Origin of the sequence: Niveibacterium sp., assembly GCF_041909475.1 — a bacterium.
GTDB lineage: Bacteria > Pseudomonadota > Gammaproteobacteria > Burkholderiales > Rhodocyclaceae > Niveibacterium.
This window is the reverse complement of sequence record NZ_JAYRDJ010000003.1, coordinates 36,188-93,070: the sequence shown is the minus strand read 5'-3', so window position 1 is coordinate 93,070 and position 56,883 is coordinate 36,188. Positions and strand designations below refer to the sequence as shown.

The window sequence follows — 56,883 nt, the reverse complement described above, 5'->3', positions numbered from 1 at the left end:
GCGAGAATTGAAAACCCGCCCATAGACGCCTTAATCGTCGATAAGAGGCCATCGGCGGCCGTCCCGTCAGTCGCCACAATGCGCGCCTGTTGGCAAAGGACGCCGCAGACACACGTCCAACCGCACCACATTGGCCTCGCAGGTGTGCATCGCGTTGCTACTGCAGCGCCAAATCAGCGATCCGTTGCAGAAGCGGCACGGCGGCCCTGAGGGTCGCCATCTCGCCGGGATCCATCTTGGCCGCGAGGGCATCCGCGATCCATTCCGCTCTCGCTTTTCTCGCAGCAGCGTTCTCTGTAATTCCTTTTTCTGTCAGGTGCACGAGATACCCTCGTCGATCCTGCGGATCCGAAACAAGCTCGATCCAGCCTTCGGACGCCAGTCGCGCGATAACAAGCCGCATCGTTTGATGCGTTACCCCTCGGCCGTCCGCAAGGAGCGCGATGCTCACGGGGCCGGTGCGCTCCAAGAATGCAAGCGTTTCTGCGCGTGCGTCGCTCGGCGTTGGCGCGCGTGCGCGCACGGCCCTGACAAACCGGCCGATCACTTCTCGCAGGTCGTCAGCCAGCAGTTCCATCTCTGTCGCCGCTTGTTTCACTTTTTGTTGTCTTGACAAAACCGCCCCCGATTTCAGATAGCCGACCGACGGCTCTCCACCTTGTTGAGCCCTCAGCCTGCGCGCAACTGAGCCAAGACGGACTGAAGGGTATTGATGCCCCAATGCTCGACGTAGCGGCCATCTCGTACGCGGACGATATCAATCACGTCAATCGAGACAGGCTTGCCGGTCGCGGCAAGCCCCATGAATGGGCCTGTGTGCGTCCCGGTGATGCTCTTTCGGGTGACCACCTTGTCGCCATCGCAGAGCTGCTCGTGGATGGTGACCTGTAGTCCACTCAAGGCCGGTCGCAGGACATGCTCAAAAGTGCTCCACATACTCTCTGGGCCATTCGCCACGCCCGGAGGCGCGGACCGATTGGCGAAGGATTCGTCCATCAGCTCAACAAAAGCAGCTCGACTCCCGTCCTGGATGACTTCCTTGTTGAAACGCCGTACGACGCGCTTGTTCGCTTCTGCATTCATGGCGATATACATGGGGTTGATTGGATTGCTAAGCCATACCGCAAACGAGCTTGCTGGCAGTTCGCGATTGCGACGGCAACCCCAGTTGAGACTCGAGTGACGGAAGGTCTGTGCTTAGCCTCATTCGGTGCGCAGCAAAGACAGTAACTTCGCTCCTATCGACGCATCGTCAATACTATACAGTCTAACTGTACATTTTCACGGACACGCTGTCCATCGTTGGTGGCGCACGGAAGTGCTGCCATGTGCACACATGGCGAACGCCGAGAAGCTGAGGAGCAAGGACCTCTTGCTCGAGCAAGACAATCCGAGAAACGCAAAGGAAAGGCTCCGGCGCGACGACAAGGAGCACAGCTCGCGAAGCACTCCGTCCGAAATAACCGGTACCGAGATAGCGCGCCAACGAGATCTGCACTTCAAACGGCCGGTATTGGCCGGCGTCGCCTGGACTCAAACGAACGCAACCTCGTCGTCTTCCTCGCCCAGAAAGCCCCCGCTCTGATGCGCCCAAAGTCGCGCGTAGAGGCCGTTCTGCGCGAGCAGGCTGCGGTGGTCGCCCTGCTCCACGATGCGGCCTTGGTCGAGAACGATCAGGCGATCCATCGCGGCGATGGTGGACAAGCGGTGCGCGATGGCGACCACTGTCTTGCCTTCCATCAGCGCGTAGAGGCTGCTCTGGATCGCGGCCTCGACTTCGGAATCCAGCGCGCTGGTCGCTTCGTCGAGCAGCAGGATCGGCGCGTCCTTGAGCATCACGCGTGCGATTGCGATGCGCTGGCGCTGCCCGCCCGAGAGCTTCACGCCACGTTCGCCGACATGGGCGTCGTAGGCGCGGCGCCCCTTCGGGTCGGTCAGTGTCTGGATGAAGTCGTGCGCTTCGGCGCGCTTCGCGGCAGCGATCATTTCAGCGTCTGAGGCGTCGGGCCGGCCGTAGAGGATGTTGTCGCGCACCGAGCGGTGCAGCAGCGAGGTGTCTTGCGTCACCATGCCGACCTGCGCGCGCAGGCTGTCCTGCGTCACGCGCGACACATCTTGCCCGTCGATCAGCACGCGCCCTTGCGGCACATCGTAGAAGCGCAGCAGCAGGTTCACGATGGTCGACTTGCCTGCGCCGGAACGCCCGACGAGGCCGATCTTCTCGCCTGGCCTTATCGTCAGCGACAGGTGTTCGATCACACTTCGCTCGCCACCGTAGGCAAAGCAGACATCCTCGAAACGGATCTCGCCGCGGGTCACGACAAGCGGCTTGGCGTCGACGCGATCGACGATCGCGTGCGGGCGCGCGAGCGTGTTGATGCCGTCCTGCACCGTGCCGATGTGTTCGAACAGCGAGGCCATTTCCCACATGATCCAGTGCGAGATGCCGTTGAGCCGCAGCGCCATCGCGGTCGCCGCGGCCACCGCGCCAACACCAGCGAGGTTGCGGCTCCACAGCCACAGCGTAGCGCCGGTTGTCGCCACAATCAGCAGCATCGACAGGGCGTGGTTGACGACCTCGAAACCACTCACCAGCCGCATCTGCGCATAGGCGGTCAGCATGAAGTCCTGCATTGCGGCGCGGGCGAAGCCGGCTTCGCGCCGTGCGTGCGAGAACAGCTTTACGGTGGCGATGTTTGTGTAGGCATCGGTGATGCGCCCGGTCATCAGCGAACGCGCGTCGGCCTGCGCCTGCCCCACCTCGCCCAGGCGTGGCACGAAGTACCACAGCGTGGCGAGATAGAGCGCAAGCCAGCCGAGAAACGGCAACAGCAGCACCACATGCAGGCTGCCAACCACCGCGACCATCGTGACGAAGTAGATCACGACGAAAACCAGGATATCGGTGACCACCAGCACCGTATCGCGCACCGCCAGCGCGGTCTGCATCACCTTGGTCGCGATGCGGCCGGCGAACTCATCCTGATAGAAGCTCATGCTCTGGCCGAGCATCAACCGATGGAAGTTCCAGCGCAGCCGCATCGGGAAGTTCGCCGCAAGTGCCTGGTGCTTGATCATCGTCTGCAGTGCGATCACCAGCGGGCTCGCCAGCAGGATCAGCGCGAGCAGCATCAGGTGGCGTCCCTCCACTTCCCACAGCCGCGCGCGGTCGACATGTGCCAGCCAGTCGACGATGCGCCCGAGCATGCTGAATAGCAGCGCCTCAAAAGCGCCGATGGCTGCCGTCAGCACGGTCATGCCAAGAATGAAGCGGCGCAGGCCAAAGGTGCCCGCCCACAGGAATCCGAAGAAGCGGGCGGGCGGTGTAGCCGGCGGCGCGTCGGGGTAGGGATGAACGAGTCGTTCGAAGAAACTGAACACGCTGATGACCTCCGCTGCCCGCACGGCAGGCGCCGGCGCGGGACCGGTCAAGCGTAGCCGATTTGCACGGCACCGCGCGAAGTGCTGCCGCGCAACGTGCGCCGGCTGCGGCTATGCTGTCGCATCTATCGCCAACCACCGCCCCGCCACCGATGTCCGCCCCCCGCATCGCACCTTACTGGACGCGCTTTCCTTCCTTCTTCCTCTACCCGCTCAGCGGCGAGCCGCTGCTGGCCAGCATCGGCATCGCACTGATCGCCACCGCCGCGCAGTTGCTGCCGCCCTTGCAGATCCTGGTATTCGCCGGCACCGTGCGCTACGGCTTTCTGGTGCTGGAACGCACCGCCCGCGGCCATATCGACGACCGCATGGTGCTGTTCAACTCGCACCACGGCGGCAAGCACCTGCCGTGGAAACAGGTTGCCGTCGTCGTGATCGGCGCGATCGTGGTCGGCATGACGGCCGGCGTGGCCGGTCGGAACGCTGCGATGCTGGTGCTGGTGTTGCTCGGGCTGCTGTGGCCGGCGAACACGATGGTGCTGGCTGTCACCAACGACATGGGCGAATCGATCAACCCCGCGCGCCTGTGGCAGGTCGCCTCGCGCATCGGCATGCCCTACCTTGGGCTGTGCGGCTGCCTGTTGCTGCTGTTCTTCGGCAGCGGCCAGTTGCTCAGCCACCTCGCGCCGGTGGTGCCGCGTGCGCTGTTCCCGACAATTGCCGGCTTCGTCGCGGCAGCGTTCACGATCGCGATGTACCGCATGATGGGCTATGTGCTGTACGAGTATCACGAGGAGCTCGATATCGACGTTCACGTGGGCTTCGAGCGGCAGGCCGATCACCTGCCGGTGCCGGACGCAAAGGCGGCCCGCGCGGCACACATCGCCACGCTGCTGCGCGAAGGCAAGGGCGATGAAGCGCTGCAGGAAGCGCGCGCCGCCGTGAGCGACGCACCAGAGGACCTCGACGCCCGCCTGCGCCTGCACAAGCTGCTGCTCGCACTGCCAAACCAGGAAGCCGCGCTCGCGGCCCACGCGCGCGGATGGTTGCCGACGCTGTTGCGCAGCGGCCGCGCCGCACTGGCAACCGAAGTGTTGGAGGCGGTGCATAAACACGATCCGGCCTTCGCGCCCGCCGACGCCAGCGACATCCTGCCGCTCGCGACCGCGGCATTCGATGCACGCCGCTTCGACACCGCAGCACGCCTGCTGCGCGGCTTCGACCAACGCCACCCGGGCCACCGCGACACGGCCTCGGTTTACCTGCTGGGCGCGCGCTTGCTGATTGAACATCGGCGCGACGAGGCACAGGCCGAACGCGTACTCACTGCGCTGCGCAGCCGCTTCCCCGATCACCCGGCTTCGGGTGAAGCCGAGAAACTGCTGGGCCTGATCGCGCGACTTCGCGCAGCGAACTGACGAAGGCTTGGCCAGTTTCGGCGAGCGCAGCGGGCCAGCGCGCCGAACCGCTGCGAACGGCCGGCGACGCCGCTACAGCGTCACGAGTTGCGGATAGCGCTGCTTCAACAAGCGCCGGGCGCGTTCGGCGCGTTCCGGCTGGCCAGCCTCCTGCAGCGCCCGCACCAGTCCATTCAGCACCTTCGGCGCCGCCTCACCCGCCGCATCGCGCGACACAAGCCTCAGCGCCAGCGCCTCGGCGGCGTCGAATTCGTCGCACGCCAGCAGGCGCATCGCCACCCGTGACCACGCCCCCAGCGACAACCGCGGCGGCTGGGCGTCGGCAAGCTTCAAGGCTTGTGCGAGCACGGCGCCGTCCATCCGCGTCGCAGGCCGTGAAGCAGACTTCAAAATGCGCGCCGCCGCCTCGCCCTGCAGGCCGGCATCACGCGCAAGGCCGGCAACCCTCAGGTGTTCCGCCAGCAGCACTTCGTCATCCGGCAGGCGTTCGACCAGTTGGCGATAGCACTGCGTGGCGCGATCGAATTGAAGCTGGGCAACCAGTTCAACGGCGCGGGCGCGCAGCTGCGCCGTGGCAGCGTCGGCATCCATGCGCTCGACCGACTGGGCCGTGCCACCCGCCTTGCGCCAGCGGTACAGGCCCGCCAGCAGCGCGCCGCTGATAAAGCCACCGAAGTGCGCGAGGTAATTGACCTGCCCATGCGGATCGAGCACGAAGCGCTGCAGCAGCTCGTTGCCGATCCACACCGGCAGAATCGCGAGTGCCGGCCAGCTCACGGTACCGAAGACAAAGATCAGCCAGTAGAAGAAGCGAATCTTGCGCAAGCCGAACAGCACGAGGTAGGCGGCCATCACGGCGGAGATCGCACCCGATGCGCCCAGCGAATAGCCGACCCGATCACCGGCGAACAGCAGGTCCGGCACCGCGGCGCCGAGCCCACCGATCAGGTACAGCGCGAGAAAGCCCCAGGCGCCGAGCGCCGCTTCCACGGTGTAGCCGACAATGAACAGCACCACCATGTTGCCGGCCAGATGCATGATGTCGCCATGCAGGAACATGTGACCCAGAAGCGAGCCTGCACGCGGCTCGCCCGGCTTGAGGCTCCAGCGCTCGGTGAATACCTTGGCACGCAGCGCCTCGTAACGCTGGCGCGCGTCGCGCCAGGCCTCGTAGCCCTGGTCGCTCGGCTTGATCACCTGCTCCGCGTGCAAGCGCTGCATGAAGGCACGGTCGAACTCCATCGTCTCCAGCACAAGGCGGCCTTCGCCCCCCTTGAGAGCGGTTTCCAGCTTGTGCGCCTGTACGTCGCGCCCGCGGCTGCGCAGGTCGGCGAGATAGGCCGGGAGCTCGGTATCCGGCAACCCGGCGCTGCCGTAGTACTTGATCGCAGCCGCTTCGCGCTCCTCGTCGCCGCCTTGGCCGAACACGAAGATCAGGATGCACGCGAGCATCAATGCGAGCGTGACGACCGGTGGTCGCGACCAGTCAGGGCGGGGGGGCAAGGGCAGTATCAGCATGGGAGTCGGTGAGCAGGCACTGGCCGCGGAGTATGAATGAACGATTGCAAAGCAGTCATAGTGCGCGGACGCTTGAAACACACACAAGGATAATGACCGCACTGACCACCCCGCCCCCACAGACCATGTCCCAGCTCTTCCGCGTCGTTCTTACCGGCAACGTCCTCGCCGGTCATGACCCGGCAACCGTCCGCGAACACATCGCGCAAACTTTCCGCCTCGACGCCTCGCAGCTCGACGTGGTGTTCTCCGGGCGTCGCGTTGCCGTAAGGCGCAACGCCACCCAAGCAGAAGCAGATGCGCTGACCCAGCGGATCATGGCTCTGGGTCTGAGTGCCGAGTCCGAACCCATGCCGGAGGTAGCCGCCGTGCCGGCCGCCGCCCCGGTGGCACCGATCGTTACGCCGGTCCCCGCCAAACCCGCTCCAGCGCCCGCCCCCGACGCATCGGACGAACTCTTCAGCCTTGCGGCGCCCGCGACGCCAGCCCCGGCACAGACAGCGGGCAGTGATACGCCCCCTGCAGCCCCCGACGCATCGGTCGAAACCGTCACCTGCCCGCAGTGCGCCGAAGTGCAACCCAAGCGCACGCTTTGCCGCGCCTGCGGCATCGACATGCCACGCCTGCGCGCGGCGCGCGCCGAAGCGAGCCGCGACGCAAACGAAACGCGCCTTGGCATCAACAACGGCCCGAAGACCACCTTTGGCCCGGCTACGGTTGCGGCCCCCAATCGCTACGTTGGCAGTGAAGACACCTCGATGCTCGGGCTCGGCTTCGCCGGCCGTTTCAACCGCTCGATGTATCTGGCGTCTGCCTTTCTCAGCACGGCGCTGATGTGGGTGCTGATCGGCATCGCGGCATTCAGCGGGCAGATGTGGCTGGCGGTCGTCGGCTTTGTTCTGGGCATGATTTACGGCCTGCGCTGCATGGCGCTGCGGCTGCACGACATGGGGCGCACCGGCTGGATGTCGCTGCTGATGATCGTGCCGGTGGTGAACTTCATCCTCGCCGTGATGTTGCTGTTCGTACGCGGCGTTGATGACGACAACGTGCACGGCCCCGCACCGGAGGGCGGTGGCGCGAAACTGGTGTGGTTCTGGATCGCAATGTCGGCACTGGCGGGCGGTTTCGCATCCAAGGGCATCGCGAGCAACCCGGCAGCCGTGCTCGCCATGGCCAGCCAGTATCGCCTGCATGGCGCGCACCGCGACGAGCAAGCGGGCGACGACGCCAACTACGCGGCCGACAACGTCGTGGTGATGTACTCGATCAAGGGTTGTGAGGACTGCGCCAAGATGCGCGGCTGGCTCGATGCTAACGGGCTGCAATACACCGACTACTCGGTCGACACCGATTCACGTGCGGCCGACGAGCTGAGCAACAAGGTTGCTGCGAAGGGTGGGGCCAACGTGCGGCTGCCGGTGATGGAAGTGAACGGCGAGTTGCTGATGGACAACCCCTCGACCGCCGCAGTGCACGCCCATCTGCGCGAAGAGTGAATCCAGCGCCGGCCCGGCTCGCCGGGTCGGCTCAACGGGTCGGCGTTGCAGCGCGCGTCAGCTGCCAGCGTCGCAGACCGTACGCAACTGCTGCGCGGCGTAGAACAGATCGCGCTCGATCGCACGGCGCACGCCGGCGCTGTCGCCCCGCTCGGCGGCCTCGACCACATCCTCGTGCGCATCGTTGAGCCGCATCGCGAAGGCCTGATCCTCAAACAGCCGATTCGACACTGGCCCGACCTGCAGCCACACCGTCTCGATCAGTTCGAGCAATAGCGGCGAACCACAGGCGCGGTACAGGATCAGGTGAAAGCGCTCGTTCGCATCGAGGTAGGCCTTCGGGTCGTTCGCCTCAAGCGCCGCGCGCATCGCATCCGACAGGGCACGCAACGCACAGCGGCCGTCATCATCGAGCCGATGGGCGCCCTTCTCCGCGGCCTCGCCTTCAAGCATGAGACGCACCTGCAACACATCGTCGAACTGCGCGCGCGAGAGCTGCGGCACCGTCACCCCGCAATTGGGCACGTTCACCAGGGCGCCCTCGGCCGCAAGCCGTTGCAGCGCGGAGCGCACCGGCATCTCGCCGACACCCAGCGCTTCGGCGACCTGACGGATCTTCAGCCGCTCGCCGGGCAGAAAGCGCCCGACCGTGAGCCAGCCGCGCAGCGTGGCGTAAGTGTCGTCCTGCAGGGTGGTGCCGCTTGGGGTTTTCATGGGGCGGGATTCTACGTAAAGCCGACGCGGAGGGGCCGTACGGCGAGCAGCCGCCTCTGCTGCCGGCGCGCCGCCGCGAACAATCGCGGCCTACACGATCGCCGTCAGCACCTCATCGAAGGCCGTAACCAGACGATCCACCTCGGTGGCGGTCGTATCGGGGCATACCAGGATCATGTTGTGGAAGGGCGTGATCAGCAGGCCACGATTGAGCAGGTAGAGGTGGATCACCTGTTCCAGTGCGGTGTCGAGAATGCGCTCGGCCTCGCTGCCGTTGCGCGGCGGCTGCGGCGCGAACTGGAACTCGGTTCGCGCGCCGACCTGGGTCACACACCAGGGCACGCCGTGCCGCGCAATCGCCGCACGCAAGCCGGACGCCAGCCGCTCGGCCAGTGCGAACATGTGCGCGTAGGCCGCGTCGCTCATCACCTCCGCCAGCGTCGCGCGCATCGCCGCCATCGCCAGCAGGTTGGCGGTCAGCGTGGTGCCGACGCCACTATGCCCGGGCGGCGCATTGCGCTTGGCCGCCTGCACCCGTTCGGCGAGCTCGGCCGAGAAGCCATACACCGCGGAGGGCACGCCGCCGCCGACCGGCTTGCCGAGCACGAAGGCATCTGGCGCGAGGCCATGCGCGCGGGTGTAGCCACCCGGGCCGGTGCTGATCGTGTGCGTTTCGTCGATCACCAGCAGCGTGCCGTGGCGGCGGATGATCGCCTGCGCCGCCTGCCAGTAGCCGGGCTCGGGCAGCACCATGCCGATGTTGGTCATCGCTGGCTCGGCCAGCACACAGGCAACTTCACCATCAGCAAGCGCAGCGTCGAGCGCGGCGAGGTCGTTGAATTCGACCACGCGGGTCTGCTGCGTGAGGTCGTAGACCTGGCCGAGCAGGCTATCGCGCTGCCGCGGCTTTCCGTCGACCAGGTCGACGAACACATCGTCCACGGTGCCGTGGTAGCAGCCATTGAACACCAGGATCTTGCTGCGGCCGGTGGCCGCGCGCGCCCAGCGCAGCACGAAACGGTTGGCGTCGCTCGCGCTCATCGCGAACTGCCAGAACGGCAGGCCGAAGCGGCGCGCGAGTTCGCGCGACACCCACACCGCATCCTCCGAAGGCAGCATCGCCGTGAAGCCCTTGGCGCCCTGCTCGGCCAGTGCGCGCACGACAGGCTCCGGCGCGTGGCCGAACATCGCGCCGGTATCGCCGAGACAAAAGTCGGCGTAGTCCAATCCATCGACATCACGAAAGCGCGAGCCCTTCGCCCGCTCGACATACAACGAGAAGGGCGTGGACCAATCATTCATCCAGTGCAGCGGCACGCCGAAGGCCAGATGCTCGGCGGCCTGCTGCGACAGCGCACGCGAACGGGGGCGGCGCGCGGCGAAGGCCTCACGCTCATGTCCAAACAGCGCCTCGGCCCTTGCCCAATTGATTCCGTGTCTGCGTTCCATCGTGAGTTCCTGTTCCGTTCGCGTCGGAGCACTTTGATCAGCGCAGATTCAAACGGCGGATCTGATCCGCTGAAATCCGCGCGCATCCGCGAGATCCGCGGCAGAGGCTTATCGTCACACCGTCAGCTGCAGATGCTCGCGCTCCCAAGCGGTGATGCCGCGCTGGAAGGTCTCCAGTTCCTTTTCCTTCACCGCACAGAACGCCTGCACGAACTCGGCGCCGAGCACCTCGTGTAGCGCCTCGCAGTGCGACAGTGCGCCGATCGCCTCTTCGAGGCTGCGCGGCAACTCGTAGTCGAGGCTGTAGGCGCTGCCCGCCAAGGGCTCGGACGCTTCCAGCCCTTCGAGCATGCCGAGGTAGCCACACGCCAGCGTCGCCGCCATCGCCAGATACGGATTCACATCCACGCCCGGCACGCGGTTCTCCAGCCGGCGCGCGGCCGGGCCGGAGTTCGGGATGCGGATGCCGCAGGTGCGGTTGTCGTAACCCCAGCGCACGTTGATCGGCGCTGCGGTGTGCCGCGACAGGCGGCGATAGGAATTTACGTAGGGCGCGAACAGCGGCATCGCCTGCGGCAGGTACTTCTGCATGCCGGCGATGTGGTTGAAGAACAGCGTGCTGGCGCTGCCATCGGCGCAGGAGAAGATGTTCTGCCCATCGTCGCAGCGCACGATGCTCTGGTGGATGTGCATCGCACTACCCGGCTCGTGCTCCATCGGCTTGGCCATGAAGGTCGCGAAGATCTTGTGGCGATAGGCCGTCTCACGCACCGCGCGCTTGAACAGGAACACGCGGTCGGCAAGATCCAGCGCGTCGCCGTGCGTGAAGTTGATCTCCATCTGGCCGGCGCCGACTTCGTGGATCAGCGTCTCGACGCCAAGCTTCATCGCGTCCGAGAAGGCCGACAGCTCCTGAAAGAAGGGGTCGAAATCATTCACGGCGTCGATCGAGAAGGACTGCCGCCCTGCCTCGGTTCGCCCGTTTCGCCCCGGCGGCGGCCGCAGCGGTTCATGCGGGTTGGAATTCTGCGCGATCAGGTAGAACTCCATCTCGGGCGCCACCACCGGCCGCCAGCCGCGCGCCTCGTAGAGCTTGAGCACCCGGCGCAGCACCGCGCGCGGCGACAGACCGACCGGGCGGCCGTCGAAGTCTTCGCAATCGTGGATCACCACCGCCACCGGCTCGATCGCCCAGGGCGCCCAGCGGATCGTGTTGGGATCAGGCACGCAGACCATGTCCGGGTCGCTCGGCCCGACAAAGCGCTCGAAGTCGGCGAACTCGCCATTCACGGTAATCGTCAGCACCGCCTTGGACATCTTCATGTTGTCCTCGGCCATGAACAGCGCGCGCGGCAGGATCTTGCCGCGCGCCACGCCGGTCATGTCCGGGATGATGCACTCGACCTCATGGATGCTGTTTTCCCGCAGGAACTGATGCAGCGCGTCGCCCATGGAACACCTTTTGATCAAACCAACAACATAACGCCGCACACAAACTGCGACTCACGAGCATCAACGTCAAGCAACTACGCCAACCACGCAAGCTGCGATTTGATCAAATAATAGCAAGCCAGATCATGGAGATCAAATTTGATCAAACCCGAAGATCGCACCAGGCCGTGGACCGATCTGCGCGGCAATGCCCCCCCGCAGCAGTGCGGTAGCAATACGCACTGCGTATGATTCCGCGCTCGAACGGAAGCCGAAATGCCATCAAGATATTCGGCACACCATCCAGCAAGGAGAGCCTCATGACCTGCCCGCGCGTCACCCCCATCCTCATCGCCGCAACCCTGCTTGCAAGCGCCTGCGGAAAGGTTGAGGAAAACGCCTCGGAGAAAATCGCCGAAGCGGCGATCGAATCGGCGATGAAGAAAGACGGCGCGAGCGACGCCAAGGTCGACCTTTCCACCGGCGGCGTGAAGGCCACGGTCACCGACAAGGACGGCAAGCAGCAGACGCTGGAGCTGAACAACGCGAAGGTGACCGAGCAGGATGCCGGCATCCCCTTCTACCCTGGCGCCACGCCGATTGAAGGCTCATCCTCGCGCATCAGCTCCGCAGAAGGCAGTGCGGTCAGCACCACGCTGAGCACCGGCGACGCGCTCGACAAAGTCGTCGCGTTCTACTCGCCGCAGATCAAGCGCCTCGCAGCAGGCAAGCAGATGATCGAGTCATCCGAAGGCGGCGAGTATTCCTGGATGGTGAATGGCACCAGCGGCAACGGAAGCGAGAGCGTGATGGTTCAAGCCCGACGCAACGGTAGTGCCACCGAGATCATGATCCATGTGACTCGCGGGAAGTAAGGCGTTCGCGCGCAGCTTCCGGGCGCCAACGCGACCGCTTCTGCAGGTCGATGCGGCCGCCGCAGAATCGGCTTCTTGCCGATCAATCAGTCGGGATGACCGCGGGTGCGGCGGACTGCAATACGGATGCGATGAAGGCCGCTTTTGCATCGCGGTATTGCGCATGGCTCAAGCCTGCAGCGCGACGCTTCACTGCGTTGTATTAATCGACGAGAGATTGGTGGCCCCGCAATGCGTCGCGGAAACGCATGAAGAACTCGAATTGCGACCCTTGCGCGACAACTTGCAGGGCCAGATCAACATCGGCGCGAGGAGACAACAGCATGCAAAGCTCCGGCGTGCGAAGCGTGTCCGCTTTCACCACGTAGCCGGCCGCCTCGAGCCGCGAAACGGCGCTTGGATGAAGGGGCGGCGGCACGACAACGCAGACATCGACATCGCCCTTAGAGATGGCGCCTGGAATGGCTGATGCGCCAACATGCTCGACGCGGCAGCCCGGAATCAAGTCCGCGAGTTCACGCGTGACGCCCTCGACTACCCGCGCAGCCGCGATCTGATAGTCCGCCGGATCAAGCAGCCGCATGGAAACCTAGCGCGTCGCGTGCTGCTTGAGCGCCGCGATCACCTCGGCGGCGTGCGTATCGGGATCGACCTTCAGCCACTTCTGGCGGATCACGCCCTGCGGGTCGATCAGGAAGGTCTGCCGTTTGGCGAACTTGATCAGCGCAAGGTTGGTCAGCGCGCCGTAACGCTCGGCCACCACGCCATCCGCATCGGCAAGCAAGGTGAAGGGCAACTTGTACTTCTTGGCGAAGGCCAGATGCGACGCCGTATCGTCCACGCTGATACCCAGCACCTGCGCACCAAGCATCTTGATCTGCCCATAGCCATCGCGGAAGTTGCACGCCTCGGTGGTGCAACCCGGGGTGTCGTTCTTCGGGTAGAAGTAGAGCACCAGCCATTTACCCCGGTAGTCGGCCAAGGCGTGCATCGCACCGTCCTGATCCGGCAGCGTGAAGCCCGGCGCGGCTTGATCCACGGCCGGCGAATCGGCCCGCGCGGGCGCACACAAGATCGCGCACAGCAGTAGCACTACGAAGCTTCTCAGTCCGGCTTTCATCTCAATCCCGCCCCCTCAATCGAAGACTTGCCGCCGTACAGGCAAACGCCAGTACGGCCACAAGCGTAAACGCAAAACCCGCCCCGCCTCGGCCCCACGCCGCACCGAACAGCAGACCGGCCGGAATGGCGACCACACCCGAGAGCAAGTGGTACCAGCCAAACGCCAGGCCGCGCGACGCTGCCGGTGCGAGCGCGCCAACCAGCGTACGCTCGACCCCCTCGGAGAGCCCCGCCAGCAGCCCGAATGCCACGCCACACAGCCACAGGCTGGACTGCGTATCGACCTGCGCAAGCACGGCATAGCCCAGGGCCAGCGCAAGCCAGCCGACGCGCAGCATCGCAAGCGGCCCGATGCGGTCGGCAATGTGGCCGCCGAGCAGCGACGTCGCGCTCTTTGCCAGGCTCATCAACGCCCACAGCAGCAAAAGGCCAGCAGTGCCGCTCCCCAGCTCATGACCACGCCACACGACGAAGGTTTCCGACACACGCGCCAGGCCGAACAGTGCGACGAGACCGAGATAGCGTTGCAACACGCGCGGCAGCGCCGCCCAATCCAAACGAGGCCGCCGGCCCGCTGACGCCTCGGCATGCGGCAGTTCGCGCAGCGTCACCGCGATCAAGATCACGCCAAACAGGCCCGGCACCGCCGACCACAGCATCACCTCGGGCAGGGCCAAGCCGCCCCAGGCCACCGTAGCGGCCGCAATCAGCGCACCGAGGCAGGCGCCGCCGTTATCCATCGCACGATGAAAACCGTAGGCGACACCACGCATCGCGCGCGGCGTGGCATCGGCAACCAGCGCATCGCGTGGCGCGCTGCGTAGCCCCTTACCCAGCCGGTCCGTCGCCCGCAGGCAGACCAGTACGACCCAATGCCCGGCAAGCCCGAAGAAGGGCCGCACCAGGTTTGACAGCAGGTAGCCGCCGAGCACCCAGGGTTTGCGGCGGCGGCCGTCCGAGCGCCCGCCAGACCAGAGCTTCAGCCAGGCCGAGACCGCCTCGGCAACCCCTTCGACAAGGCCCAGCACAATCGGCCCCGCGCCCAGGCCACCAGCGAGCACGAGCGGGATCAGGGGGGTGACCATCTCGGAGGCGAGATCATTGAAGAAGCTGACTAGGCCAAGTGTGATTACGGTTGCCGGCAAACGCAGCACGAATCCCCCGTTCCTGAGGCGGGCCCACACGCGGGCCGATCAGCTCCGATGGTACAATCCGCGCCCTCGGTGCCACCGTAGTTCAATGGATAGAACGGCCGCCTCCTAAGCGGCAGATACAGGTTCGATTCCTGTCGGAGGCACCACTCCCGAATTCTCTGACGCGTCTGGCTCCCGGACAGCCTGCGGCAAACACGCCGCCCGCGCACCGGGCGCAACGACGGAGGGGTGGCCGTGCTCAAGCGAATTGTCCTAGCCTGCCTTGCCGCCTCCCTACCTGCGCTGACGGCGGCTGCTGACGTACCGATACGCGTGATCGGCGTGGAACTGCCACCGCTGATCATGAGTACGCCCTACGGCAGCACCGGCATCATCGTCGACATCGTGAAGACGGCGTTCCGCCGCGCAAACGTCAAGGTGGATATCGCGGTCGAACCTTGGGCGCGCGCCTACGCAAGCGTGCGCGACGGTGAAGGCGATGCGCTGATTCCGACGATCCGCTCCCCCGAACGGGAGGCGCTGTTCGACTTCACGGAAGAGCCGGTCTTCAAATCCGAGATGAGCTTCTTCCGCGCCACACGCAAGCCGATCAGTTGGAACGGCAAGCTGGCCGATGTGCAGAACCGCCGCTTCGTAAAGCTGCGCGCCGCCTTGTTCGCGCCCGAATTCGATGCCGCAGTGCGCGAGGGGCGGATTGCGTGCGAGGAGACGAATTCCTTCGCATCGGCGATCCGCATGATCGACGCTGACCGCGTCGACCTGGCCGCGGTGCCGAAGCTCGCAGGGCTCCAGATCATCGCGACCGAAGGGCTGCAAGGTCGCGTCGCAGCGCTTGAACCGGCGCTCTATGTACAGAACTTCTTCCTCGCCTTCACGCGCAAGAATGCGGCGAGTGCGCAAAAACAGAAGATAGACACCCAGCTTGCGGCCATGTGGAAAGACGGCAGCATCGCAGCGATCGTTGAAGACTACCGCAAGCGCAACTGGCTTCCGCCATCCAGCACTGAGCCCGCTCGCCAGTGAACGCTTGCGCCGTATTGGTGCATCCCTCAAGTCGCCCGCCAATACGGCCGTAATCCCCGCATCACCCCCTAGACGCAGCATGGGCTGCGACGGCCGGGGTTGAGCAGGGAGGCTGCAATGTCACTCCGCAACAAACTGCTGCTGCTCGCCGCCATCGGCGCCGCTGCGCTCGTATTCCTCTCCGGCTACGCGTTGTGGCAGTTCCGCACGGTCGGCAACCAGCTTCACGAGAGTCTTGGCGCGATGAAAGTCGCCACCCGCCTGCTGCAGGAAGTCGACGGCGCGAACCTTGCCTTCAAGACCCAGGTGCAGGAGTGGAAGAACATTCTCATCCGGGGCAACGACCCCGCTCAGCACGACATGTACCTCAAGCAGTTCGGCGAGGAGGAAGAGAAGGTCGCCTCCTACCTGAAGGCTGCGAGCACCGACCTGCAGGCCTTTGGCATGGATCCGAAGCTCGCTGAACGGGTACTCGCCGAACACCAGCAACTGGGCACGAAGTATCGCGAGGCACTGAAAGGCTTCGATGGTGCCGACCCGGAGACCGGCAAGAAGGTCGACGCCGCCGTGAAGGGCATGGACCGCCCGGTATCAACCGCAATCAAGGAACTGTCCGCCGCCGTCGAGAAGCAGGTGAACGCGCGCGCGGCGTCCAGCGTGATCGCTTCGGAACAGGCAATTTCCAGCACCACCTTGTGGTTGATTGCCGGCGGCGCGGTGTCGCTGCTCGCGATGCTCGTTGCGAGCCTGCTGATCTCGCGAGCGATCGTGATTCCGGTACAGCAGCTTGATCAGGTGATGGCGCGCGTGGCGACAGAGTGGGATCTGCGCAAGCGGGCCCAGCTGAAGGGGCGCGACGAGGTTGCCGACTGCGGCCGCGCCCTCGACACGATGCTGGAGCGCTTCCAGCAAACGATCGCGGCACTGCACGGCGAATCGCGCAAAGTCCGCGGTGAAACACAGGGCGTGTCGCAAGCGCTCACCGACCTGGCCGCCAACGCAGACAGCCAGAGCGACTCAACCTCATCCGTCGCTGCGGCGATCGAGCAATTGACCGTCGCCGTCGGGCAGGTACGCGAGTCGGCCGAAGAGGCCCGGCGCCTTGCGCAGACTTCGCAGCAGCTCTCGGCCCACCGACGAGAACTGATCGGCGCGACCGCTACGGAAATGGGCGTGATCGCCACGCGCGTCGAAGACACTGCCCGCCAGCTCGACGAACTCGGCGCGCGTTCGGAAGCGATCAGCGGCATCGTGAACACCGTGAAGGAGATTGCCGACCAGACCAACCTGCTCGCGCTCAACGCTGCGATTGAAGCCGCCCGCGCCGGTGAGCAAGGGCGCGGCTTCGCGGTCGTCGCCGACGAAGTGCGAAAACTCGCAGAGAAGACCGCTCAGTCGACACAGGAAATCGGCAGCCTGGTGCAGAAGATCCAGGCCAGCACCATGCGCGCCGTCGCTGACATCAACGCGATCGTAGAGAACGTGCGACTGCAGCGCTCGCGAACCAGTGAAGCTGACACCGCAATCGGCTCAATCGAAGACGCCGCCACCCAGTCGAGCGTCGCCGCAGCCCGAATCACCGACGCACTGGCAGAGCAATCCACCGCGAGCCAGCTGATTGCTCAGCAGGTCGAGCGCATCGCACACATGTGCGAGGAGAATACTTCGGGGGTGCACCAGATCGGCGGCAACGCGGGGCAGTTGAGCGCGCTGGCGCAACGGCTGGAAGACGAGGCGGCACGCTTCAAGGTCTGACACCGCCTACGCCATAAAGTAGAAGCGGCCCGAACGGGCCGCTTTTGCTTTACTTGATCACCCGCAGATGCGGGCGACCGCCCTCGGGTGGCGTCGGCGAGTCGTCGCCACCCGAGGATTCGGGCGCAACAGTGTCGGCGCCATCAGCATCGTCGGCCGCCGCTGCGGCGGGCGCGGCGGCGTCGGGCTTGGGTTCGACTTCAAACGCCATGCCCTGCCCGTTCTCGCGCGCGTAGATCGCAGCAATGTTGGCGATCGGCACATAGAGCATCTGAGCGACGCCACCAAAGCGTGCCTGACAACTCAGCGCTTCATTGTCGAGGTTGAACTGGTGGGTCGCATCCGGTGCGATGTTGAGCACGATCTGGCCGTCGCGGACGAATGCACGCGGCACGCGCACGGTGTCATCGACGACAACCGCGACATGCGGCGTAAAGCCGGCGTCGACGCACCACTCATACAGTGCGCGAACCAGGTAAGGCTTGGTGGACGGAACGTTGCTCATATCAGCTGCTCATCGACAAACAGGGGCGCAAAGCGGCGGCCTGCTTCCAGCGCCAGACGGGTGGTGTGCTGACACACGCACCTGCTGACGCCGGCAAGCGGCGCCGCTCGACACGTCTTACCGACGCATCGCGCGCTCGGAAGGCGTCAGTGCGTCAATGAAGCCTTGGCGCGAGAACACGCGTTCGGCGTACTTCGCGAGCGGCGCAGCCGTCTTCGGCAGATCGATGCCGTAGTGTTCAAGGCGCCACAGCAACGGGGCGATCGCCACGTCGAGCATCGAGAATTCTTCGCCCAGCATGAACTTCTGCTTCACGAACATCGGCGCCAGCTGTACCAGCTGGTCGCGCACCAGGGCGCGGTTCTTCTCGACACCCTTGGCGTTCTTTTCCAGCGCCTCGATATGCGAGAAAAGCTCCTGCTCCAGCGAATGCAGCAGCTGGCGAGCCTTGGCACGCATGATCGGGTCGGCCGGCATCAGTTGCGGATGCGGAAAGCGCTCATCGATGTATTCATTGATGATGTTCGGCTCATAGAGCACCAGATCGCGATCGACCAGCACAGGCACGCGGTTGTACGGGTTGATGACCGCAATGTCCTCGGGCTTGTTGAACAGGTCGACGTCGATAACCTGGAAGTCCATGCCCTTTTCGTAGAGCACGATCCGGCAGCGGTGGCTGAAGGGGTCCGTCGTACCGGAGTACAGGTTCATCATCGTAGGCAATCCCCGCGAAGTAGTTAAATCAGAAATGGACGACGCGCCGCACAGGCGGCGCGTCGTTCGCACAGCGTGGCGGCGGGTATCAACCCACCGCCTCTGGCTGGTTTAGTGAACGTCTTTCCAGTAGGCCTTCTTGAGAAGGAAGGACACCACGGCAAGCAAGGACAGCACGGCAATCACGAAGAAGCCGATCTGCTTGCGCGTCTGCTGCGCCGGCTCGCCCATCCAGACGATGAAGGACACGAGGTCAGCCACGTTTTGGTCGAACTGCGCCTTGTCCATCTTGCCCGGCTTGACCAGTTCGAAGCCTTCGAAATGCTTCGTCTTGTTGCCGTGGCCGTCGTCTTTTTCGGCGAAATGCGCAACCTGCTCGCCCTGCAGTTCCCACAGCACATGGGGCATGCCGACGTTCTCGAACACCACGTTGTTCCAACCCGTCGGGCGCTTCTCATCGTGGTAGAAGCTGCGCAGGTAGGTGTAGAGCCAATCTGCGCCGCTACCGAACTCGGACGCGCGGGCACGCGCAATGACGGTCAGATCCGGCGGGGCTACGCCAAACCACTGCTTGGCCTCGTCGCGCTGCAGGGCAACCTTCATCTGCTCACCCACCTTGTCGGCGGTGAACATCAGATTGTCATGGATCTGGTCTTCGCTCAGACCGATGTCCTTGAGCCGGTTGTAGCGCAGGTAGCTCGCGCCGTGGCAGTTCAGACAGTAATTGACGAACAGTTTCGCGCCGTTTTGCAGCGACTTGTTTTCGAAACTGACCGGCGCCTTGTCCAGGTGCAGTTCCGCACCGGCGGCAAAGGCCGCCAGCGGCGCGGCCACGGCGGCCAGCGCCAGCGTGCGCAGGAATTTCATCGTGCGGCTCATTTCCAGGTCACCCTTTCCGGTTCCGGTTTGGTCTTGTCCAGCTTCGAGTAGATCGGCATCAGCGCGAAGAACAGGAAGTAGATCACCGTGCAGATCTGGGCCGTCAGGTTACGGCCCGGGGTCGGGGGCAGCACGCCCAGGTAACCCAGGATCACGAAGGCCACAACGAAAATCGCGATGGCGATCTTCGTCAGCGCACCCTTGTAGCGGATCGACTTGACCGGGCTCTGGTCGAGCCAGGGCAGGAAGGCCAGCACTACGACACCGGCACCCATCATCACGACACCCCAGAACTTGGCGTCGATGAAGAACATGCCCGGAATCACGATCACGGCGACCGCAGTGGCGATGGCCTTGCCCAGCACCGGTGCGCGCAGCAGCGCCCACACCCAGATCGCAGCAACACCTGCTTGCAGCACGATCAGGAAGTCCGAGGTCACCGCACGCAGGATCGAGTAGAACGGCGTGAAGTACCACACCGGCGCGATATGCGGCGGCGTCTTGAGCGGATCAGCGGGGATGAAGTTGTTGAACTCCAGGAAGTAGCCGCCGCCTTCCGGTGCGAAGAAGATGATCGCGGAGAACACGATCAGGAAGACCGCGACACCGAAGATGTCCTTCACCGTGTAGTACGGGTGGAACGGGATGCCGTCGAGCGGAATGCCGTTGGCGTCCTTCTTCTTCTTGATCTCGACCCCGTCCGGGTTGTTAGAGCCGACTTCGTGCAACGCAACGAGGTGAGCTGCCACCAGACCCAGCAGCACCAGCGGCACCGCGATGACGTGGAAGGAGAAGAAGCGGTTCAGCGTCGCGTCGCTCACCACGTAGTCACCACGGATGAACACGGACAGGTCCGGCCCGATCAGCGGAATCGCGGAGAACAGGTTCACGATCACCTGCGCACCCCAGAACGACATCTGGCCCCACGGCAGCAGGTAGCCCATGAAGGCTTCGGCCATCAGGCACAGGAAGATCAGCGCGCCGAAGATCCACACCAGCTCGCGCGGCTTGCGGTAGGAGCCGTAAAGCAGGCCGCGGAACATGTGCATGTACACGACGATGAAGAACGCCGAAGCGCCGGTCGAGTGCATGTAGCGGATGATCCAGCCGCCCGGCACGTCGCGCATGATGTACTCGACGCTGGCGAAGGCCACCGGCACGCCGGCCGCATTCAGCGACGCATCCGGCTTGTAGTGCATGACCAGGAAGATGCCGGTCACGATCTGGATCACCAGCACCAGCAGGGCCAGGGAGCCAAAGAAGTACCAGAAGTTGAAGTTCTTCGGTGCGTAGTATTCGGCCAGGTGGGCCTTGTAGGTCGACGTGAGCGGGAAGCGCTCGTCGATCCAGTTCAATAGTGCCTGCGACTTAGTCGTCATGGCTTAGGCCCCCTTGCTGTCGTCGCCGATCAGCAGCTTGGTGTCGGCGAGGTACTTGTGCGGCGGGATCGGCAGATTGTCCGGCGCCGGCTTGTTCTTGAACACGCGGCCCGCGAGGTCGAACGTCGAGCCGTGGCAGGGGCACAGGAAGCCGCCCTTCCAGTCCGCGCCCATGCCGCTCTCGGCGCCGGGCTGGAACTTGGAACTCGGCGAGCAACCGAGGTGGGTGCAGATGCCGATCGTGACGAGGTACTCGTCCTTGATCGAGCGATACGTGTTCTTGCAGTACTCGGGCTGCTCGGAACGGGCCGATTCCGGGTCCGCCACCTCGCCCTTCACTGCCGCCAGCGAAGCCAGCTGTTCCTTGGTGCGGCGCAGAATCCAGACCGGCTTGCCGCGCCATTCCACAGTCATCATCTCGCCCGGCTGCAGCTTGCTGATGTCAGCCTCAACGGGCGCCCCCGCCGCCTTGGCTCGCTCGGACGGCGAAAGGCTGGCCAGAAATGGCACCGCCGCGCCGGCCACTGCACCGCCACCGACCGCAGCCGTGGCAATGACCAGTGTTCTCCGGCCGTTGTCCGTATTTTTGTCGTCGCTCATGACCCTCTATCCCCGGTGATACGTCCCGAAAGCACAAAAACCGCAGAAAAACCGCGGGATTATACCGGAGCGGCACCCCCTATTAGAAGCCCGGCGACATGCTTGCAACGGCTGCGCGCCTCAGATGGCGCCGGAAGCCCGCAGCGCGGCGATGCTTTCCGCCCCCAAGCCAAGCCCGCCAAGCACCGCATCCGTGTGTTCGCCGAGCCGCGGGCCGAGCCAGTCCGTCGCGCCCGGCGACCCCGTCAGGCGAGGTACCACGCCCGGCACATGCAAGGGCGCGCCATCGGGCAGCGTGGCCTCCTCCAGCATGCCGCGCGCCGCGTATTGGGCATCGCGAAAAATGTCGGCAATCGAATAGACCTTGGTGGCCGGCACCTCGGCGCGTGTCAGTACATCGAGCACCTCGGCGACGTCGTGCGCACCGACCCAGGCATCAATGGCGGCGTAGATCTCGTCGGCGCGCGCGCTGCGCCCGGCATTCCCGGCCAGCGCCGGGTCTTCGGCGAGATCGCTGCGCCCGATCGCCTGCATCAGACGCTTGAAGATCGCGTCTCCGTTGCCACCGACCACCACATGCTCGCCATCGCGCGTGGTGTGCGTATTCGACGGCGTAATGCCCGGCATGATGTTGCCGGTGCGCTTCCGCACATGGCCGCCCATCGAGTATTCCGGCAGCAGGCTCTCCATCATCGCGAAGACCGCTTCGTACAGCGCGACGTCGACGACCTGCCCGGCTCCGCCATTCACTTCCCGGTGCCGCAGCGCCATCAGCGCGCCGATCGCCCCCCACAGGCCAGCGATCGAATCGCCGATCGAGATGCCGGACTTCACCGGCGGCCGATCCGGGAAACCAGTGACGAAACGCAGCCCGCCCATCGATTCGCCGATCGCGCCAAAGCCCGGCTGCTGCGCCATCGGGCCGGTCTGGCCGAAACCGGACAGGCGCACCATGACCAGACCGGGGTTTTCGGCCGAAAGCACATCCCAGCCCAGCCCGAGCTTCTCCATCACGCCGGGGCGGAAGTTCTCGATCACGATGTCGGCGCCCGCACAGAGCTTGCGCGCGAGCGCTACGCCCTCAGGGTGCTTCAAGTTCAGCGTCACCGATTTCTTGTTGCGCGCCTGCACGTACCACCACAGTGACGTGCCCTCATGCAGCTTGCGCCATTGGCGCAGCGGGTCGCCGCCGTCGGGCGATTCGACCTTGACGACCTCGGCACCGAACTCGGCCAGCACCCGCGCACAAAAAGGCCCGGCGATCAACGTGCCAAACTCGACGACCTTCACGCCTTGCAGCGGCTTCTGGCTCATTTCAACGACTCCGGATACATGACAACGCGATCGGCACGCCGGGACTTGGCGACCGGGACGAGACGGGCCGGCATCTTAGCCGGCGCAAGCGGCGTGCGTCACGGTGCCAGGGTCGCCTAGAATCGGTGCCAGACCTCACGCGCAGCCGAATCCGGAGCCGACATGAAGATTTCGCTTGAAGCGCTGGCGATGCTCGATGCCATCGACACGCGCGGCAGCTTTGCAGCCGCAGCCGATGCGCTGCACCGCGTGCCGTCCGCGCTAACCCATGCTGTGCGCAAGCTCGAAGAGGATCTGGGGTTCGACCTGTTCCAGAAGATCGGGCGCCGCGCCGTGCTGACCCCGGCGGGCCGCACGCTGCTCGACGACGGCCGTGCGCTGCTGCGCGCCGCGGGAGAACTGGAGTGTCGCGCGCGGCGGATTGCCACCGGCTGGGAATCCGAACTGCGCATCGCGATCGATGGCACGCTGGACGCGGCAGCGCTGAATCCGATCATTGCGGAGTTCTACGCCAATTACGGCGGCACCCGGCTCAAACTGATGTACGAAGTGCTCGGTGGCACCTGGGACGCACTGGCCACCGGACGGGCCGATCTCGTGATCGGTGCAGTCGGCGACCCGCCCGCGGGTGCGAGCTACGCCACGCGCGCGTGGGGCACGCAGGAGTTCGTCTTCTGCGTGGCGCCGCACCACCCGCTAGCCGACGCGCCGGAGCCGATCCCGGCTGATCTTGCGCGTCAATACCGCGCGATCGTCGTGGCCGACACATCGCGCCAACTGGTGGCACGCACCGCCGGTCTGCTCGACGGGCAAGACACGCTGACGGTGCCAGACATCGCGGCCAAAGCGGCGGCACAGCGCACCGGGCTGGGCGTCGGCCACCTGCCGCTGGCGCTCGCGCAGCGCGATGCGGCACAGGGCCGGCTGAAGATCAAGAAGCTGGACGCGCCGAAACCGATCGCGCCGCTGTGGCTCGCCTGGCAGTCAAACCAGCGGGGGCGCGCCCTCGACTGGTTCGTCGAACGCCTGCTGGAGCCCGGCTGCGCGGCGATGATGCAGACGGTCGCGACCTGAAACCTGGCCGCGCAGCCCTGCCGGCGATGGGAAGGTAACTTTCAGCGCAAGCGCGCGGCTTCGCGGGCGCTGGCGACCGCCTTGCGCCGCTCAGCCTCTGCGGCGTCGACCTGCGCGCGGATCGCCTCCGGAAACTCCGCGCCACGCTGATGCTCCAGCGTGGTGACGATCCGTACGGCGGGGTTTGCAATCCGCCCCTCGGCCGGCATGACCTTGCGGATCGACGCCTCGGAACTACCGGTAATTCGCGCTACCTCGCGCACGAATCGGTCGTCTGCCTTGCGCGTCTCGGCCTTGAAGAAGGCCGCCTGGGCCGGCGTGAAGGGCGCCTCCGGCGGCACCTCGGCAGCATGCACCGGCGCGACCAGCACGAAGGCAACAAGGATCAGGCGATAGAGCGGAGTTCGCATGGGCGGCAAAGTCAGGGCAGCAGAATCGTCGAGCCAGTTGTCCGGCGTGCTTCAAGATCACGATGCGCCTGCGCTGCATCAGCCAGCGGATAGCGCTGCCGGATCTCGATCTTAACGCTGCCATTCTGCACTACCTCGAACAGCTCCGACGACATCGCGAGCAGGTCCGATCGTTTCGCGGTGTAAGTGAAAAGCGTCGGGCGCGTCACATACAGCGAGCCCATCTTCGCGAGCACGCCAAGATCGAGCGGCGGCACCGGGCCGGTCGCGTTGCCGTAGGTCACCATGGTGCCGAGCGGGCGCAGACAGGCCAGCGAATCCATGAAGGTGTCCTTGCCGATCGAGTCGTACACCACAGCCACGCCGGCACCGCCGGTGATCGCCTTGACCCGGTCGGCGAAGCGCTCGCGGGTGTAGACGATCGCGTGGTCGCAACCGTGCGCGGTGGCGAGCGCGGCCTTTTCGTCGGAGCCGACGGTGCCGATCACCGTTGCGCCGAGTGCCTTGGCCCACTGACACAGGATCAGCCCAACACCGCCGGCAGCGGCGTGCACCAGAATCGTGTCGCCCGCAGCAACGCGGTAAGTACGCCGCAGCAAGTACTGCGCGGTCAGGCCTTGCAGCATCATCGCCGCACCGGTTTCGAACGAGATCGACTCCGGCAGGCGCACCAACCGGTCGGCGGGCAGGTTGCGGATTTGCGCGTAAGCGCCCACCGGCCCACCTGCGTACGCAACGCGATCCCCCACCACCACGTCGCTGACGCCCTCGCCCACTGCGACCACCTCTCCGGCCCCTTCAACGCCAATGCCGCTTGGCAATGGCAAGGGGTACAGCCCGTTGCGGTGATAGACGTCGATGTAATTCAAGCCAACCGCGTGATGGCGAACCTGTGCCGCGCCCGGGCCGGGGGGCGGCACATCCACCGCCTGCCATTCGAGCACTTCAGGGCCGCCATTGCGGGGAATGCGGATTGCCATCGACATGCTTGTCTCCTTGCGAGAGCGGCGGCGAACGCGACGCCGCCGTGCTGCGTTTCAGCGATCGCGTACCGTTGCCGCGGCCGCGTCCACGACCGCCAGTGCGGTGATGTTCACCAGGCGCCGCACGGTCGCCGACGGCGTCAGGATGTGCACCGCCTTGGCTGCGCCCAGCAGGATCGGGCCGACGGTAACCCCATCGCCACCCGACATCTTGAGCAGGTTGAACGCGATGTTAGCCGCATCGAGGTTAGGCATCACCAGCAGGTTCGCCTCGCCCTTCAACGTGGATTCCGGATGCACGCGCTCGCGGATCTCCGGCGAGAGCGCAGCGTCGCCATGCATTTCGCCATCCGCTTCAAGCTCCGGCGCCAGTTCGGCGAGGCGCTCGCGTGCCGCGCGCATCTTGCGTGCAGAAGCTGAACGGGAGCTGCCGAAGCTGGAATGCGACAGCAGCGCAGCGCGCGGCTCGATACCGAAGCGGCGCAGCTCTTCGGCCGCCATGCGGGTGATCTCGGCGATCTCTTCGGCGTCCGGGCTTTCGTTCACATAGGTATCGGTGATCGCCATCATGCGCGCCGGCAACAGCAGCAGGTTCATCGCGGCAAACAGCTTCGCGCCGCTGCGCAGGCCGATGATGTCCGACACCCGGCGCAGGTGGTTTTCATACGCGCCGTAGGTGCCGCACACCATTGCGTCCGCGTCGCCCTTGTCGAGCAGCATGCAGCCGATCAGCGTGGTATCGCGGCGCAGTTCGGACTTTGCGATGTCGGGTGTCACGCCGTCGCGCGACATACGGCGGTAGTAGCGCTGCCACAGGTCGCGATAGCGCGGATCGGAATCCGGGTTCACCACCTCGAAGTCGCGCCCCAGCTTGAGGTTCAGCCCGAAACGCTCGATCCGCCGTTCGATCACCGCCGGGCGGCCGACCAAAATCGGGTGCGCCAGGTTTTCGTCGACCACCACACGCACGGCGCGCAGCACGCGCTCGTCCTCGCCCTCGCAATACACGACGCGCTTGCGATTGGCTGCAACGCGCTTGGCCGCGTTGAAGACCGGCTTCATCACCATGCCGGAGTGGTACACGAACTCAGTCAGGTGCTGGATGTAGGCATCCATGTCGGCCAGCGGGCGCACCGCCACGCCCGAATCCATCGCCGCCTTGGCGACCGCCGGCGCAATCCGCACGATCAGGCGCGGATCGAAGGGTTTCGGGATCAGGTAGTCAGCACCGAAACGCAGCTCGGCGCCGCCGTAGGCCATCGCCACCACATCGCTCTGTTCGGCCCGCGCGAGCTCTGCAATCGCATGCACGCAGGCGAGCTTCATTTCCTCGGTGATGCGCGTGGCACCAACGTCCATCGCGCCGCGGAAGATGAACGGGAAGCACAGCACGTTGTTCACCTGGTTCGGATAATCCGAACGGCCGGTGGCGATGATGCAGTCGGGCCGAACCGCCTTGGCCTCTTCCGGCATGATCTCGGGCGTCGGGTTGGCGAGCGCGAAGATCAGCGGACGCGGCGCCATCTTGGCGACCATCTCGGGCTTCAGCACGCCCGCGGTCGACAAGCCGAGGAACACATCTGCGCCCTCGATAACCTCGGCCAGCGTTCGCGCGCTGGTGTCCTGCGCATAGCGGGCCTTGTTCGGCTCCATCGTCGCATCGCGCCCGCGCCAGATGACACCCTTGGAATCGCAGACGTAGACGTTCTCGCGGCGCAGGCCGAGGCGGCACATCAAGTCCATGCACGCGATCGCGGCGGCACCGGCGCCGGAACAGACCAGCTTCACTTCGTCGATGCGCTTGCCCACCACTTCCAGACCGTTGATCAGCGCTGCGGTCGAGATGATCGCGGTGCCGTGCTGGTCATCGTGGAAGACGGGGATGTTCAGCCGCTCGCGCAGCTTCTGTTCAACGTAAAAACACTCGGGCGCCTTGATGTCCTCAAGGTTGATGCCGCCCAGCGTCGGCTCGAGCGCCGCGATGATCTCGATCAGTTTATCGGGGTCGTTCTCGTTGAGTTCGATGTCGAACACATCGATGCCGGCGAATTTCTTGAACAGGCAGCCCTTGCCCTCCATCACCGGCTTGCCGGCCAGCGGGCCGATGTTGCCCAAGCCCAGCACTGCGGTGCCGTTGGTGATGACGCCAACGAGATTGCCCCGTGATGTCAGCTCTGCTGCCTGGGCCGGGTCCGCCACGATGGCCTCGCACGCGGCTGCGACGCCGGGCGAGTACGCAAGCGCAAGATCGCGCTGGTTGGTCAGCCCCTTGGTCGGCGTGACCGAGATTTTCCCGGGCGTGGGATAGCGGTGATAGTCGAGCGCCGCAGCGACGAAATCCTTGTCCATTGTTCTTGCCTCGCGTGATTGTCTGAATGCAATGCCCGCCGCAGCCACTCTGGGTGGGGCTGACGACACTGGGCGTGCTGCACGTGACACCGGTGCGGAGCAGACCTCCGGATACACACCGGCAAGCCGTTGTCCCGATCGGACAACGCTGGGGGGAAGGACGTAGCAGTACGTTCGGCGCGATTCTACCGCAGTGCGTCATGGCCGGTACGCCATGCGGCACATATCACCCTAAAGTAGGAGATGGCAAGTGCCGTTGTAACGGTTACACGTCGAAGAACGTGCCGTACTCAGACTCGGGAGAATCGTAATGAAGAGCAGCCTAATCGGACTTGTCATCATCGGCGCCGCCGCAGCTGCGGTGTCTTTCAAGCCGCAAGCCACCAAGGAGGACGCACAGGCCGCAATGGAACGAGCCACCCGCTACGCCGCCAGCAACGGCAACGAGGCGCTCGTGAAAAGCCTGCAGAAGGCAAACAGCCCGCTCCATGCTGGCGCAACGCGCGTGCTGGTGCTGGACATGGCCGGCAACGTGGTCGCAGACCCGACCCAACCCCAGCGCGTTGGGCGCAATGTGCTGGACCTGAAGGACACGCATGGCAACTACCTGTTCGTGGATGCATTGCAGGTGGCCAATGCCAGCGGTGAAGGCTGGGTTTACTACAAGACGCGCAGCCCGATGACCCGCGCCGAACGCCGCGAGGCGGCACTGGTGAAGCGCCAGGGCGACGTGGTGTTGCTGGCAACGCTGAACGACTGAATCACCGAAATCCAGATCAAAACGGCGACCCTCGGGTCGCCGTTTTCACATCCGCCGCAGCGGAAACGCGCTTCAGCGCGTCACCCGCCCGTCGCGATCGATCACCGACATCTCGATGTACTTCGCACCACTGCGCGACGCACTGCCGAAGGTGAAGCTCAGGCCGCCGACGTCGTAACCCGACATGCCAGCAATGCCGCGCGCCAGGCCGGCCTTGCCGCCACCGCGCTTGAGCCCTTCGGTGACGACCTTGGCGGCGAGGTAGCCTTCCATCATCGCTTGCGTGGGCTCTTCGGTGTACGGGCCGTACTTGCGGTAGTTGGTCGTGAATTCACGCACCACCGCGTACGCTTCATTGCGCGGATTCGGCGCAACCTGCACCAGGGCAACGCCTCGCGCCGCCTTGGCGCCGGCAAGCTCCGACAGGCGCACACCTTCGACCGTCGACAGGCCCACCAGCTGACCGGCGCCACCTTGCTCGCGGTAACGCTTGACGAAGGCTGCTGCAGCCGGCGCCTCTACCGCCAACAGCACGGCCTGATGCTCTTTCTGCAACACCGCATCGGCGAGCGCAGCGATCTTGTTGAGCTCCTTGGGCTGAGCAACGGCAGCCTCAACGGTCTGCCCCTGCTTCGCCGCCACCAACTTGGCGAGATCGCGGTACTCCAGGCCGGCCTGGTCTTCCGCATAGAAGACGACGAACTTACGGATACCGATCGTCGCCAGCTGCTTCATGACCTTGTCGATTTCGTCCGCATAGCTCGGGCGGGTCAGGAAGACCATCGACGCAGCCTTGTCGTTCGCGATGAAGCCTGCACCGGTACGCGCGCCAACCAGCGGCACCTGGGTGCTGTCGAGCACCTTGTCGGCCACGAGCTTCTGCACTGCCGCGGCACCCACGGTACCGAACAGCGCAGCGGGCTGATGCTCCTTGATCAGCGCCTTCGCTTGCGCCGAGATGTCAGCACCTTCGTCGACCGCCATCAGTTTGATCTGCTTGCCGCCAACGCCACCGCGGACGTTGACTTCATCGAACCAGCTCTTGGCTCCCATCTGGATCTGCCAGCCGACACTGCCTTCCTTCGTCGCGCCCGGCGCAACCTGAAGAACGACCAGATCCTCGGCTCCTGCCTGCGGAGCAATCCCCCCAAGGGTCAGCGCCACGAACAGCGCGTTAAGACTGCGCCTCACCATCCACCTCCTGATTTTCTTATGCCGGACTCTGGGTCCGCATTCTGTTCTTTGAATTCGGGCAAATCACGCCAAACGTGAAAAGAGTAACTGAGTTTCACAAATTTCGGTTGCTTCCTGTTTGTAAAACTACATCAAACGGAAATTGCTATCCGGCCACCCCCAACGCTGCCTCATGACGCTGGCTTTTGGCACAATGCCGTGGTGCACCAACCAGACAAGGATCCCATCGTGCGACGCGTCGTGTTCAACCAAAAAGGGGGCGTGGGCAAGTCCACGATTACCTGCAACCTGGCCGCCATCGCTGCCAGCCGCGGCAAACGGACGCTGGTCGTTGATCTGGACCCTCAGGGCAACAGCACGCACTACCTGCTGGGCAAAGCGGCCGACGCGCTGGAGAAGACGCTCGCAGACATGTTTGACCAGACCCTACGCCTGCGGCTGCTGAACGACCGCGCCGAGAGCTACGTCCACAACACGCCCTTCGAACGCCTTGACATCCTGCCGTCGGCGCCCGCACTGGAAGAGCTGATGGGCAAGCTTGAATCGCGCTACAAGATCTACAAGCTGCGCGACGCGCTCGACGAACTGGCCGACGACTACGACATGGTGTTCATCGACACCCCGCCAGCGCTCAACTTCTACACCCGCTCCGCGCTGATCGCGGCGCAACGCTGCCTGATCCCGTTCGATTGCGACGACTTTTCGCGGCGCGCGCTGTATTCGCTGCTGGAGAATGTGACCGAGTTGAAGGCCGATCACAACGAAGACCTCGAAATCGAAGGCATCGTCGTAAACCAGTTCCAGCCGCGCGCAGCGCTGCCGCAGCGTATCGTGCAAGAACTGCAGCAGGAAGGCCTGCCGGTGCTGACCAGCTTCCTGTCGGCGAGCGTCAAGATCCGCGAGTCGCACGAGCAAGCGAAGCCGATGATCCATCTGGATCCCGGCCACAAGCTCGCGAAGGAGTTCACCGCGCTCTACGACTCGCTGCAAGGGCGCCGCGCATCCGCCTGAACGCCGAGCTGCTTAGCGCAGGAATTCGAGCAGCAGGCGGTTAAACACGGCGGGCTGCTCGACGTTCGACAGGTGGGCGGCCTGTTCGATCACGTGCAAGTCTGCACCCGGGATGCCCTCGGCCAAGGTTCGCGCCATTGCCAAGGGCGTACCAACATCCTGTTCGCCGACCACAACCCGCGTCGGGGCCGCGATCTGCGACAGACGATTCGTGGTCGCCAGCCCGGCGATCGCGTGGCAGCAACCCGCATAGCCCTTGCGCGGGGTCGTTTCGATGATGCGGCCGATTTCGCAAACGCGCTCCGCGTGGCTTTCGCGATACGGTGTGGTGAACCAGCGCTCAAGGGTGGCCGGCACCAATCCATGCAGCCCGTCTTCCAGCACCGTCCTGATCCGTGCCGGCCACTGCGCGGCCGACTCCGGCGGGTAGCCGCTCGATGTATCCGCCAGCACCAGCCGCCCGACGCGTTCAGGCCAGCCCAGCACGAGATGCTGCGCAATAAAACCGCCAAGCGAAATCCCGACCACATGGCTGCGCTCGACATGCAGGGCATCCCACATCGCGACGATGTCGCCGGCAAGCATGTCAAGGGTGTAAGCACCTTCGGGCGCATCGCTGCGGCCGTGGCCGCGCAGATCAGGCCGCAGCACGGTGAACCGCTGCGCCAGCGCCTCGGCCTGCGCATCCCAGATCGTGTGGTTCGCGCCCAGCGCGTGCAACAGCGTCACACAGGGGCCATTACCCTCTTTGCGGACATGCAGTCGCAGCCCGTCGAGTTGCAGATCCATGCTTCCGACTCCCTGCCGTTTGAGATGGCCGGAACCTTTGCCGGCGCGAAGTGCCAGAGAGCCGCGGCGCTGCGTGTTTGACGAGGATTGCTGCGGCGCCACAGCGACTGACCTAGATCATATTCATTTTCTGCACGATCCTTATACTCCGCGGAAAACATACGCAGGCCGCTGCCGCCAACCGATACGCGCACATCCCCGCGTGGATCCCGAAGGCTCCCCCGACACTGCGCCCGATTCCCCTTGATGCAGGAGCATTGTAATGACCGTTACGAATGTCGCCGAACTCGACGCCCTCTTGGTGCGAGTAAAGGCTGCCCAGCAGAAGTTCGCCAGTTTCTCCCAGGAGCAAGTTGACCTGATCTTCCGCAGCGCGGCGCTGGCTGCTGCCGATGCGCGTATCCCGCTGGCGAAGATGGCCGTCGAGGAAACCCGCATGGGCATCCTGGAAGACAAGGTCATCAAGAACCACTTCGCCTCCGAGTACATCTACAACAAGTACAAGGACGAGAAGACCTGCGGCGTGCTGGATGAAGAGCCGGAATTCGGCATCATGACGATCGCCGAGCCGATCGGCATCATCTGCGGCATCGTCCCGACGACCAACCCGACCTCCACCGCCATCTTCAAGGCGCTGATCGCACTGAAGACCCGCAACGGTATCGTCTTCTCGCCGCACCCCCGCGCGAAGAAGGCCACCTGCTACGCAGCCAAGCTGGTGCTGGATGCAGCCGTTGCCGCTGGCGCACCGAAGGACATCATCGGCTGGATCGACGAGCCGACGGTTGAGCTGTCGAACGCGCTGATGCGTCACCCCGAAATCAACCTGATCCTCGCCACCGGCGGCCCCGGCATGGTGAAGGCCGCCTACTCGTCCGGCAAGCCGGCGATCGGCGTGGGCGCGGGCAACACCCCGGCCGTGATCGACGAAACCGCAGACATCAAGCGCGCGGTCGCTTCGATCCTGATGTCGAAGACCTTCGACAACGGCGTCGTCTGCGCGTCGGAACAGTCCGTGATCGTGGTCGACAAGGTGTACGACGCAGTGCGTGAGCGTTTTGCCCACCACGGCGGCTACATGCTGAGCAAGAAGGAAACCGAGGCTGTCCGCAAGGTCATCCTGGTTGATGGTCACCTGAACGCCGCAATCGTTGGCCAGTCCGCGATCAAGATCGCCGAGATGGCCGGCGTCACCGTGCCGCCCTTCACCAAGGTGCTGATCGGTGAAGTGACCGACATCAACGACGCAGAAGCCTTCGCACACGAGAAGCTCTCGCCCTGCCTCGGCATGTACCGCGCCAAGGACTTCTACGATGCCTGCGACAAGGCTGTCGCACTGGTCACCATGGGTGGTATCGGCCACACCTCGGCCCTCTACACCGACCAGGATCTGCAGCAGGATCGCATCCGCCACTTCGGCGACAAGATGAAGACCGCGCGCATCCTGATCAACACCCCGTCGTCGCAAGGCGGCATCGGTGACCTTTACAACTTCCGGCTTGCACCCTCGCTGACGCTGGGTTGCGGTTCGTGGGGCGGCAACTCGATCTCCGAGAACGTCGGTCCCCAGCACTTGATCAACAAGAAAACCGTTGCGAAGCGAGCCGAGAACATGTTGTGGCACAAACTTCCGAAGTCGATCTACTTCCGCCGCGGCTGTCTGCCGTTCGCCCTTGACGACCTGCAGGGCAAGAAGCGCTGCATGATCGTGACCGACCGTTACCTGTTCGAAAACGGTTATGTCGATGAGCCGGTCCGCCTGCTCAAGAGCCTGGGCATGGAAGTCGAAGTGTTCTTCGAAGTCGCCGCCGACCCGACGCTGGCCGTGGTGCGCAAGGCCCTGTCGCTGGCCAACGCCTTCCAGCCGGACGTGATCCTGGCGCTGGGCGGTGGTTCGCCGATGGACGCTGCGAAGATCATGTGGGTGATGTACGAGCATCCGGAAGTCGCGTTCGAAGACCTCGCGCTGCGCTTCATGGACATCCGCAAGCGTATCTACAAGTTCCCGAAGCTGGGCGTCAAGGCGATGATGGTTGCGGTGCCAACGACCTCGGGTACCGGTTCGGAAGTCACCCCGTTCGCCGTCGTGACCGACGAAGTGACCGGCGTGAAGTACCCGATCGCCGACTACGAACTGACGCCGAGCATGGCGATCGTCGACGCGAACCTGGTCATGAACATGCCCAAGTCGCTGACCGCCTTCGGTGGTATCGACGCCGTGACCCACGCGCTCGAAGCCTACGTTTCGATCATGGCCAACGAGTACTCGGACGCGCAAGCCCTGCAAGCGCTCAAGCTGCTGAAGGACTACCTGCCCTCCGCCTACGAAAATGGCGCCAAGGATCCGAAGGCCCGCGAGCAAGTGCATAACGGCGCGACCATCGCCGGTATCGCGTTCGCCAACGCCTTCCTGGGTGTTTGCCACTCGATGGCGCACAAGCTCGGTGCCGAGTTCCACATCGCTCACGGCCTGGCCAACGCGCTGCTGATCTCGAACGTGATCCGCTACAACGCGGTCGACATCCCGACCAAGCAGGCTGCGTTCTCGCAGTACGACCGTCCGAAGAGCGTTGCCCGCTACGCCCAGATCGCCCGTCACCTCGGCATCGAAGCGTCGCGTGACCACGAGCGTGTCGAGAAGCTGGTCGAGTGGGTTGATGGCCTGAAGAAGACCCTCAACATCCCGGCATCGATCCAGGCTGCTGGCGTGTCCGAAGCCGACTTCCTCGCCAAGGTCGACAAGCTGGCCGAAGATGCGTTCGACGATCAATGTACCGGCGCCAACCCGCGCTACCCGCTGATCAGCGAACTCAAGCAGATCCTGCTCGACAGCTACTACGGTCGCGCCTACGTCGAAGCGTACGAACGCGAAGAAGAGACAGAAGCCGCTCCGGTGGCTGCCAAGAAGGGCGGCAAGAAGGTTGCCTGATCGCTTCGGTTGAAGTCGTAAAGAAAAGCCCCGGGTGCGAACCCGGGGCTTTTTGTTTTCAGTGACTCAAACGCCAGCGCCGCCTACTCGAAAGCCACGCTGCGCGTGATCGAATCAGGGGCTTGGCGTCACATGTGTGGCCGGGTACTCGACGAAGCCGTTCTGGCGGCAGAAGCTCAGCAGGCGAATGCCGGCCGCGTGCGCGATCCGAATTGCCAGCGTCGTGGGCGCCGATATGGTTGCCAGCACCGGCACGTTCATGCGCGCACACTTGCGCACCAACTCGTAGCTCGCGCGGCTCGTGAGGAAGACGAGACCGCTCGACGGCGCAACGCCGGATTTCGCCATCCAGCCGAAGAGCTTATCGAGCGCGTTGTGCCGTCCGACGTCTTCGAACACACGCACGATCTCGCCTTGCGCATCGCACCAGGCGGCCGCGTGTGCGCATCCGGTCGCGCGCGTCAGCGCCTGTTGCGCCGGCAAACCTTCAAGGATGCGCTGCAGGCGCGGATGATCGAGCTCGAACGTCGGCGCCGCACTCACCCGCTCCGGTGTCAGATCGAGCAGCCCCAGACTCTCGGTGCCACACACGCCACAGCCGGTGCGCCCGGTGAGGCTGCGTCGATGCGCTTTCAAACAGGCAAATGCGGACTGCGCGATTTGGAGCTGCACCTCGACGCCGTCTGCATGTGGCAGCACCTCGATATCGAAGACCTCGTGCCGGTCCTTGACGATACCCTCCGACAGCGCAAAGCCCAGTGCGAAACAGTCCAGGTCGGCAGGTGTCGCCATCATCACTGCATGCGAGATGCCGTTGAACACCAGCGCGACCGGAACTTCTTCCGCGACCTCGTCGGCGCAGTCCTCCACGCCGCCTGGCGAGTGGCGCAGGATGCGGACCTCCTGCAAGGCGTCCGGAAGGCTCTCTAACACATCGTCGGACATGAACGTCCTTCTGTTGGAGCGAAACGCGGCGACCGGGCGGTTAAGCCCGGCCGCCGCGGCGGTCAGTCGGCCATGGCCGCTTTGCGCATGCCGGCCTTCATCTTGCTGTACTCAGTCTGGACATACTTCTCAGCCCAGGCCTGATCCGCAATCGCTTCAACCTTGACCGCGCTGAACTTGTACTCCGGCGTCTTGGAGATCGGGTCCACGTGATCGACGGTCAGTTCGTTGCAGGCGCCGATCCACCACTGGTAGGTCATGTAGACCGCGCCCTTGTTGACGCGGTCGTTGTGGTTGGCGCGGGTGATCACCTTGCCGCGGCGCGACGACACCCAGACCAGGGCCTGGTCCTTGACGCCATAGGTCTTCGCATCGTCCGGATGGATCTGCACATAGCCCGGCTCGTCGGCCAGCGTCTGCAACGCGGTGCAGTTGCCAGTCATCGAACGGCAGGAGTAGTGGCCAACCTCGCGCACCGTACAGAGGCCAAGCGGGTAATCGGCATCCACCTTCTCCAGCGGCGGGCGCCATTCGGTGCCGAACAGCAGTGCCTTGCCGCTCGGGGTGTCGAACTTGTTGCCCTTGTAGAGCCACGGCGTGCCGGGGTGGTCCTCGCTCTCGCAGGGCCACTGCACATAACCCAGGTCGGCCATCTTCTCGTAGGTCGCACCGGTATACAGATGGCACAGGCCACGCAGCTCGTCCCAGATTTCCTGCGCGTTGTTGTACTTCATCGGGTAGCCCATCGCCGTCGCCAACAGACTATGGATTTCCCAGTCGTCCTTGACGTCACCCTTCGCATCGACCGCCTTGTAGCAGCGCTGGAAGCCGCGGTCGGCGCTGGAGAACACGTTCTCGTGCTCGCCCCAGGACGTGGCCGGGAAGATCACGTCGGCCATCATCGCGGTCTTCGTCATGAAGATGTCCTGCACGATGATGAGTTCCAGCTTCGAGAAGGCCTCGCGCAGCATGCCCAGATCCGGGTCGGTCTGTAGCGGGTCTTCGCCGAAAATGTAGTAGGCCTTGAGCTTGCCTTCGTGGATCTTGTGCGGCACTTCGGTGATGCCGAAACCCTTCTCGGCAGGGATGCTCGGCACACCCCAGGCCTTGGCGAACTTCTCGCGCGCTGAGGCATCGGTGACCGGGTAGTAGCCCGGCAGCGTGTTGGGCAGCGCGCCCATGTCGCAAGCGCCCTGCACGTTGTTCTGACCGCGTACCGGACCGACGCCGACGTTCGGCCGGCCGAGATTACCGGTGATCGTGGCGAGGCTCGATAGTCCCTTCACCACATCCACCGCCTGCCCCCACTGCGTGACGCCCATGCCCCACAGGATCGTCGCGCTCGGCGCCCCCGCATACATGCGCATCGCATCACGCACCAGTTGCGGATCAAGCCCGGTGATCTCGGCGGTGTATTCCGGCGTGTACTTCGCGACCGCCGCCTTGTACTCCTCGAAGCCTTCGGCGTACTGCGCGACGAAGTCGGGCTTGTAGAGGTTCTCGTTGATCAAGACGTTGGCAAAGGCGTTCACCAGCGCCATGTTGGTGCCGTTCTTCAGCGGCAGGTACAGATCGGCAAGGCGCGCGGTTTCGATGTAGCGCGGGTCGCAGACGATGATCTTGGCGCCCTTCTCCTTGGCCTTGATGATGCGGCGCGCGACGATCGGGTGCGAATCGGCCGCGTTGTAGCCGAACACCAGGATGCACTTGGTGTCTTCGATCTCGTTGATCGAGTTGCTCATCGCGCCGTTGCCCAGCGTGACCATCAGGCCGGCCACCGAGGGGCCGTGGCAGACGCGCGCGCAGCAGTCGATGTTGTTGGTGCCGATCACCGCGCGAGCGAACTTCTGCGCGATGTAGTTCGACTCGTTGCCCGTGCCGCGCGACGACCCGGTGACCATGATCGAATCCGGCCCGTGCGCGGCCTTGATCGCCTTCAGGCGCGTCGCGGCGAAGTCGATTGCCTCATCCCAGGACACGGCCTCGAAGTCGGCACCGCGCTGGCGGCGGATCATCGGCTTGGTCAGGCGCGGCGTCAGCAACTTGGTGTCGTTGAGGAAGTCCCAGCCGTAGTAGCCCTTCAGGCACAGCTCGCCTTCATTGGTGACACCGTTCGCGCCCTCGGCGCCGACGATCTTGTTGCCTTCGACCAGCAGGTTGATCTTGCAGCCCGAACCGCAGTACGGACACACCGTAATGACCTTCTTCATCTCACAAGTCCTTTTCCGGGAGGGATTCGAATTCAGTTCAGAACTGCACGCCGGCAGCCAGATCGAGCGCCGCCTGGGCCTGACGCTTGCGCAGCGTCGCGGCCATGCGATCCTTGTCGATCAGGTGCAGCGCCTTGGTCGGGCATGAGGGAATGCACGCCGGGCCTTCGGCACGATCGATGCAGAGATCGCATTTCTGCGCCTCGGATTTGGTCTTGCGCGATGCAAGCACCGAGTCCGAAGCCGCCGCCGCAGGCGTTGTCACCACCGTCATCGCGCCGTAGGGGCATGCCACCACACAGGTCTTGCAGCCGACGCAGCGCTCTTGCAACACCTGGACGCTGTCCTGCGCATAAACAATTGCGCCGCTCGGGCAGGCGCGCACGCAGGGTGCGTCATCGCACTGGCGGCACAGGATCGGCGTCGTGATCGTGCCACTGCGAACCACCGTTAACCGCGGCGCAAAGGTCCGCGGAGTCAGCCCATCGCCGGAGTCTCCGACCGGATGCGCCATCGCACAGGCAATCTCACAGGTACGACAGCCGATGCACTTGCTCGCCTCGGCGATGACAAACCGGTTCATGCGTAAACTCCTGACAAGGTGAAGGAAGCCGCCAGCGGGGAGTGCGTCGCCTGCGCGCCTCAAACTTTCATCATCAGCGCATTCGAATCGCTGCAAATAGACAGGGATCAATGTTTTCGCGCCGACAATTCGCCGATTCGGGGCACAAGTGGGAACCGGGGTCTTCAGTCTGCAGGGCTCGCCAAATGCATATACGCGCGCGTGTTGGCGCACGCGCTGGCTGGCCACACTGCCCGCGCGGACGGCGGCCCCGGCACACTTGACGATGGTCAGATCAGCGCCAAGCTGCCGCGGCCGCTGGTCGTGGATGTTGGAGAATGCGCCGATGCATGAACTGTCTCTGGCTGAACGCGTGATCGGAATCGTCGAGGGGGCGGCCCGCAAGGCAGGCGCCCGGCGGGTGACCCGCATCGCGCTGGAAATCGGTGCGCTGGCGCATGTCGAGGCGGAGACGCTGCAATATTGTTGTGAGGTCGTCAGCCGCGGCACGCTGGCCGAAACGGCCAGCATCGAGGTTCAGCGCAGGCCCGGCCGGGCCTGGTGCGAGACCTGCGCAGCAGAGGTCGAACTGGAGCAGATCGGCATGCCCTGCCCAGATTGCGCCGGATTCCGCCTGAAGGTGACGGACGGCGACCAGATGCGAGTCGTGGATGTGGTGATCGAGCCCGGCGAGCCCGCCTGATTGGGGCGACACGGGATCGGGCAAGAATCGGAGATGGTGCGATGTGTGTGACCTGCGGATGCGGAGGCGGTGACGCCCAGATCGACGGACACGGAATGCGCTATGCACGGCCGCGGCGCAGTGCCGCCGCGCCGGCTAGCACCCCGGCATTCCGCCCGGCACACGGCCCCCTCGACGCCCGCCATGCCCCCGGCACCAGCGAGGCGCAGATCCTGCGCATCGAGCAGGACATCCTCTCTGACAACGACACGCAGGCCAACGCCAACCGCAGCCGCTTTCTTGCGCGCGGGCTGTTCGTGCTGAACTTCGTGTCCAGCCCGGGCTCCGGCAAGACCACGCTGCTGGTCGATACGATCCGGCGTTGGGGCACGCGCTCACCGGTGGCCGTGGTCGAAGGTGATCAGCAGACCGCCTTCGATGCCGAGCGCATCCGCGCGACCGGCGCGGCTGCGGTACAGATCAACACTGGCAAGGGCTGCCATCTCGACGCCCACATGGTCGCCCAAGCGGCGGATCAGCTCGCCGAGCAGGCGCAGCTGCCCTCCGACGGGCTGCTGCTGATCGAGAACGTCGGCAATCTGGTGTGCCCGGCCGCCTTCGATCTGGGCGAAGCGCACAAGGTCGTGATCCTCTCGGTCACCGAGGGAGAGGACAAACCGCTGAAGTACCCGGACATGTTCCGCGCCGCCGATCTGCTGCTGATCAGCAAGATCGACCTGCTGCCGCATCTGGACTTCGATGTCGATCTCGCCGTGCGCTACGCGCGGCAGGTACGGCCGGATCTACCTGTGATCCAGCTCTCGACACGCAGCGGTGAGGGCTGCGAGGTCTGGCTGGACTGGCTCGGGGCCGGCGTGGCCGCCGTTACGAAGGCCCCGGCCGCTTGATGATCCGCCGGCGGCTGCGCGTCACCGGCATTGTTCAGGGCGTCGGCTTCCGGCCCTTCACTCATCGCCTCGCGCACGCGCTGAAGCTCAGCGGCTGGGTCCGCAACGACGCAAGCGGCGTCACGATCGAAATACAGGGCGACGCGCCCGTGCTGGACGCCTTCGCAGCGCGCCTGCGAACCGATGCCCCGTCTTCCGCACAGATCGACACGCTGGAGGTCGAACCCTGCGAACGCCTTGGCCAAGAGGCAGGCTTCCAGATTCTCGACAGCGAAGCGGGCGGCACGCAGCGCGCGACGATCGGGCCGGACCTCTGCATCTGCCCCGCCTGCCTCGCCGAGCTCTTCGACCCGACCAACCGCCGCTACCGCTACGCCCTCATCAATTGCACCGACTGCGGTCCGCGCTACACCATCGCCGCGCGCCTGCCCTACGACCGCGCCAACACCAGCATGGCGCGCTTCGCGCAATGCCCGGCGTGCCTGGCGGAATATCGTGCGCCACGTGACCGGCGCTTCCATGCCGAGCCGAACGCCTGCCCCAGCTGCGGCCCGCAGCTGAGCTTCTTCCGCGCAGCGGACGACGGCAAGGCGCTGCCCGTGAGCCCGGCCGTCGATCCGGTGGCAGAAGCGCTCGCGCACCTGCGCCGCGGTGACGTGGTCGCGATCAAGGGTCTGGGCGGCTTCCACCTTGCCTGCGATGCGCGCAACGCGAGCGCGGTGGAGAAGCTTCGCGCGCGCAAGAGCCGCGAAGAAAAGCCGCTCGCCGTGATGGTCGCCAACCTCGCCTCGCTGGTAGAGCTCGCAGAGTCCGGCGCGGCGGAAGCTGCCGCACTGAATGATGTCGCCCGCCCGATCGTGCTGCTACCCAAGCGCGGGAACTCCGATGCACGCCTGCCCGGCGTCGCGCCCGGCCTCGGGTGGCTGGGCGCGATGCTGCCCTACACGCCGCTGCAGTACCTGCTGTTCCATGAAGCGGCGGGGCGACCAGCCGGCACCGACTGGCTCGCCGAAGCGCAGCCGTTGGCACTCGTGATGACCAGCGCCAACCCCCAGGGCGAACCACTGATCACAGACGACAGCGAAGCGCTTGATCGCCTGCGCGGCATCGCCGACGCATGGTTGCTGCACGACCGCGAGATCCTGATCCGCTGCGACGACAGCGTCGTCCGGCCGCTACCGGGTCAAACCGGGCCGCAGTTCCTCCGCCGCGCACGCGGTTACACGCCGCGTGCGATACCGCTTGCGCCCGCCAACTCGAACCACGACGTGCTCGCACTGGGCGGATTCTTCAAGAACACGTTGTGCCTCACCCGCGGCGATCAAGCCTTCCTGTCCCAGCACATCGGCGACCTCGACCGCGTCGCCAACTGCCGCGCGCTGGAGGCAGCGGTCGATCACCTGACCGGGCTGCTGCAGGTGAGGCCCGAGGCGCTCGCGCACGATCTGCATCCGGACTTCTTCAGTACCCGGCTCGCGCTGCAACTGGCCGAACGCTGGCAGGTGCCGGCGCTGGGCGTGCAGCACCACCATGCCCACATCGCCGCAGTGCTGGCGGAACACCGGCTCGATGCGCCGGTGCTCGGCCTGGCGCTGGACGGTGTCGGCCTCGGCACCGACGGCCAACCCTGGGGCGGCGAATTGCTGCGTGTCGATGGCGCGAGCTTCGAGCGCCTCGGCCACCTGCGTCCGCTGCCCATGCCGGGCGGCGACCGCGCGGCGCGCGAGCCCTGGCGCATGGGCGCCGCCGCGCTGGCCCTGCTCGGCCGCGGTGACGAAATCGCTAGGCGCTTCGCCCATGAACCCGGCGCCGCAGCGGTCGCACAGATGCTGCGCGGCCAAGCACCGACGACGACCAGCATGGGGCGCTGGTTCGACGCCGCGGCGGGGCTGCTGGGCGTGCAGCCTCGCATGAGCTTCGAGGGGCAGGCCGCGATGCGGCTGGAAGGGCTGGCGCAAGCCTTCGGCCCCTTCGACCTGCGAACACCACTGCACAAGCTTGACGCTAGCACCGGCTGCGTACAGCTGGACCTCTCTCCGACACTGGCCGAACTCATTGAGGCGACCGACGTCAAGCAGGCCGCCGCGCTATTCCACGCGGCCTTGATCTATGCCCTAGCGGACTGGGTCGGCGCTGCGGCAGAGTCGCAAGGAATCCTGACCGTGGTCTGTGCCGGCGGCTGCTTCCTCAACGCGATTCTCGCGCGCGGGTTGCGCCGCGCACTGCAGCACCGCGGGCTGCAGATGCTGGAAGCACAGGCCGCACCGCCTGGCGATGGCGGCCTCGCGCTAGGGCAGGCCTGGGTTGCCCGACGCACGCTCCAAGAAAGCGACCGGCTAAAGGCCGGCACCCCCTGAGGACTGCTTATGTGTCTTGCGATACCTGCCCGCGTTGTCGAACTGCTCGCTGACGACCGCGCGCGCATTGAACTCTCCGGCGTCCAGAAAGAGGTGTCGCTGGCGTTGGTGGAAGACGTGGCGGTCGGCGACTATGTGATCGTGCACGTCGGCTTTGCAATCGGGCGGCTCGACCCGGAGGAAGCCGCGCTGACGCTGGCCACCTTCGCCGAACTGGATGCCGCCATGGCGGGCGAACGCCTGCTGACGCCGCCGCTGGCCTGAGCATGAAGTACATCGACGAATTCCGCGACGGCGACATCGCCCGCAAGCTCGCCGCGACGCTCGCAACCGAAGCGCAGCCCGGCCGCAGCTACCGGCTGATGGAGTTCTGCGGCGGTCACACCCACGCGATCTCGCGCTACGGTCTGCTTGATCTGTTGCCACCCGGCGTGCAGATGATCCACGGCCCCGGCTGCCCGGTCTGTGTGCTGCCGATCGGCCGCATCGACAGCGCAATCGAGCTGGCGCGCGACAAGGGCGTGATCCTCTGCACCTATGCCGACACGCTGCGCGTGCCGGCTTCCGGCGGGCTCTCGCTGATGCGGGCGAAGGCGCAGGGGGCGGACGTGCGCATGGTGTATTCCTGCGACGACGCGCTGCGCATCGCGCGTGAGCACCCGGATCGCGAGGTGGTGTTCTTCGGCATCGGCTTCGAGACGACCACGCCGATGACGGCGGTGGTGATCCAGCAGGCGGCCGCGCTCGGCCTCACCAATTTCAGCGTGTTCTGCAACCATGTGCTGACGCCGGCCGCGATGGTGCACATCATGGAATCGGAGGGCGATCCATCGCGCGTCGCGCTCGACGGCTTCGTCGGCCCGGCCCATGTCAGCACCGTGATCGGCTACGGCCCCTACGAGGGCTTCGCGCTGCACTACCGCAAACCGGTCGTGATCGCGGGCTTCGAGCCGCTCGATGTGCTGCAGTCGATCCTGATGCTGGTGCGCCAGATCAACGAAGGGCGCGCCATCGTGGAAAACGAGTTCACCCGCGCCGTGACGCGTGAAGGCAACCGCAAAGCGCAGGCGCGGGTTGCGGAAGTGTTCGAACTGCGCGAGTGCTTCGACTGGCGAGGCCTGGGCGAAGTGCCGGACAGCGCGTTGCGCATCCGCGCCGAGTACGCCGCCTACGACGCCGAGCGCCGCTACGGCATGGCCTACCGCCAGGTGCCGGACCCGAAGGCCTGCGAGTGCGCGGCAATCCTGCGCGGCCACAAGCATCCGCGCGACTGCAAGGTGTTCGGCACCGTGTGCACGCCGGATCACCCGATCGGCGCCTGCATGGTCTCGTCCGAAGGCGCCTGTGCGGCGCACTACACCTACGGCCGCTTCAAGGAAATACCGCTGCGCGCGGAGGCCAACGCATGAGCTACACCCGCCCGCTGGATCTCAAGCACGGCCGCGTCGACCTCAGCCACGGCAGCGGCGGACGCGCGATGGCGCAGCTGATTCACGACCTGTTCGTGCGCCACTTCGACAACGACTATCTGCGCGCGCAGAACGACGGCGCTTGCTTTCCGCTGCCTGCCGGCGCCGGTCGCATGGTGATGGCGACCGACAGCCACGTCGTCTCGCCGCTGTTCTTCCCCGGCGGCGATATCGGCTGCCTGTCGGTGCACGGCACGATCAACGACGTCGCGATGGCCGGTGGCAAGCCGCTCTATCTCGCGGCCGGCTTCATCCTTGAAGAGGGCTTCCCGCTCGCCGACCTGCAGCGCATCGTCGTGTCGATGGCCGAAGCGGCGCGTGAAGCCGGGGTGCCTATCGTCACCGGCGACACCAAGGTGGTCGAACAGGGCAAGGGCGACGGCGTGTTCATCACCACCACCGGGATCGGCATCGTGCCGGACGGCATCCTGCTCGACCCGCGCCGCATGCAGCCCGGCGACCAGGTACTGGTGTCGGGCTACCTCGGCGACCATGGCGTGGCGATCATGTCGCTGCGCGAGAACCTGTCCTTCGAGACGGCGATCCAGTCCGACACCGCCGCGATCCACGGCCTCGCCGGGGCAATGCTGGCTGCGGTGCCATCCATGCGGGTGCTGCGCGACCCGACGCGCGGCGGGCTCGCCGCGGTGCTCAACGAATTCGCCAGCGCCGCTGGCTGCGGCATCGTGATCCGCGAGAAGGCGATCCCGGTACGCGACGAGGTCGCCGCGGCCTGCGAGTTGCTCGGGCTCGACCCGCTCTACGTCGCCAACGAAGGCAAGCTCGTCGCGGTCTGCCCGGCCGAGGATGCCGAGCATCTGCTCGATGTCATGCGCAGCCACCCCCAGGGCCGCGATGCCGCCATCATCGGCGAGGCCATCGTGGACCCGAACGGCTTCGTACAGATGGAAACCACCTTTGGCGGACGCCGCATGGTGGATTGGCTCACCGGAGAACAACTACCCCGCATCTGCTGACTCCGACGGCGACGCCCCCCGACTCTCGTCGCCCGCCCTCCTCCGCGCGCCTCCAAGCATGCAAGCCATTGGTTACGAATGCCGATGACATGCTCGCGAGCATCCTCTTTTCGCCCGATTCAGGGCGCCATTAAAAACGTCGTCACCCGACTTCATCGAAACCGACCCAAGTCAACCAAGACTGTCGTCCAAGTTTGATGCGCCCCAAATGTTCGGGCTGAAAGGCAGGCTGTAATGAGCGGCGTTTTTGTGTCGTGCCACGCAGATGCTGATGGCCGCAGTGAGCCAACCGTGGATCCGACACCGGTGATGCCTTACACCCTGAGGAGGAAGGCTGGATGAACCGTTTCGTGATCGCGGAACCGGCACGCTGCATCGGCTGCAACACCTGCATGGCCGCATGCTCGATCGTGCATCGGGCCGCAGGTCTGCAGAGCCAGCCACGGTTGACCGTGACGCTGCATGCCGGCAAAACAGCCCCGGTGCTGTGTCGCCAATGCGAGGATGCGCCGTGCGCGCGCGTCTGCCCGGTCAACGCCATCACGCATGCCAACGATGCCATCGTGCTGAACGAGACGCTGTGCATCGGCTGCAAGCTGTGCGCGATCGCCTGCCCCTTCGGCGCCATCACCCCGTCCGGCACGCCGGCCACCGGCGTGGTGCCCTGTGGCCGCGACTACATCTCCCCCGACATGCTGACCGCCACCGACCCGGCAACAGAGGGTTCGGACAGTGCCGCCACGCTGCACCCGATCCTCGCCTCGGTGACCGGTGTGCGCAGCATCGCGGTGAAGTGCGATCTGTGCGACTTCCGCGCCGAGGGCCCCGAATGCGTGCGGGTCTGCCCGACGAATGCGATGCACGTGGTGGACAACCGCGCACTCGACGACGCCGGCGACGCCCGCCGCAAGCAGGCCGCCACCGCGCTCGCCGCCCACACCCCGTTCGGCGGGGAGCAGGAGCAATGATGAACACGCCTCTCGGTATCCTGCTGCTGTCTGTCCTGCTCTATCTTGCTGGCGCGCTCGGTTCGCTTTTACTGGCACGACGCGAATCGCTCGCAATCCTCTGCTCGGGTATCACAGGCCTGCTTGGCGGCCTGGTCGGCGTCGCCGCCAGCCTGCCCGTGCTGCTGAGTGGTACGACCCATCGTTACCTTGCTGACGGCCCGTTCGCCTTCGCGCACTTTGCGGTTCGCCTCGATCCGCTCGCCGCCTTGATGGTGTTCGTGATCTCGGCGCTGGTCGCGGTGTGCTCGCTGTATGCGACCGCCTATGTGCGCGAATACGCCGGGCGCGGCGCCTGGGCGATGGGCTTCTTCATGAACACCTTCGTCGCCTCGATGGTCGCGCTGGTGGTCAGCGACAACGCGTTCTACTTCCTCATCTTCTTCGAGATGATGTCGCTCGCCTCCTACTTCCTGGTCATCTTCGACCAGCATGAAGAGGCTGTGAGCGCGGGCTTCCTGTATTTCCTGATCGCGCACGCCGGCTCGGTGCTCATCATGGCGGCCTTCTTCATCCTTTACAGCCACAGCGGCAGTCTGGATTTCGACAGTTTCCGTGCGCTGCATCTGACCGGGCCCGCCGCGTCGCTGGTGTTCCTGCTGGCCTTCGTCGGCTTCGGCGCCAAGGCGGGCATGGTGCCTTTGCACAGCTGGCTGCCACGCGCCCACCCGGCTGCGCCGTCGCACGCATCGGCGCTGATGTCGGGCGTGATGGTGAAGATCGGTGTGTTCGGCATCGTCAAGGTCGGTATCGATCTGCTCGGCGCCACCGCAAGCTGGTGGGGCCTGCTGGTGCTGGCCGTGGGCGCCGTATCGGCAGTGCTCGGCGTGCTCTACGCGCTGGCCGAGAATGACCTCAAGCGCCTGCTCGCCTACTCGACGGTCGAGAACGTCGGCATCATCCTGATGGGCGTCGGCGCCGGCATGGTCGGCATCGCGAATCACCAGCCGCTGCTCGCCGCGATCGGCCTGCTCGCCGCCTTTTACCACCTGCTCAACCACGCGGCCTTCAAGGGTCTGCTGTTCCTCGGTGCCGGGGCAATCCTGTACCGCACCCACACCAAGGACATGGACCAGCTCGGCGGCCTCGCCACCCGCATGCCCTGGACGGCCGGCGCCTTCCTGATCGGCGCGATGGCGATCTGCGCGCTGCCGCCGCTCAACGGCTTCGTCAGCGAGTGGTTCACCTATCAGGCGCTGTTCTCGATGGGTGGCGCGAGCGACATCTTCCTGCGCCTCGCCGGCCCGGTCGGCATGATCATGCTGGCACTGACCGGCGCGCTTGCGGCCGCCTGCTTCGTGAAAGCCTACGGGCTGAGCTTCTCCGGCCTGCCGCGCAGCGCGCATGCGGAACATGCGCAGGAAGCACCGCTGCCGATGGTGATCGCGATGTTGCTGCTCGCGGGGCTCATCGTCCTATGCGGCGTCGGCGCTGCCTGGGTCAGCCCGGTGATGGCAACGGTCGCAGCTTCGCTGACGCAATCGGCTGCGGCGCCGGTGGCGATTGGCCACACGCTGTTCCCGGGCGATCCAGGGCAGGCGCATCTGTCGATCCCGCTGGTGACCGTGCTGCTGCTCGCACTGCCGGTGCTGCCGATGCTGCTGGTGGCCGGCCTGCGCGGCGCCCGCCTTGGCCGCCGCCACGGAGGCGACGCCTGGGCCTGCGGCTACGCGCAGGAGCAGGCGATGGTGCCCTCTGCGGCGGGCTTCGCCGCCCAGCCACTTGGCCAGATGTTCGCGCCGCTCTACCGGGTGCGCGACACGCTGGACCCAGGCGCGGTGTCGCGGCGCGCTGTGCAGTGGTGCATCGACGCCACCACGCGGCTCGAGCCAATGTGGGATGCCAAAGTCGTGCAGCGCGTGATCGATGGCGTGCAGTGGTCGGGCCGCAAGATCCAGCATCTGCAGCATGGCGACTTCCGGGTGTACTGCCTCTATGTGGTGGTCACCCTGGTCGTCCTTCTTCTGGTTGCGGTCTAGGAGCCCGCCATGCCCAGTTTCGACTTGCTCTGTCTTGCCGTGCTGCAAGCCCTGGTGCTGCTGGCCATCGCCCCGCTGATGACCGGCATTTCGCGGATGATCCGCGCCCGCATGCATTCGCGGCGCGGCCCCGGTGTGCTGCAGGACTACCGCGACATCGCGAAGCTGCTCAAGCGTCAGGACGTCGCCCCCGCCTCGGCCGGCTTCGTGTTCCAGGCGACTCCCTATGTGCTGCTCGGCGCGATGCTGCTGCTGGCGATGGCACTGCCGGTCTTCACCCGCCATTCGCCGGTCGGCGCCGCGGCGGACCTGATCACCTTCGCCTACGTCTTCGCGCTGGCGCGCTTCTTCTTCGCACTCTCCGGTCTCGACTCCGGCAGCTCCTTCGCCGGCATCGGCGCGAGCCGCGAGGTGACGATGGGCGTGCTGGTGGAGCCGACCATGATCCTGTCGCTGGTCGTGGTCGCGCTGGTTGAAGGCAGCACCAACCTCGGCAGCATGAGCGCAGCGATCGCCGGCGGCTACATGCAGGCGCCGATGGCGATCCTGCTGGCGATGGCCGCGTTCGCCTTCACCGTGTTCATCGAGATGGGCAAGCTGCCCTTCGACATGGCCGAGGCCGAGCAGGAGCTTCAGGAAGGTCCGCTGACCGAATACTCCGGCGCTTCGCTCGCGGTGCTGAAACTGGGGCTGGGTCTCAAGAAGATCGTGCTCGCGCAGTTCCTGCTCGGCGTGTTCCTGCCCTTCGGCAATCTCGACACCTTCACTGCCGGCGACATCGCGCTCGCCGTCGTCGCGCTGCCGCTGAAGCTGCTGACGATCTTCGTACTCGCTGGCCTCGTCGAGAACAGCATGGCGCGCGGACGCTTCCTGATGACCTCGCGCGTGACCTGGATCGGCTTCGGGTGCGCGGTGCTGGCCTTTGTCTTCTACCTCACAGGGCTCTGAAACGGATCATGGAGAACCTTGCGCTCACGGTCATTCTGTTGCCCTTCCTCGGCGCGATCCTCACCGCGCTGAGTCCGCAGCGTGTCGCCAAATGGGCTGCCACCGTCTTCTCGGCGCTCGCCGCCGCGTTGGTGGTCGCGCTAGCCATCGGCTTCGATCAGGCGGGCAAGCTCGCGCGCGAAGTCGATCTGCTGTCCTTCGGCCAGACAGCGCTGATGGGCCTGACGATAGACCGCCTCAGCGTGCTGGTCTGCGTCGCGGTCGTCGTGCTGGGCTTCCTGGTGGTCGCCTACTCCACCGCCTACCTCACCGACGGCAACCGCGAGCATCCGCATGACGGTCGCCCGCGCTACTACGCCTTCCTGCTGCTGTTCATCGGCGCGATGGCGGGGCTGGTGCTGTCCTCCACGCTGGTCGGGCAACTGGTGTTCTTCGAGATCACCGGCGCCTGCTCCTGGGGGCTGATCGGCTACTACGAAAAACCGAAGGCGCTGAAGTCCGCGATCAAGGCGCTGATCATCACGCACATCGCGGCAATCGGCCTCTACTTCGCGGCTGCATGGCTGTTCGTCGACACCGGCTCCTTCGCGCTCACCGGCCTCGCGCAGCTGAACGACAGCGCCAAGATCGCGGTGTTCCTCGGCATCCTGGTCGCGGCCTGGGGCAAGTCGGCACAACTGCCGCTGCACGTCTGGCTGCCGGATGCGATGGAGGCGCCGACACCGGTGTCGGCCTACCTGCACGCCGCGTCGATGGTGAAGGTGGGCGTCTACCTGTTCGCTCGTGCGCTTTACTCGGCTGGCGCGGTGCCGGAAGTGATCGGCTGGGTTGGCGTAACGATGGCGGTCGTGACCATGGTCTACGGCTTCGCGATGTACCTGCCGCAGCGCGACATGAAACGCCTGCTCGCGTATTCGACGATCTCGCAGCTGTCGCTGATCTTCATGGCGCTGTCGCTGTCGGTGTTCGGCTCCGAACTCGCCTTCAAGGGCGCCGTGGCGCACATCTTCAACCACGCCTTCGCGAAGAGCCTGTTCTTCCTCGTTGCCGGTGCGCTGAGCTACAGCTGCGGCACCCGCATGCTGCCGTCGCTGCGTGGTCTGCTCAAGCACATGCCGCTGCTGGGCATCAGCTTCTGCGTCGCCGCGCTATCGATCACCGGCGTGCCGCCCTTCAACGGCTTCTTCAGCAAGTTCCCGATCTTCACTGCGGGCTTCCAGCTCTCCGCCGCCCACCTGCTGCTGTTGCCGCTGGTGGTGATCGCACTGATCGAATCGGTCGCGAGCTTCGCATGGTTCCTGCGCTGGTTCGGCGACACGACGCCCGGCGAAGCCTCGGAGGCGGTGGCCACGGCGCAGCCGGTGCCGCCGGCGATCCGTTTCGTGCTGGTCACGCTGATCGTGATGTGCGTGGCGTCGAGCTTCATCGCCGCGAGCTGGCTTGGTTAAGGAGTTCCCATGAATGGACCATTGATCGTCAACGCGCTGGCCGGGCTGCTGATCGTCACCTCCTTGCTGGTGACGATGGCGATCAACGCGACCCGCGCCGCCCGCCTGTACGCCGCGCAATCGCTGGTGCTGGTGCTGATCTTCCTGACGCTGGCCTACACCCACGGCGCACACGAGCTGTACTGGTGGAGCGTCTCGGCCTTCGTCACCAAGGTCGTGCTGGTGCCGTGGATCATGCTGCGCACGCTGGCAACGTTGCCGGAGACCGAAGACCTGCCTGGCGTGCTGAGCCCGGCCGTGCTGATCGTCGTCGCCGCCCTGATCGTCGGGCTGTCGTGCTACGCGGTGTCCTCGGTGCATCTGGCGGTGGTGGACCCGCTCAAGCCCGCGCTGGGCGTATCGCTCGGTCACTTCCTGCTCGGCCTGGTGTGCATCGTCAGCCAGCGCAACCTCCTCAAGCAGGTGTTCGGTTTCTGCCTGATGGAGAACGGCTCGCACCTGACGCTGGCGCTGCTCGCGTGGCGCGCGCCGGAGCTGGTCGAGATCGGCATCGCGACCGACGCGGTGTTTGCAGTGGTGATCATGGTGGTGCTGGTGCGCCGCATCCAGCGCTCGATGAACACCCTCGACGTGCGACAACTCACGGCCTTGAAGGGCTGACGACATGACTTCGATGGAACTGCTCCCCGCCCTGCTGCTTGTCCCACTGGTCGCTGCCGCGCTCGCCTTCGCCTCGCGCTGGGCCGGCGCTGCCGCAAAGCCGCTGGTCACGCTGATCCACGCCGCGAGCATGACGGTACTGCTGCTTGGCACGCTCAGGCTCGCCGGCGAGTTGCTGCAGGTCGACCAGATCGCTGCGCTGCACGGCTGGATGCAGGTGGACAGCCTCGGCGCCGTCTTCCTCGGATTGGTCGGCGTGGTCGGTTTCCTGATCGGGCTCTACGCGATCGGCTACATGAACTACGAGCTGGCCCACGGCGCGATCGACGTCGGCCGCCTTTGCAACTTCTACGGCATCTTCAACCTGTTCGTGTTCACGATGCTGCTGGCTGTGACCGCCAACAACGTGATCATGATGTGGGTTGCGGTCGAGGCGACCACGCTCGGCTCGGCCTTCCTCGTCGGCTTCTACGGCAAGCGCTCCTCGCTGGAAGCCGCCTGGAAGTACGTGGTGATCTGTACCGTCGGCGTCGCCTTCGGCCTCTACGGCGTGGTGCTGGTGTATTCCAACGGTGTCGCGGTGCTGCCGGTGGTGGGTGATGCTTCCAGCTGGACCGCGCTGCTTGCCAACGCGCAGCAGCTCGACCCGACGCTGGTCAAGCTCGCCTTCGTCTTCGTGCTGATCGGTTTCGGCACCAAGGCCGGCCTGTTCCCGATGCACGCCTGGCTGCCGGATGCCCACTCGGAAGCCCCGAGCCCGATCAGCGCCCTGCTCTCCGCCGTGCTGCTGAACTGCGCAATGCTGATCGTGCTGCGCTTCGGCATGATCGCCGCAAAAGCGGTCGGCCCCAGCTTCCCGCAGACCCTGCTGCTGATCTTCGGCCTGCTGTCGGTCGGCGTCGCCGCCTTCTTCATCGTCGTGCAGCGCGACATCAAGCGCCTGCTCGCGTACTCCAGCGTCGAGAACATGGGCCTGATCGCATTCGCGTTCGGCCTCGGCGGCCCGCTGGGCATCCTCGCCGGCCTGCTGCACACGATCAACCACAGCCTGGTGAAGGCGCTGATGTTCTGTGGCTCCGGCAACATCCTGATCAAGTACGGCACGCCGGCTATGGATTCGGTGAAGGGCGTGCTGAAGGTCGCGCCGATCACCGGCGCACTGTTCATCGCAGGCGCGCTGGCGCTGGGTGGTGTGCCGCCCTTCAACATCTTCGTCAGCGAATTCATGGTCGTCACCGCCGGCCTCGCAGCCGGCCACCCTTGGCTGATCGGCCTGTGCCTGCTGTTGCTGACCATCGTGCTTGCAGGGCTGGTGCGCATGCTGGCCGCCACGGTGTTCGGCGCCGCGCCCGACACCGTGCCGCGCGGCGACACCGGCGCGCTGACGCTGCTGCCGATGGGCGTGCTGCTGGTCGCGATGCTGGTCATGGGTATCCGCGCACCGGCGCCGGTCGGCCAGTTGCTGGCGCGCGCCGCCGCACAGGTTCAGACCGGCAGCCAGCCGCAGATCGCGCAGAACCCGACACCCGTCGCGCCGACGCCCGACGCCACGACAGCGGCCGAATAAGAAGCGCCCCGGGAAAGGAGACCCAGAGCATGTCCGTAGCAGAAGAATCCCGCGTGGGCCGCAACTACATCGCCGGGCTGGCGGAGAAATTCCCCGCCGCAATGCTGGAAGTTGAATGGCAGACGGCGGACCAGGTCACGGTGACCGTAAAGCTCGACGCCCTACCCGATGTCGTTGAGTGGCTCTATTACGACCAGGGCGGTTGGCTGTCGGTGCTGTTCGGCAACGACGAGCGCACGCTCAACGGCCACTTCGCGGTGTACTACGTGCTCTCGATGGAGCGCGACGTGAAGTGCTGGGTGGTGGTGCGCGTGCTGGTCGACCCGGTGGAGCAGGAGTTCCCCTCGGTGACGCCCAAGGTGCCCGCCGCCGTGTGGGGCGAGCGCGAGGTGCGCGACATGTATGGCCTGCGCCCGGTCGGCCTGCCCGATCAGCGCCGCCTGGTGCTGCCGGACGACTGGCCGGAAGACCTGCACCCGCTGCGCAAGGACACGATGGGCTATAACCAGCGTCCGGCGCCGACTTCCGACACCGAGACCTACGAGTTCGTCAACGACGGCGGCGAGAGCCGCGTGGTGCCGCTGGGCCCGCTGCACATCACTTCGGACGAGCCGGGCCACTTCCGCTTGTTCGTCGACGGCGAGGACATCGTCGACGCCGACTACCGCATGTTCTACGTGCATCGCGGCATGGAGAAGGTGGCCGAGACGCGCATGGGTTACGACGAGGTCACCTTCCTTGCCGACCGCGTCTGCGGCATCTGCGGCTTCACCCACAGCGTGGCCTACGCCAGCTCGGTGGAGAACGCACTGGGCATCGAGGTGCCGGCCCGCGCCAAGGCGATCCGCGCGATCTTCCTCGAAGTGGAACGCCTGCACAGCCACCTGCTGAACGTCGGCCTGGCGAGCCACTTCGTCGGTTTCGACACCGGCTTCATGCAGTTCTTCCGCGTACGCGAGAAGGCCATGACGATGGCCGAACTGCTCACCGGCGCGCGCAAGACCTACGGCATGAACCTGATCGGCGGCGTGCGGCGCGACATCCACAAGGACGAGCGCAACAAGACGCTGAAGCTGATCGCCGAACTGCGTGCGGAGATCACCCCGCTGGTCGAGATGCTGATGGCCACGCCTAACCTGACCCAGCGCACGCAGGGCATCGGCCGGCTGGACCCGAAGGTGGCGCGCGATTTCAGCCCGGTGGGCCCGGTGGTGCGTGCAAGCGGCTACGCGCGCGACATCCGCATCGATCACCCCTACGCCGCCTACCCCGATCTGCCCTTCGGCCTGCATGTGATGGAAGGCTGCGATGTGCTCTCACGCGTGCTGATCCGGGTGAAGGAGTTCTACGACTCGCTGGTGATCATCGAGCATGCGCTGGCGAACATGCCGGAAGGCCCGATCCTCACCGAGGGCTTCACCTACCAGCCTCACCGCTTCGCGCTGGGCTACGCCGAAGCGCCGCGCGGCGAGGACATCCACTGGAGCATGATCGGCGACAACCAGAAGCTGTTCCGCTGGCGCTGCCGCGCACCGACCTACGCCAACTGGCCGCCGCTGCGCTACATGCTGCGCGGGAACACCGTGTCCGACGCGCCGCTGATCGTCGCCAGCATCGACCCCTGTTACTCCTGCACCGACCGCGTCACGCTGGTCGATGTGAACAAGGGCAAATCCACGACCGTGCCGTACAAGGAAATCGAGCGCTACGGTCGCGAACGCAAGAACTCGCCGCTCAAGTAAGGGGCTGATGGATGTTCAATCTGCTCAAAATCATCCGCAAGGCGGGCGAGGCGACTGAAAAGTACCCGTTCGCGCCGATGCCGGTCAGTCCGGGTTTTCGCGGGAAACCCGAGTTCAGCGCCGAGCAGTGCATTGCCTGCGCGGCCTGCGTGGTGGCCTGCCCGCCCAATGCGCTGACGATGCACACCAACACCGAGCGCGGCGAACGCACCTGGCAGCTCAACCTCGGGCGCTGCATCTTCTGCGGCCGTTGCGAGGAAGTCTGCCCGACCCGCGCGATTGCGCTGTCGCCCGACTTCGAACTGGCGGTGGGCCGCAAGGAGGACCTGATGCAGCGGGCGACCTTCTCGCTGACCCGTTGCGTCGCCTGCGACACGCCCTTCGCGCCGAGCAAGGAAATCGAGTTCACGATGGCACTGATGGTGCATAGCGGACTCTCCGAGGCCGAAGCCGAGGCGATGCGCCCGCAGTTCGAGACCTGCCCCGACTGCAAGCGCAAGCAGGCGCTGTGCAGTGTCGAGCCGGAAACCTTCGTGAAGCGAGGCTGAGATGAACAAGCCCATCGAATTCGCGCCCCGCAACGCGCAGGGCATGCCGGTACCGATCAGCGAGAGCGAACACATCGCACAGCTGAAACAGACGTTGCTCGGCGACATCAAGCGTTCCGCCTACGTCTACCGCGTCGACTGCGGCGGTTGCAACGGCTGCGAGATCGAGATCTTCTCGGCGATCACGCCGGTCTTCGACGCCGAGCGCTTCGGCATCAAGGTCGTCGCCTCGCCGCGCCATGCCGACATCCTGCTGTTCACCGGCGCAGTCACCCGCTCAATGCGGACGCCAGCGATCCGCGCCTACCGCGCCGCGCCGGATCCCAAGATCGTCGTTTCCTACGGCGCCTGCGGCTGCAGCGGCGGCATCTTCCACGACCTGTACTGCGTCTGGGGCGGCACTGACCAGATCGTGCCGGTCGACGTGTTCATCCCCGGCTGCCCGCCGACCCCGGCTGCGACGATCTACGGCTTCGCAGTGGCACTAGGTCTCTTGAATCAGAAACTCAAGGGCAGCCACCACCAGGAAGCCGAGGGCGAAGTCGCGCAGGTGCGGCACCCGGACGTACCGCTGGATCTGCGGGTGCTGATCGAACGCGAGGCGCGCCGCATGGCGGGCTACCTGCACGGCGGGCGCATCGCGGATGACTTCATGGGCCTCATGATCGCCGCGCCGACGCCGGAAAGGTTCGTCGCCCGTGCGCGCGAACACCTCGCCGCGAAGGACGACCCACGGTTGTCGGAGATCTTTGCCCACCTGCAAAGCACCTGCCTCGGCATCGGCGGAGCGACCGCGTGAGCGGCAAGGTCATCTTCTACCAGCTCGGCCAGAAGTTCCTCGACCGCAAGGAGGACATGCCGGCCGAGGCGAAGCAGGTGGTCTATTACTCGCTCGCGATCGGCCACCACATCGGCGTAATCGACTGCCTCAAGCCGATCCTCGAATGCCCGGCCGACGACTATGCAGCGTGGCTCGCCAAACTGCCGGAGGGCACCGCCCGCAGCAAGCTCGAAGGCCTGCTCAAATGGGGCGAGATCAACATCGACAGCACGGCAACGCACCTGCTCGCCAAGGCGCTGGACGGCGCCCGCGCGGGCTACAGCGAAACCGAGAACCAGTGGGCGACGCGGTTGATCCAGTCGCTCGCCGACATCGAAGCCGAACCTGCGATCTACCTGATCGCCAAGCACCGCGATGCCTGATCTGATCCTGACTGTCGGCAACAGCATGATGGGCGACGACGGCGCCGGGCCGCTGCTGGCCGATCTGCTGACGAACGCCCCCGCCAGCGGATGGGCGGTGATCGACGGCGGCTCCGCGCCGGAGAACGTCGCACATCAGGTGCAGGCCTTCGCACCGCAGACGGTGCTGATCGTCGATGCCGCAGACATGGCGCTCGCCCCCGGCGAAGTGCGCCTGGTCGACGACGCGAGCATCGCCGACATGTTCATCATGACCACCCACAACCTGCCGCTCAGCTTCCTGATCGAGCGGCTGCGCGAAACGATTCCGCGCGTGCTCTTCCTCGGCATCCAGCCCGACATCGTCGCCTTCGGTTTCCCGATGACCGAACCGGTGCGCAACGCCGTCACCACGCTGCACGCGCAGCTCCTCGCCGGCGCCGACCCGACCGCCCTGCCCTGGCTCTAAGCCACACCCGGCCCACCGCCTGACCGCCCGCGCGCCCTTCACGCGACGCGTCGGCGGCCGCACGCCCTCGCGCAGCCTGCCGATCACCGTGGCGGAGCGCCGGTTTGCGCGCTAAACCTCTACGGAGGCCCTTGCGGAACGCAGCCCCGCTTATCGACCCATAGAGCGATTTTTAGATCCGCGCCCAGTGACTGATGGATGTCAAAAACGCTGAACTCAGCGCAAACGCGAGCAAGTCGGACACATAAAGTGCAAGGAAACTGCTGCAACGACAACGCACGCGGTGTCGTGTCATCCCCCTGACGACAAAACCAAGGAATCACGCGAAATGGAACGTCCGACCGTCGAGAAATCCGCAGCCAGCGGATTGCGCAAATTCTCGCTGCTGAAGGAAGACCCGGGCCGCTACCTGATGCGCTCGGTGCTGGCAGGCATGTACCTGTCCATCGTCGTGCTGGTGTACTGGTCGCTGCTCAACAACCTGCACGACTCGCCCTTCGGCAAGGTGCTGGCGAGCCTGTTCTTCGGCGTCGGCCTGTCGGTGATCGTTTTCACGCACTCCGAGCTGTTCACCAGCAACAACATGTACCTCGCGGTGTCGTCGGCCGAGGGCAAGACGACCTGGCCGCAAACCGTTGCGCTGTGGACTGTCTGCTACCTCGGCAACCTGATCGGCGCGGTGGTGCTCACGACCTTGCTCTACTACGCTGGCGTGCTCGATTCGCTGCCGCCGGAACATGCGCTGAACCAGGGCGCGGTGCACAAGGCCGAGCAGGCCGCGCAGGTGATCTTCTTCAAGGGCATTCTCGCGAACTGGGTGGTCTGCCTTGCAGTGTGGGTGGCATTGCAGCTGAAGGAAGACCTCGCAAAGATCGTCGCGATGATCCTCGTCGTGTTCATCTTCCTGTACCTCGGCTTCGAGCACTCGATCGCCAACATGGGCACCTTCTCGATGGCGCTGCTGAGCCACGGCGGGCTGACCTTCGGGCAGGCG

At 65.2% G+C, this 56,883-nt stretch carries 51 protein-coding genes and 1 tRNA gene; 28 read left to right on the top strand and 24 right to left on the bottom strand.

Going from position 1 to position 56,883, the window contains the following annotated elements; all coding sequences use genetic code 11:
* Positions 1-157 precede the first annotated feature (157 nt).
* From ACE3P0_RS04170 to ACE3P0_RS04160, 3 genes are all read right to left on the bottom strand, one after another.
* Positions 158-577, bottom strand: coding sequence for a MarR family winged helix-turn-helix transcriptional regulator (locus ACE3P0_RS04170; RefSeq protein WP_374400111.1), 420 nt, complete (start codon positions 575-577; stop codon positions 158-160).
* Positions 578-669: 92 nt separating this feature from the next.
* Positions 670-1,095 carry an ester cyclase gene (locus tag ACE3P0_RS04165; RefSeq protein WP_374400108.1) on the bottom strand — a complete coding sequence of 142 codons (426 nt, stop codon included), beginning with the start codon at positions 1,093-1,095 and terminating at the stop codon, positions 670-672.
* 438 nt (positions 1,096-1,533) lie between these two features.
* Positions 1,534-3,381: an ABC transporter ATP-binding protein gene (locus ACE3P0_RS04160; protein WP_374400106.1), complete on the bottom strand. Its 1,848-nt coding sequence runs from the start codon at positions 3,379-3,381 to the stop codon at positions 1,534-1,536.
* Between the two features lie 152 nt (positions 3,382-3,533).
* Here ACE3P0_RS04160 and ACE3P0_RS04155 point away from each other — a divergent pair, with 152 nt between their 5' ends.
* Positions 3,534-4,799, top strand: a complete 1,266-nt coding sequence (locus ACE3P0_RS04155) for a tol-pal system YbgF family protein (RefSeq protein WP_374400104.1) — start codon at positions 3,534-3,536, stop codon at positions 4,797-4,799.
* 72 nt (positions 4,800-4,871) lie between these two features.
* On the opposite strand, the gene ACE3P0_RS04150 is transcribed toward ACE3P0_RS04155, so the two are convergent.
* Entirely contained in the window at positions 4,872-6,302 is a 1,431-nt protein-coding gene (locus tag ACE3P0_RS04150; RefSeq protein ID WP_374400101.1) for a rhomboid family intramembrane serine protease, read from the bottom strand.
* 140 nt (positions 6,303-6,442) lie between these two features.
* On the opposite strand from ACE3P0_RS04150, the gene ACE3P0_RS04145 reads away from it, so the two are divergent.
* Positions 6,443-7,816 (top strand): DUF805 domain-containing protein, encoded by a 1,374-nt coding sequence (locus tag ACE3P0_RS04145; RefSeq protein WP_374400098.1) that lies wholly within the window; start codon positions 6,443-6,445, stop codon positions 7,814-7,816.
* Between the two features lie 57 nt (positions 7,817-7,873).
* On the opposite strand, the gene ACE3P0_RS04140 is transcribed toward ACE3P0_RS04145, so the two are convergent.
* The 3 genes from ACE3P0_RS04140 to ACE3P0_RS04130 form a co-directional block, all read right to left on the bottom strand.
* Positions 7,874-8,530 carry a GntR family transcriptional regulator gene (locus ACE3P0_RS04140; protein ID WP_374400096.1) on the bottom strand — a complete coding sequence of 219 codons (657 nt, stop codon included), beginning with the start codon at positions 8,528-8,530 and terminating at the stop codon, positions 7,874-7,876.
* Positions 8,531-8,620: 90 nt separating this feature from the next.
* On the bottom strand, positions 8,621-9,979 hold the full coding sequence (locus tag ACE3P0_RS04135) for an aspartate aminotransferase family protein (RefSeq protein ID WP_374400094.1): 1,359 nt from the start codon (positions 9,977-9,979) through the stop codon (positions 8,621-8,623).
* A gap of 114 nt (positions 9,980-10,093) precedes the next feature.
* Positions 10,094-11,431, bottom strand: coding sequence for a glutamine synthetase family protein (locus ACE3P0_RS04130; protein WP_374400092.1), 1,338 nt, complete (start codon positions 11,429-11,431; stop codon positions 10,094-10,096).
* A gap of 299 nt (positions 11,432-11,730) precedes the next feature.
* Here ACE3P0_RS04130 and ACE3P0_RS04125 point away from each other — a divergent pair, with 299 nt between their 5' ends.
* Complete coding sequence (locus tag ACE3P0_RS04125) at positions 11,731-12,285, top strand: hypothetical protein (RefSeq protein ID WP_374400090.1); 555 nt, start codon at positions 11,731-11,733, stop codon at positions 12,283-12,285.
* A 202-nt stretch (positions 12,286-12,487) separates the two neighbouring features.
* Here ACE3P0_RS04125 and ACE3P0_RS04120 read toward each other — a convergent pair whose 3' ends face one another.
* Genes ACE3P0_RS04120 through ACE3P0_RS04110 form a run of 3 tightly spaced genes read right to left on the bottom strand, consistent with a single transcriptional unit; the run spans position 12,488 to position 14,561 of the window.
* Positions 12,488-12,868, bottom strand: coding sequence for a GrpB family protein (locus ACE3P0_RS04120; protein WP_374400087.1), 381 nt, complete (start codon positions 12,866-12,868; stop codon positions 12,488-12,490).
* Positions 12,869-12,874: 6 nt separating this feature from the next.
* A complete protein-coding gene (locus tag ACE3P0_RS04115) occupies positions 12,875-13,405 on the bottom strand; it encodes a peroxiredoxin (protein WP_374400085.1) in 531 nt (176 codons plus the stop codon).
* 1 nt (position 13,406) lies between these two features.
* Positions 13,407-14,561, bottom strand: a complete 1,155-nt coding sequence (locus ACE3P0_RS04110; protein WP_374400083.1) for an MFS transporter — start codon at positions 14,559-14,561, stop codon at positions 13,407-13,409.
* 71 nt (positions 14,562-14,632) lie between these two features.
* Between ACE3P0_RS04110 and ACE3P0_RS04105 the strand changes: the two genes are divergently transcribed.
* The 3 genes from ACE3P0_RS04105 (at position 14,633) to ACE3P0_RS04095 (ending at position 17,339) form a co-directional block, all read left to right on the top strand.
* Positions 14,633-14,707 (top strand) — tRNA-Arg (locus tag ACE3P0_RS04105).
* Between the two features lie 88 nt (positions 14,708-14,795).
* The gene (locus ACE3P0_RS04100) at positions 14,796-15,584 is read left to right on the top strand and encodes a substrate-binding periplasmic protein (RefSeq protein WP_374400080.1); all 789 of its coding nucleotides are present in this window, start codon (positions 14,796-14,798) and stop codon (positions 15,582-15,584) included.
* A 117-nt stretch (positions 15,585-15,701) separates the two neighbouring features.
* A complete protein-coding gene (locus tag ACE3P0_RS04095) occupies positions 15,702-17,339 on the top strand; it encodes a methyl-accepting chemotaxis protein (protein ID WP_374400078.1) in 1,638 nt (545 codons plus the stop codon).
* Between the two features lie 49 nt (positions 17,340-17,388).
* On the opposite strand, the gene ACE3P0_RS04090 is transcribed toward ACE3P0_RS04095, so the two are convergent.
* The 6 genes from ACE3P0_RS04090 to ACE3P0_RS04065 form a co-directional block, all read right to left on the bottom strand.
* Positions 17,389-17,844 carry a ClpXP protease specificity-enhancing factor gene (locus tag ACE3P0_RS04090; RefSeq protein ID WP_374400075.1) on the bottom strand — a complete coding sequence of 152 codons (456 nt, stop codon included), beginning with the start codon at positions 17,842-17,844 and terminating at the stop codon, positions 17,389-17,391.
* 117 nt (positions 17,845-17,961) lie between these two features.
* Entirely contained in the window at positions 17,962-18,558 is a 597-nt protein-coding gene (locus tag ACE3P0_RS04085) for a glutathione S-transferase N-terminal domain-containing protein (RefSeq protein WP_172203623.1), read from the bottom strand.
* A 111-nt stretch (positions 18,559-18,669) separates the two neighbouring features.
* Positions 18,670-19,425: a cytochrome c1 gene (locus tag ACE3P0_RS04080; protein WP_374400072.1), complete on the bottom strand. Its 756-nt coding sequence runs from the start codon at positions 19,423-19,425 to the stop codon at positions 18,670-18,672.
* An 8-nt stretch (positions 19,426-19,433) separates the two neighbouring features.
* Positions 19,434-20,816 (bottom strand): cytochrome bc complex cytochrome b subunit, encoded by a 1,383-nt coding sequence (locus ACE3P0_RS04075; protein WP_374400069.1) that lies wholly within the window; start codon positions 20,814-20,816, stop codon positions 19,434-19,436.
* A 3-nt stretch (positions 20,817-20,819) separates the two neighbouring features.
* Positions 20,820-21,416, bottom strand: coding sequence for a ubiquinol-cytochrome c reductase iron-sulfur subunit (petA, locus tag ACE3P0_RS04070; RefSeq protein WP_374400066.1), 597 nt, complete (start codon positions 21,414-21,416; stop codon positions 20,820-20,822).
* A 120-nt stretch (positions 21,417-21,536) separates the two neighbouring features.
* A complete protein-coding gene (locus ACE3P0_RS04065) occupies positions 21,537-22,730 on the bottom strand; it encodes a CaiB/BaiF CoA transferase family protein (protein WP_374400064.1) in 1,194 nt (397 codons plus the stop codon).
* Between the two features lie 162 nt (positions 22,731-22,892).
* On the opposite strand from ACE3P0_RS04065, the gene ACE3P0_RS04060 reads away from it, so the two are divergent.
* Complete coding sequence (locus ACE3P0_RS04060; protein ID WP_374400061.1) at positions 22,893-23,804, top strand: LysR family transcriptional regulator; 912 nt, start codon at positions 22,893-22,895, stop codon at positions 23,802-23,804.
* Positions 23,805-23,845: 41 nt separating this feature from the next.
* Here ACE3P0_RS04060 and ACE3P0_RS04055 read toward each other — a convergent pair whose 3' ends face one another.
* Genes ACE3P0_RS04055 through ACE3P0_RS04045 form a run of 3 tightly spaced genes read right to left on the bottom strand, consistent with a single transcriptional unit; the run spans position 23,846 to position 27,546 of the window.
* Positions 23,846-24,214, bottom strand: coding sequence for a hypothetical protein (locus ACE3P0_RS04055; RefSeq protein ID WP_374400059.1), 369 nt, complete (start codon positions 24,212-24,214; stop codon positions 23,846-23,848).
* Between the two features lie 11 nt (positions 24,215-24,225).
* A complete protein-coding gene (locus ACE3P0_RS04050; protein ID WP_374400057.1) occupies positions 24,226-25,200 on the bottom strand; it encodes a quinone oxidoreductase in 975 nt (324 codons plus the stop codon).
* A gap of 51 nt (positions 25,201-25,251) precedes the next feature.
* Positions 25,252-27,546 (bottom strand): NADP-dependent malic enzyme, encoded by a 2,295-nt coding sequence (locus ACE3P0_RS04045; protein ID WP_374400054.1) that lies wholly within the window; start codon positions 27,544-27,546, stop codon positions 25,252-25,254.
* 310 nt (positions 27,547-27,856) lie between these two features.
* Here ACE3P0_RS04045 and ACE3P0_RS04040 point away from each other — a divergent pair, with 310 nt between their 5' ends.
* Positions 27,857-28,306 (top strand): cache domain-containing protein, encoded by a 450-nt coding sequence (locus tag ACE3P0_RS04040; RefSeq protein ID WP_374400052.1) that lies wholly within the window; start codon positions 27,857-27,859, stop codon positions 28,304-28,306.
* 72 nt (positions 28,307-28,378) lie between these two features.
* On the opposite strand, the gene ACE3P0_RS04035 is transcribed toward ACE3P0_RS04040, so the two are convergent.
* Positions 28,379-29,497 carry an ABC transporter substrate-binding protein gene (locus ACE3P0_RS04035; protein ID WP_374400050.1) on the bottom strand — a complete coding sequence of 373 codons (1,119 nt, stop codon included), beginning with the start codon at positions 29,495-29,497 and terminating at the stop codon, positions 28,379-28,381.
* A gap of 231 nt (positions 29,498-29,728) precedes the next feature.
* Between ACE3P0_RS04035 and ACE3P0_RS04030 the strand changes: the two genes are divergently transcribed.
* Positions 29,729-30,511: a ParA family protein gene (locus tag ACE3P0_RS04030; protein WP_374400047.1), complete on the top strand. Its 783-nt coding sequence runs from the start codon at positions 29,729-29,731 to the stop codon at positions 30,509-30,511.
* Between the two features lie 12 nt (positions 30,512-30,523).
* On the opposite strand, the gene pcaD is transcribed toward ACE3P0_RS04030, so the two are convergent.
* Positions 30,524-31,300, bottom strand: coding sequence for a 3-oxoadipate enol-lactonase (gene pcaD / locus ACE3P0_RS04025; RefSeq protein WP_374400045.1), 777 nt, complete (start codon positions 31,298-31,300; stop codon positions 30,524-30,526).
* A 262-nt stretch (positions 31,301-31,562) separates the two neighbouring features.
* Here pcaD and adhE point away from each other — a divergent pair, with 262 nt between their 5' ends.
* Positions 31,563-34,229: a bifunctional acetaldehyde-CoA/alcohol dehydrogenase gene (adhE, locus tag ACE3P0_RS04020; RefSeq protein WP_374400042.1), complete on the top strand. Its 2,667-nt coding sequence runs from the start codon at positions 31,563-31,565 to the stop codon at positions 34,227-34,229.
* Between the two features lie 114 nt (positions 34,230-34,343).
* On the opposite strand, the gene fdhD is transcribed toward adhE, so the two are convergent.
* From fdhD to ACE3P0_RS04005, 3 genes are all read right to left on the bottom strand, one after another.
* Positions 34,344-35,174 carry a formate dehydrogenase accessory sulfurtransferase FdhD gene (fdhD, locus tag ACE3P0_RS04015; RefSeq protein ID WP_374400039.1) on the bottom strand — a complete coding sequence of 277 codons (831 nt, stop codon included), beginning with the start codon at positions 35,172-35,174 and terminating at the stop codon, positions 34,344-34,346.
* Between the two features lie 62 nt (positions 35,175-35,236).
* Entirely contained in the window at positions 35,237-37,384 is a 2,148-nt protein-coding gene (gene fdhF, locus ACE3P0_RS04010; RefSeq protein ID WP_374400037.1) for a formate dehydrogenase subunit alpha, read from the bottom strand.
* Positions 37,385-37,421: 37 nt separating this feature from the next.
* The gene (locus ACE3P0_RS04005; protein ID WP_374400035.1) at positions 37,422-37,967 is read right to left on the bottom strand and encodes a 4Fe-4S dicluster domain-containing protein; all 546 of its coding nucleotides are present in this window, start codon (positions 37,965-37,967) and stop codon (positions 37,422-37,424) included.
* A 307-nt stretch (positions 37,968-38,274) separates the two neighbouring features.
* On the opposite strand from ACE3P0_RS04005, the gene hypA reads away from it, so the two are divergent.
* From hypA to ACE3P0_RS03915, 18 genes are all read left to right on the top strand, one after another.
* Positions 38,275-38,649 carry a hydrogenase maturation nickel metallochaperone HypA gene (gene hypA / locus ACE3P0_RS04000; protein ID WP_374400033.1) on the top strand — a complete coding sequence of 125 codons (375 nt, stop codon included), beginning with the start codon at positions 38,275-38,277 and terminating at the stop codon, positions 38,647-38,649.
* Between the two features lie 41 nt (positions 38,650-38,690).
* Positions 38,691-39,536, top strand: a complete 846-nt coding sequence (gene hypB / locus ACE3P0_RS03995; RefSeq protein WP_374400030.1) for a hydrogenase nickel incorporation protein HypB — start codon at positions 38,691-38,693, stop codon at positions 39,534-39,536.
* Positions 39,536-41,893, top strand: a complete 2,358-nt coding sequence (gene hypF, locus ACE3P0_RS03990) for a carbamoyltransferase HypF (RefSeq protein WP_374400027.1) — start codon at positions 39,536-39,538, stop codon at positions 41,891-41,893. The genes hypB and hypF overlap by 1 nt, the downstream gene beginning before the upstream one ends.
* Positions 41,894-41,902: 9 nt before the next feature.
* Positions 41,903-42,157 carry a HypC/HybG/HupF family hydrogenase formation chaperone gene (locus tag ACE3P0_RS03985; protein ID WP_172203603.1) on the top strand — a complete coding sequence of 85 codons (255 nt, stop codon included), beginning with the start codon at positions 41,903-41,905 and terminating at the stop codon, positions 42,155-42,157.
* 2 nt (positions 42,158-42,159) lie between these two features.
* On the top strand, positions 42,160-43,302 hold the full coding sequence (gene hypD, locus ACE3P0_RS03980; protein ID WP_374400024.1) for a hydrogenase formation protein HypD: 1,143 nt from the start codon (positions 42,160-42,162) through the stop codon (positions 43,300-43,302).
* Complete coding sequence (hypE, locus tag ACE3P0_RS03975) at positions 43,299-44,339, top strand: hydrogenase expression/formation protein HypE (protein ID WP_374400023.1); 1,041 nt, start codon at positions 43,299-43,301, stop codon at positions 44,337-44,339. The genes hypD and hypE overlap by 4 nt, the downstream gene beginning before the upstream one ends.
* Before the next feature lie 338 nt (positions 44,340-44,677).
* A complete protein-coding gene (locus ACE3P0_RS03970; protein WP_374400021.1) occupies positions 44,678-45,307 on the top strand; it encodes a 4Fe-4S dicluster domain-containing protein in 630 nt (209 codons plus the stop codon).
* Positions 45,307-47,325 carry a hydrogenase 4 subunit B gene (hyfB, locus tag ACE3P0_RS03965; RefSeq protein WP_374400018.1) on the top strand — a complete coding sequence of 673 codons (2,019 nt, stop codon included), beginning with the start codon at positions 45,307-45,309 and terminating at the stop codon, positions 47,323-47,325. The genes ACE3P0_RS03970 and hyfB overlap by 1 nt, the downstream gene beginning before the upstream one ends.
* Positions 47,326-47,334: 9 nt before the next feature.
* Positions 47,335-48,273 carry a respiratory chain complex I subunit 1 family protein gene (locus tag ACE3P0_RS03960; protein WP_374400016.1) on the top strand — a complete coding sequence of 313 codons (939 nt, stop codon included), beginning with the start codon at positions 47,335-47,337 and terminating at the stop codon, positions 48,271-48,273.
* An 8-nt stretch (positions 48,274-48,281) separates the two neighbouring features.
* On the top strand, positions 48,282-49,721 hold the full coding sequence (locus tag ACE3P0_RS03955; protein WP_374400013.1) for a hydrogenase 4 subunit D: 1,440 nt from the start codon (positions 48,282-48,284) through the stop codon (positions 49,719-49,721).
* 9 nt (positions 49,722-49,730) lie between these two features.
* On the top strand, positions 49,731-50,381 hold the full coding sequence (hyfE, locus tag ACE3P0_RS03950; RefSeq protein WP_374400011.1) for a hydrogenase 4 membrane subunit: 651 nt from the start codon (positions 49,731-49,733) through the stop codon (positions 50,379-50,381).
* A gap of 13 nt (positions 50,382-50,394) precedes the next feature.
* A complete protein-coding gene (locus tag ACE3P0_RS03945) occupies positions 50,395-51,948 on the top strand; it encodes a hydrogenase 4 subunit F (protein ID WP_374400008.1) in 1,554 nt (517 codons plus the stop codon).
* A 29-nt stretch (positions 51,949-51,977) separates the two neighbouring features.
* Positions 51,978-53,690 (top strand): NADH-quinone oxidoreductase subunit C, encoded by a 1,713-nt coding sequence (locus tag ACE3P0_RS03940; RefSeq protein ID WP_374400006.1) that lies wholly within the window; start codon positions 51,978-51,980, stop codon positions 53,688-53,690.
* Positions 53,691-53,701: 11 nt separating this feature from the next.
* Entirely contained in the window at positions 53,702-54,238 is a 537-nt protein-coding gene (hyfH, locus tag ACE3P0_RS03935) for a hydrogenase 4 subunit H (RefSeq protein ID WP_374400004.1), read from the top strand.
* 1 nt (position 54,239) lies between these two features.
* Positions 54,240-55,037, top strand: a complete 798-nt coding sequence (locus tag ACE3P0_RS03930; RefSeq protein WP_374400002.1) for an NADH-quinone oxidoreductase subunit B family protein — start codon at positions 54,240-54,242, stop codon at positions 55,035-55,037.
* Complete coding sequence (locus ACE3P0_RS03925) at positions 55,034-55,441, top strand: formate hydrogenlyase maturation HycH family protein (RefSeq protein ID WP_374399999.1); 408 nt, start codon at positions 55,034-55,036, stop codon at positions 55,439-55,441. The genes ACE3P0_RS03930 and ACE3P0_RS03925 overlap by 4 nt, the downstream gene beginning before the upstream one ends.
* A complete protein-coding gene (gene hycI, locus ACE3P0_RS03920; protein ID WP_374399997.1) occupies positions 55,434-55,889 on the top strand; it encodes a hydrogenase maturation peptidase HycI in 456 nt (151 codons plus the stop codon). Before ACE3P0_RS03925 ends, hycI begins: the two co-directional genes overlap by 8 nt.
* 328 nt (positions 55,890-56,217) lie before the next feature.
* Positions 56,218-56,883, top strand: a 666-nt coding sequence (locus ACE3P0_RS03915) for a formate/nitrite transporter family protein (RefSeq protein WP_374399994.1), incomplete at its 3' end; no start/stop codon positions are given.

What these genes read in the sequence shown, in the direction of transcription:
- ACE3P0_RS04170 (WP_374400111.1), bottom strand. Translation starts at nt 577, where the DNA reads ATGGAACTGCTGGCTGACGACCTGCGAGAAGTGATCGGCCGGTTTGTC.
- ACE3P0_RS04165 (WP_374400108.1), bottom strand. Translation starts at nt 1,095, where the DNA reads ATGTATATCGCCATGAATGCAGAAGCGAACAAGCGCGTCGTACGGCGT.
- ACE3P0_RS04155 (WP_374400104.1), top strand. Translation starts at nt 3,534, where the DNA reads ATGTCCGCCCCCCGCATCGCACCTTACTGGACGCGCTTTCCTTCCTTC.
- ACE3P0_RS04145 (WP_374400098.1), top strand. Translation starts at nt 6,443, where the DNA reads ATGTCCCAGCTCTTCCGCGTCGTTCTTACCGGCAACGTCCTCGCCGGT.
- ACE3P0_RS04140 (WP_374400096.1), bottom strand. Translation starts at nt 8,530, where the DNA reads ATGAAAACCCCAAGCGGCACCACCCTGCAGGACGACACTTACGCCACG.
- ACE3P0_RS04135 (WP_374400094.1), bottom strand. Translation starts at nt 9,979, where the DNA reads ATGGAACGCAGACACGGAATCAATTGGGCAAGGGCCGAGGCGCTGTTT.
- ACE3P0_RS04130 (WP_374400092.1), bottom strand. Translation starts at nt 11,431, where the DNA reads ATGGGCGACGCGCTGCATCAGTTCCTGCGGGAAAACAGCATCCATGAG.
- ACE3P0_RS04125 (WP_374400090.1), top strand. Translation starts at nt 11,731, where the DNA reads ATGACCTGCCCGCGCGTCACCCCCATCCTCATCGCCGCAACCCTGCTT.
- ACE3P0_RS04120 (WP_374400087.1), bottom strand. Translation starts at nt 12,868, where the DNA reads ATGCGGCTGCTTGATCCGGCGGACTATCAGATCGCGGCTGCGCGGGTA.
- ACE3P0_RS04115 (WP_374400085.1), bottom strand. Translation starts at nt 13,405, where the DNA reads ATGAAAGCCGGACTGAGAAGCTTCGTAGTGCTACTGCTGTGCGCGATC.
- ACE3P0_RS04095 (WP_374400078.1), top strand. Translation starts at nt 15,702, where the DNA reads ATGTCACTCCGCAACAAACTGCTGCTGCTCGCCGCCATCGGCGCCGCT.
- ACE3P0_RS04090 (WP_374400075.1), bottom strand. Translation starts at nt 17,844, where the DNA reads ATGAGCAACGTTCCGTCCACCAAGCCTTACCTGGTTCGCGCACTGTAT.
- ACE3P0_RS04085 (WP_172203623.1), bottom strand. Translation starts at nt 18,558, where the DNA reads ATGATGAACCTGTACTCCGGTACGACGGACCCCTTCAGCCACCGCTGC.
- ACE3P0_RS04080 (WP_374400072.1), bottom strand. Translation starts at nt 19,425, where the DNA reads ATGAAATTCCTGCGCACGCTGGCGCTGGCCGCCGTGGCCGCGCCGCTG.
- ACE3P0_RS04075 (WP_374400069.1), bottom strand. Translation starts at nt 20,816, where the DNA reads ATGACGACTAAGTCGCAGGCACTATTGAACTGGATCGACGAGCGCTTC.
- petA (WP_374400066.1), bottom strand. Translation starts at nt 21,416, where the DNA reads ATGAGCGACGACAAAAATACGGACAACGGCCGGAGAACACTGGTCATT.
- ACE3P0_RS04065 (WP_374400064.1), bottom strand. Translation starts at nt 22,730, where the DNA reads ATGAGCCAGAAGCCGCTGCAAGGCGTGAAGGTCGTCGAGTTTGGCACG.
- ACE3P0_RS04060 (WP_374400061.1), top strand. Translation starts at nt 22,893, where the DNA reads ATGAAGATTTCGCTTGAAGCGCTGGCGATGCTCGATGCCATCGACACG.
- ACE3P0_RS04055 (WP_374400059.1), bottom strand. Translation starts at nt 24,214, where the DNA reads ATGCGAACTCCGCTCTATCGCCTGATCCTTGTTGCCTTCGTGCTGGTC.
- ACE3P0_RS04050 (WP_374400057.1), bottom strand. Translation starts at nt 25,200, where the DNA reads ATGTCGATGGCAATCCGCATTCCCCGCAATGGCGGCCCTGAAGTGCTC.
- ACE3P0_RS04045 (WP_374400054.1), bottom strand. Translation starts at nt 27,546, where the DNA reads ATGGACAAGGATTTCGTCGCTGCGGCGCTCGACTATCACCGCTATCCC.
- ACE3P0_RS04040 (WP_374400052.1), top strand. Translation starts at nt 27,857, where the DNA reads ATGAAGAGCAGCCTAATCGGACTTGTCATCATCGGCGCCGCCGCAGCT.
- pcaD (WP_374400045.1), bottom strand. Translation starts at nt 31,300, where the DNA reads ATGGATCTGCAACTCGACGGGCTGCGACTGCATGTCCGCAAAGAGGGT.
- adhE (WP_374400042.1), top strand. Translation starts at nt 31,563, where the DNA reads ATGACCGTTACGAATGTCGCCGAACTCGACGCCCTCTTGGTGCGAGTA.
- fdhD (WP_374400039.1), bottom strand. Translation starts at nt 35,174, where the DNA reads ATGTCCGACGATGTGTTAGAGAGCCTTCCGGACGCCTTGCAGGAGGTC.
- fdhF (WP_374400037.1), bottom strand. Translation starts at nt 37,384, where the DNA reads ATGAAGAAGGTCATTACGGTGTGTCCGTACTGCGGTTCGGGCTGCAAG.
- ACE3P0_RS04005 (WP_374400035.1), bottom strand. Translation starts at nt 37,967, where the DNA reads ATGAACCGGTTTGTCATCGCCGAGGCGAGCAAGTGCATCGGCTGTCGT.
- hypA (WP_374400033.1), top strand. Translation starts at nt 38,275, where the DNA reads ATGTTGGAGAATGCGCCGATGCATGAACTGTCTCTGGCTGAACGCGTG.
- hypB (WP_374400030.1), top strand. Translation starts at nt 38,691, where the DNA reads ATGTGTGTGACCTGCGGATGCGGAGGCGGTGACGCCCAGATCGACGGA.
- hypF (WP_374400027.1), top strand. Translation starts at nt 39,536, where the DNA reads ATGATCCGCCGGCGGCTGCGCGTCACCGGCATTGTTCAGGGCGTCGGC.
- ACE3P0_RS03985 (WP_172203603.1), top strand. Translation starts at nt 41,903, where the DNA reads ATGTGTCTTGCGATACCTGCCCGCGTTGTCGAACTGCTCGCTGACGAC.
- hypD (WP_374400024.1), top strand. Translation starts at nt 42,160, where the DNA reads ATGAAGTACATCGACGAATTCCGCGACGGCGACATCGCCCGCAAGCTC.
- hypE (WP_374400023.1), top strand. Translation starts at nt 43,299, where the DNA reads ATGAGCTACACCCGCCCGCTGGATCTCAAGCACGGCCGCGTCGACCTC.
- ACE3P0_RS03970 (WP_374400021.1), top strand. Translation starts at nt 44,678, where the DNA reads ATGAACCGTTTCGTGATCGCGGAACCGGCACGCTGCATCGGCTGCAAC.
- hyfB (WP_374400018.1), top strand. Translation starts at nt 45,307, where the DNA reads ATGAACACGCCTCTCGGTATCCTGCTGCTGTCTGTCCTGCTCTATCTT.
- ACE3P0_RS03960 (WP_374400016.1), top strand. Translation starts at nt 47,335, where the DNA reads ATGCCCAGTTTCGACTTGCTCTGTCTTGCCGTGCTGCAAGCCCTGGTG.
- ACE3P0_RS03955 (WP_374400013.1), top strand. Translation starts at nt 48,282, where the DNA reads ATGGAGAACCTTGCGCTCACGGTCATTCTGTTGCCCTTCCTCGGCGCG.
- hyfE (WP_374400011.1), top strand. Translation starts at nt 49,731, where the DNA reads ATGAATGGACCATTGATCGTCAACGCGCTGGCCGGGCTGCTGATCGTC.
- ACE3P0_RS03945 (WP_374400008.1), top strand. Translation starts at nt 50,395, where the DNA reads ATGGAACTGCTCCCCGCCCTGCTGCTTGTCCCACTGGTCGCTGCCGCG.
- ACE3P0_RS03940 (WP_374400006.1), top strand. Translation starts at nt 51,978, where the DNA reads ATGTCCGTAGCAGAAGAATCCCGCGTGGGCCGCAACTACATCGCCGGG.
- hyfH (WP_374400004.1), top strand. Translation starts at nt 53,702, where the DNA reads ATGTTCAATCTGCTCAAAATCATCCGCAAGGCGGGCGAGGCGACTGAA.
- ACE3P0_RS03930 (WP_374400002.1), top strand. Translation starts at nt 54,240, where the DNA reads ATGAACAAGCCCATCGAATTCGCGCCCCGCAACGCGCAGGGCATGCCG.
- hycI (WP_374399997.1), top strand. Translation starts at nt 55,434, where the DNA reads ATGCCTGATCTGATCCTGACTGTCGGCAACAGCATGATGGGCGACGAC.